A 57,671-nucleotide genomic window follows, 5' to 3' on the forward strand; every position below is an offset into this window, starting at 1 on the left:
GCATCCCTGCGTTCTTCACTGCCACCGGCTATGGCACGGTGGTGGCCGAGGGCAAGGAAACCCGCGCGTTCGATGGCAAGCACTACGTGATGGAGACCGCGTTGCGCGCCGACGTGGCACTGGTCAAGGCCTGGAAGGCCGACGAGGCTGGCAACCTGGTGTTCCGCAAGACCGCGCGCAACTTCAACCCTGCCTGCGCGATGGCCGGCAAGGTCTGCATCGTGGAGGTTGAAGAGGTCGTGCCGGTCGGCGCCATCGACCCGGACCAGGTGCACCTGCCGGGCATCTACGTGCACCGCATCGTGCACAACCCGCATCCCGAGAAGCGAATCGAACAGCGCACCATTCGCGCGGAGGGCAACTGACATGGCGTGGAGCCGCGATGAAATGGCGGCCCGTGCCGCCCAGGAACTGACCGATGGCGCCTACGTGAACCTGGGCATCGGCCTGCCGACCCTGGTCGCCAACCACATTCCCGAAGGCGTGGACGTGTGGCTGCAGTCGGAGAACGGCCTGCTCGGCATCGGCCCGTTCCCGACCGACGCCGAAGTCGACGCCGACCTGATCAATGCCGGCAAGCAGACCGTCACCGCACGTGCGGGCGCCAGCTACTTCGGCAGCCACGACAGCTTTGCGATGATCCGTGGTGGTCACGTCAACCTGGCCATCCTCGGCGCCATGCAGGTCACCGACAAGGGCGACCTGGCCAACTGGATGGTGCCCGGCAAGATGGTCAAGGGCATGGGCGGCGCGATGGACCTGGTGGCCGGCGTGCAGCGCGTGGTGGTGTTGATGGAGCACACCGCCAAGAACGGCGAGCACAAGATCCTGGCCGAATGCACGTTGCCGTTGACCGGCGTGGGCGTGGTCGACCGCATCATCACCGATCTGGCCGTGTTCGACGTGACTGATAAGGGCCTGCTGCTGGTGGAGGCCGCGCCGGGTGTCAGCGATCAAGAGCTGAAGGAAAAGACCGGCGTTGCGTTCCTGCGCGACTGATCGAAAGCACGGGGGCCGTTGGCCCCCGGCGCTCAACTGCGGCGAGCGTAGGCGTACGTCGTGTCCTGGGGCGAGGGTAGGCCTAGCAGGGCGGCTGCATCCTGCTGGCGGTAGCCCGCATGGCGCGCGACGAGTGTGAAGGTCCGCTCGATGGCGTGGGCGAGGGTGCCGTCCACCTGCCCGGCCTCGGTGTCGAACAGCGACGGCTGCAGGTGCGTGTCCAGCATGGGCCGCAGGGCTTCAAGCCGCACCCAGAACATGCTGCCAGCGATGAAACTATCGGCGTTGATGTCGCCCTGAGATACGCCGAAACGGCTCAGCAATGCCTGCACGTTACGTTCGTTCGCGCCCCAGAAATAGTCCAGGCGTTGGACGTGCCCTTCCGGCGGTACCAGGCCGAGAGAGGGGTCCTTGGCAAACGCATCGACGATACCGGACGCCCGGTCGGGCGCCATTAGGCGATCAATCAGCTCGTTACGCCAGCGGTCGCCATCGTTGCGGTGGATGGAGCGCTTGGTGTGCAGCTTCAAGACAATATCCTCGCCGTCTTCAAGCAGCGATTCGGCCGCGTGCAGGAAGGGAAGAATGTCCCGGCCATGGTTGGCAAATGCGCGGATCTCAGCATTGATGCCACTGGCTTTCAGCACCTGCCTAATCTGAGCATGCCGCTCGTGGGTGGTGGTGACAACCACGCGCCAGGGCAGACCGGTGGCCTTCAGCTTGTCCAGCAGTTCGGCGAAAACGTCCGGATACCAGGCATGAATCACCACGCATGGTCTTGCCGGCGTCTGCCGGACGGCAGACGGCAACAGCGCCTCACGGGTGGCCTGCAGCCAGGCATGGCCGAGGCGGGCATCCGGTTCCAGCACGGCACCTTCAGCCCACTCGTTCCAGGCGTTTATGAACACCAGTCGCTGCGCCTGCGGTGCTGCGGAGAGGCGTTCATGGATCGTGGTGCGCAACCAGTCACGGTAACCACGTGGTGAAGCGTGCAGGTACACGCGGCCGCGACCGGAACGTCGGGCCTCGTTGTCCCAACCGGGGTTGACCCCGGGATAGAGCGGGTAATCGGGCAGGGGACGGGCGGCGATTCCGCTGGCCAGTTCGCGCCAGTCGCGCACGTCGCCATTGAAGTCGGGATTGAGCAGCCACTGCTGCGCCGAAAGTGAGCGCGGATTACTCATGTTGGGCGGGAACTCGACCGCCGCATCAAAGCCGATATCGCGCGGATCCGGTCGCTCGAAGCCCTGGACGTAGGCCAGGTGGATCTCTCCCACGCCGTTGTCGCGGCACCAGCGGCGCCAGCGCTCGGCAGTCGCCCGGGCGTCGGGCAGCAGGTTCGGGCGATAGACCAGCAGCATCGGCCGACCCTCGACTTTCAATGCACGGCGGTCGCGCAGGTAGGGCGCGACATGTGCGATGAAGGCCAGATCGTCCTCTGCGCTGTGCTGCTGGCCGATCAGGATGTCGTCGTCGCGGCCGTCCCAGCGTCGTGCCCAGTTCTCGTTGGCCCAGCACAGGCAGAACGGCAGGTCGATGCTGTCATCGGCCAGCCATTGACGCAGCGGGTCCTCCATCAGGGTGCGGCCGCTGAACCAATAGTAGTAGAAGCAGAATGCGCCGATGCCGTACTCCGCAGCCAAGCGTGCCTGGTCACGCATCACCTGCGGGTTGCGCAGGTCATAGAAGCCGAGGTCGGCCGGCAGGCGGGGTTGGATGTGACCCTCGAACTGCGGCAGGGCGCGGGTCACGTTGCGCCACTCGGTAAAGCCCTTGCCCCACCAGGCGTCGTTCTCCGGGAAGGTGTGGAACTGCGGCAGGTAGAAAGCGACCAGCGTCGCTGGCATGGGTGACGGCAATGCTCCCTCACGCCATGGCACGTGGCCGATCGCCGGTTCATCGGCACGCCAGCGCAGCTGGGCACTGGCGCGCGCGCCCCACTCATCCTGCTGCCCCTTGGGGGGCGGCGGCACCCAGTCGCCATGCCGTGCCAACAGCCGGGTGCGCAACCGGTCGCGCTGCGCCTGCGGCAACGGCAAGGCCCGGAACACGGCGCGCAGCAACGGGAACAGCGACTGGCGCAGGCTCATCGGGTGAGGCCTCGCGACAGCGGGCGGTAGGACGGGATCAGCATCTGGGCAACGGTCATGGCGCCATTTTCGGTGTTGGCGGCCATGACGGCAAACGGCGGCGTGCTAGCGTGTGACCATGCTGTTCCCCCATGACCTGCCCGATGCCGATGTCCTGCACCTGCCGGGATGGCTGGCTGCTGCCGACGCCGACCGGCTCAGGGGGGCGCTGCAGGCCGACGTGCGGTGGGAGGTCCACCGCATCCGCATGTTCGGCAACTGGGTGGACTCGCCACGGCTGAGCTGCTGGATCGGCGACCCGCAGGCGCGCTACCGCTACTCCGGTGCCGAGTTCGTGCCGCATCCGTGGCCGCCTGTGTTGCAGGCCGTGCGCGGGCGCCTGCGGGCCGAAGGCTACGGCCGCTTCAACAGCGTGCTGCTGAACCGCTATCGCGGCGGCGGCGACTACATGGGCTGGCACAGCGATGACGAGCCGGAGCTGGGGCCGGCCCCGGTGATCGCGTCGCTGAGCCTGGGTGCGGCGCGCCGTTTCCTGCTGCGCCGACGCGACGATCCGGCGCGCAAGGCTGAATTCGTGCTTCGCCATGGTGACCTGCTGCTGATGGCCGGGCAGACCCAGCGCTTCTACCAGCACGCGTTGCCGAAGATGACGCGGGTGCAGGGCGAGCGCATCAACCTGACGTTCCGCTGGATTGCGCCGCGCTGATCGATCAGCGCGCGACGTTAGGTTGGTCGGCCTGCCCGCTCACCAGCGTCCAGCCGACGACGTCCTGTGCCAGCTGCTGCAGGCCGCGCTCGAACGCCGCGGTCACCGCCGGCACGTCGGTGCTGCCGACCGGCTGCGCCTGGCGGAAGGTGCGGTCGGCCACCACGCGCTGGTCGGCGACATGGATCAGCTTGGCGTTGACCTCGATCACCACGGTCGGCGTGGCCTGGCCCTGGTAATCCGATTCGAAGCGACGCACGTCGGTGGACAGCTTGTAGTCGGCGCGGATGCCGGCAGTGCTGCGGGCCACGCCGCGGATGCGGCCGGAATCCTCGAAGCCACGCAGCAGGGTGTCCTCGATCATGTCGGTGGCCGGCTGCGCCCAGCTGGCCCCCTTGTAGATCTCAAGCTGGGAGGGTGTCGGCCGCACATTGATGCGCGGGCTGTCGACCATGCGCGCGGCGCTGGGCTTGGCCAGCACCAGCTGCCAGCTGGCCTGCGGCCATGCCGGGTCCGCCTTGACCTGCACGGACGGCGAGTACAGCGTCACCGCGGTTTTCTCGCTGCTGCCGAGGATGGAGCAGCCGCCCAGCAGGGTGACCATCGAAGCGGCCAGCAGCAGGCGCGGAAGGGTGGTCGGGCTCATTTGGGTTCGAACTCCTTCGGTGCGTCGCGGCCCAGCAGGTAGCGCGCGGGGTTGTTCTCGAGGCGGTCGCTGACCCGGCGCAGGTCGCGGATCAGGCCGCGCAGTTCGGTCAGCGTCGGGCCCAGCTGGCCAAGGCCATCGTTGGCAAAGCTGTTGATCGCGGCGCGGTTCTCGCCAAGGATCGAATCGGCGTTGCCGGCGGCCGAATCGAGCTTGGCCAGGGTCGTGTCGAGCTTGTCGATGATGCCGGGCAGCTGCTGCACCAGGTTCCTGTCCAGGCGCTCGATGGTGCCGTTGGTGGTCTTCAGCGTGGTGTCCAGGCTGCGGGCGGCATCGCGCGCGCTGAGCAACAGCGCCTGCGTGCCCTGGTCACGGTCGGCCAGGCCACCGCTGATCGTCTCCAGGTTGGCCAGCGTCGCGTTGATCGAGGCCACGTTGCGGTCGCTGAGGATCTGGTCCATGCGCTCGACAATGCGGTTGGCCACGTCGGTGATGTTCTGCAGCGCCGAGGGCGTGGTCGGGATGATCGGTGCCGGGTCCTTGTTGACCGTGGTCAGCGCCGGCGACTGCGGCGTGCCGCCGCTGAGCTGGATGATCGACGGGCCGGTCAGGCTGGTGATCGCCAGCTTGGCGCGGGTATCGGTCTTGACCGGCGTGTTGGAGTTCAGGCGGATGCGCGCGACCACCTGGCGCGGGTCGTCCGGCACCAGGTTCAGTTCGGTGATCGAGCCCACCGCGATGCCGTTGTACTGCACCGGGCTGCCCACCGACAGGCCGGTCACCGCTTCGCGGAACACCACGCGGTACTCCTGCCAGGTGCGGTCGGAGGAGTACTTGGCCGCCCACAGGCCGAAGGCCAGCAGGGCCAGGCCGGTGATCAGGGTGAACGCGCCGATCAGCACGTAGTTGGCTTTGGTTTCCATGGCTCAGGCACTCTCGATCTGTTCGCCACGCGCGGCGCGCGCGCGGGGTCCGTGGAAGTATTCCTGGATCCACGGATGATCCAGTTTCTCGATGTCGGGCAAGGCGGCGTTGGCCACCACCTTGCGGTCGGCGATCACCGCTACCCGGTCGCAGATCGCATACAGCGTGTCCAGGTCGTGGGTGATCAGGAACACGGTCAGCCCCAGCGCTTCCTGCAGCGTCTTGATCAGGCGGTCGAACGCCGCCGCGCCGATCGGGTCGAGGCCGGCGGTGGGTTCGTCCAGGAACAGCAACGGCGGATCCAGCGCCAGCGCCCGGGCCAGGCCGGCGCGCTTGCGCATGCCGCCGGACAGCTGCGAAGGCAGCTTGTTGATCGCGTCGGCGGGCAGGCCGGCCAGTTTCACTTTCAGCAGCGCCAGTTCGTAGTGCCAGCGCTCGGGCAGTTCGCGGTGGTGTTCCTTCAATGGAACCTGGACGTTCTCACCCACGGTCAGCGACGAGAACAGGGCACCGTCCTGGAACAGCACGCCGGTATTGCGTTCGATGTGCAGGCGGCTCTCGGCGTCGTCGGCGCGCGCATCGCGGCCGAGGACTTCGATCTGCCCAGCATCCGGCACACGCAGGCCGAGGATCGAGCGCATCAGCACCGACTTGCCGGTGCCGGAGCCGCCGACCACGCCCAGGATTTCGCCGCGGCGTACGTCCAGATCCAGGTCTTCGTGCACGGTCTGGCTGCCGAACCGGTTGACCAGGCCACGCACGCGGATGGCCAGTTCGTGGCCCTGGTCGTCGCGCATGTCGATGGATTCGGGGAGGGCGGATGTGCTCATGTCACCAGTCCATGTGCATGAACCACAACGCCGCGAAGGCGTCGATGATGATCACCAGCGAGATCGTCTGCACCACGCTGGAGGTGGTGCGCTCGCCGACCGACTGCGCGGTGCCCTCGACCTTCAGGCCCTCCAGGCAGCCGATCAGGCCGATCACCAGGGCGAATACCGGCGCCTTCGACAGGCCTACCAGCAGGTGCCGCACTTCCATCGTCTCGTGCATGCGCGCGATGTACATCTGCGGCGGGATGTCGAGGTCGAACGCACCGACGGTGATGCCGCCGGCCAGGCCGGCGATCATCGCGATGAAGGTCAGCAAGGGCAGGGTGACCAGCAGCGCCAGCAAGCGTGGCAGCACCAGCAGGTCGACCGGGTCCAGGCCCAGCGTACGCATCGCATCGATCTCCTCGCGTGCCTTCATCGCACCGATCTGCGCGGTGAAGGCGCTGGCGGTACGGCCGGCCAGCACGATCGCGGTCAGCAGCACGGCGAACTCGCGCAGGAAAGCGATGTTGACCAGCTCGACCACGTAGATCTCGGCGCCGAAGTCGCGCAGGATGGTCGAGCCGAGGAACGCGATCACCGCGCCCACCAGGTAGGACAACAGCGCCACCAGCGGCACCGCATCCAGCCCGACCTGCTCCATCTGATGCACGGTGGCGGTCAGCCGGAAGCGGCGGGGTTCCTTGACCAGCCGCGCCGCCTTGACCAGGTTCTCGCCGAGGAAACTGCACAGGGCCTTGATGTTGTGGCCGGTGGCGTGGACGCTGACACCCAGCCGCTCAAGCGCGGCCAGCACGCCGAAATCGCGCTTGGCCTTGGGCCGGTCATCGGCCACTTCCTCGATGGTGCACACCAGCGCCTGGTGGTCCGGCCGGAACTGCAGCGCGTCTTCGTGGAGATCGGCGCGATGGGCCACGCGCAGCACCTGCAGCACGCCGGCCGAATCGAGCTGCTCGATGCCGGTGGCATCGATGCCGGTCAGCGCGTCGGGAACGCCGCGCAGGACTTCGGCCGCGGCCAGCGCGGTCTTCAAGGTCCAGGTGCCGGACAGGCGGATCAGGCCCGGGTCGTGGGCATCCTGTTCGAGCTGGGGGGCGAGATTCGGGGTGACGTGGGCCATTCGGGTCGCAGCATAACCGTTCTGTATCGGGCTTCGCGTCGAACTTGGATGAATTTCTCCGGTGGGCCCCAGCGTAGGTAATACTACGGCGCATGTCCGCAGATGCTCACACGATCCCCACGCCCCAGGCCACCTACGCACAGCGCGTGGCCTTCGTTTCCGAGATCGCCGGACGCCTGCACAGCTATGGCACCACGGCCCAGCGCCTGGAAACGGCGGTGGTTGCACTGGCCCGCCAGCTCGATCTGGATTGTGAACCGTGGTCGAATCCCACCGGCATCATCCTCAGCTTCAGCGATCCGGCCCAGGCGATCGGCTCCAGCGACATCACCCGCGTGATCCGCCTGGCACCGGGTGAGAACGACCTGCACAAGCTCAGCGTTGCCGACCACATCGCCGAAGAAGTGTCCAACGGGCGGATGAGCATCGCCCAGGGCCACACTGCGCTGCGCCAGCTGGACAAGGATCCGGGCCGGCGCGGCAAGCTGCGCACCATCCTGTCGTTCAGCCTCGGCGCGGCGGGCGTGGCGGGCATGTGGAAGCTGCCGTGGCTGGACATCGCCACCGCCGGTGTCATCGGCCTGATGATCGGCCTGCTCGGCATGGTCACCGATCGCCGCCCGGCCACCCGCGAAGCCGCCGAGGCGCTGGCCGCGCTGCTGGCCGGCATGGTCGCCACCCTGGTCGCGTCGTTCATTGGTGCGCTCAACCTCAATACGGTGATCATCGCCTCGCTGGTGGTGCTGCTGCCCGGCATGTCGCTGACCAATGCGGTCAATGAGCTGGCCAGCCAGCACTGGGTATCGGGTACCGCGCGCTTTGCCGGCGCGCTGACCACCATCATGAAGCTCAGCGTCGGCGCGATGATCGCGGTGACCCTGGCCGATGTGCTCGGCCTGGATCCGGTGATCCGGGCCGCGCGGCCGCAGGGGCCGTGGGTGGAATGGGGCTCGCTGCTGACCGCCGCATTTGCCTTCGCGATGCTGTTCAAGGCCAATCGCCGCGATTATCCGTGGGTGATTGCCGCCTCGGTGGCCGGTTATGCGATCTCCAAGTTCGGCGGCCACGCCTGGGGCGCACCGGCCGGTATCTTCCTGTCGGCAATGCTGCTGACCGCCGGTGGCAACCTGTTCGGACGCCTGGTCGGGCGTCCGGGCGCGATCATCCGCCTGCCGGGCATCATCATGATGGTGCCCGGCAGCACCAGCCTGCGTGGCGTGCTGACCCTGGTCCAGCAGCAGGACGTGGGCGCCGGCCAGAGCGTGTTTCTCACCGTTCTGAACGTGGTGATGGCGCTGGTGGCGGGCCTGCTGTTCGGCAACCTGCTGATGCCGGCGCGCAAGACCCTGTAGAGCCGAGCCCATGTTCGGCTTTGCATATGGATGGCCGAGCGTGGGCTCGGCTCTACAAACAGGAAACGCCGGCTTTCGCCGGCGTTTTTCATTGCTCCCCGATCCGGCCTCAGGCCTTCTTGATCAGGAAATCTTCCGGCTTCTTGTTGCCCTTGGCGGTCAGTTCAGCCATCCAGCGCGGCTGCTTGCCACGGCCGGTCCAGGTTTCCTTGGGGTTGGCCGGGTTGCGGTACTTCGGGGCAACCTTGCCCAGCTTGCGGCCGGCGGTCTTCGACGGTGCCTTGGCGACCTTGGCCACCTTGCGCGCGCGCGGGGCCGGGGCGTCGCCGAACAGTTCCTCGATGGTGTAGCCCTCGGTCTTGGCCAGCTTGGTCAGCTGGGCGCGCACCTTGGTGATCGGCCGGCGCTTGGCGACGATGGTCTGCTGCTTCTTGGCGGTACGGATCAGGGCGCCCAGCTCGCGTGCTGACAGGCCGGTCAGGTCAATGCTCATTTACGGTTACTCCGGAAACTAATGTGTGGACGGGACAAGCCAGTCCATGGCGTCGGCGGACAGAATAGAGATGAATTAATCACAGCACAAATGCAGGCAGGACATGCCGTGGCGGCATACCAGCGCCGTGGCGGCGATTTTGACCGGATTATGTCCGCTGCAATATCGGCGAAGGCCGCGGGCAGAAAAAAAAGACCGGGGCAGGCCCGGTCTTTCCACGTCAGCCCTGCAGTCGCTGCAGCAGGGTGGCCTTGTCCAGGCTCTCCGCCTCGCTGGCGCGGCGCGCGCGGTACTCGTAGGTGCCGGCGGCCAGGCCGCGTTCGCTGACCACCACGCGGTGCGGGATGCCGATCAGTTCCATGTCGGCGAACATCGCGCCCGGGCGCAGGCCGCGATCGTCGAGCGCGGCGTCCAGGCCGGCGTCGCGCAGCTCCTGCAGCAGATTGGCTGCAGCGTCGGCCACGGCGGAATCGCCCTTCGGGTTGATCACGCACACCACGACCTGCCACGGCGCCATCGCGTCCGGCCAGATGATGCCGGCATCGTCATGGTTCTGTTCGATCGCGGCAGCCACCACGCGCGAGATACCGATACCGTAGCAGCCCATCGCCATCACCGCCGCCTTGCCGTTTTCATCCAGCACGGTGGCATCCAGCGCTTCGGCGTACTTGCGGCCGAGCTGGAACACGTGGCCGACTTCGATGCCACGGGCGATCTTCAGTTCACCGCCGTCCACGGCACGATCGCCGGCACGCACGTTGCGGATGTCGGCCACTTCCGGTTCCGGCAGGTCGCGGCCCCAGTTGACGCCGGCCAGGTGGAAACCGGCCTCGTTGGCGCCGACGACGAAGTCGGCCATTGCCGCCACTTCGCGATCGGCGACCACGCGGATGGCCTTGGCCGGCGCGACCGGGCCGAGGAAGCCTGGCACGCTGCCCAGGTGCTCGGCGATTTCCGCCTCGCTGGCGAAGCGTTGCTCGTCCAGCCCGGCCACCTTGGCCAGCTTGATCTCATTGACCTCATGGTCGCCACGCACCAGCACCAGCACGAACTGCTGTGCCTCGCCTTCGCCGGCGATCAGTGCCACCGACTTCACCGTGCGCTGCAGGTCGATGCCGAGCAGGGCCGCGACGTCCTCGCAGGTCTTCTGGGTGGGGGTATCCACCTTGCGCATTGTTTCGGTGGCGGCCGCACGCGGTGCCGGATCGGCGGCGATCGCCGCCTCCATGTTCGCCGCGTAGTCCGAACCGGTGGAGAACACCAGCGCGTCTTCGCCGGAATCGGCGATCACGTGGAATTCCTGCGAGGCATCGCCGCCGATCGCGCCGGAGTCTGCCTGCACCATGCGGAAATCCAGGCCGAGGCGGGTGAAGATGCGGCTGTAGGCCGACTTCATGTTCTCGTACTCGCGCACCAGGCACTCATCGTGCAGGTGGAACGAATAGGCGTCCTTCATCAGGAATTCGCGCGCGCGCATCACGCCGAAGCGCGGGCGGATCTCGTCGCGGAACTTGGTCTGAATCTGGTAGAAGTTCACCGGCAGCTGCTTGTAGCTGGACAGCTCGCTGCGCGCGAAGTCGCAGGCGGCTTCTTCGGCGGTCGGGCTGTAGCAGAACACCTGGTCCTTGCGGTCCTTGATCTTCAGCAGCTGCGGGCCGAACTTCTGCCACCGGCCGGTCTGCTCCCACAGTTCCTTCGGCTGGATGGTCGGGATCTGGAATTCCACCGCGCCGGCCCGGTTCATTTCCTCGCGAACGATGCGCTCGACCTTGCGCAGCACGCGCAGGCCCAGCGGCGACCAGGTGTACAGGCCCGATGCCAGCTTGCGGATCATGCCCGCGCGCAGCATCAGCCGGTGGCTGGTCAGCTCGGCGTCGCTGGGGGTTTCCTTGGTGGTGTGCAGGTGGAACTGGGAGAGGCGCATCGTCGGCTTCGGATAACGGCAGAGACGTCTATTCTGCCAGCCCGGCCGGGGGGAGGGGTATCGGCAGGGCTGCGCCCTGCACCCGCCGTAGTGCCGGCCGCTGGCCGGCAACCTCAGAAGCAACAGCCGAAGCAACAGCGGGTTTCCCGTGGGATGGCGGGGTGGGGCCGGTTGCGGGGGACGCCGTAAACCCCGCTCCGCGGTCCGGCCCAGCCGCTGGCGGCTGTGCGTTCGGACGCTTGCGAAGCAGTGCTTCGCAAGCAAAGCGCCCTCACCCTTGGGGGCTTGGCCGCGGCATCCATGCCGCGGACACTCCCGCAACCGGACCCACCCCGCCTTCGACAGTTTCCTGCGAGCTGTCGGAATGGCTCCTGGGGTCAGATCCGTTTTCCGCAGGAAAACGGATCTGACCCGGATTCAACTCGAGATCCGACAGATTTCATCCACGCATGGCGTGGATCTACTGACCACCGGGGATCTGTCGGGGGTGGGGTGGTGTCGGATTGCGGGGTGTCAGCCGCATGGGCCCGAGGCATGCCTCGGGCGGGTTGGGCAGGACGCCCAACCCCGGTCTTGCCGTGTGCGCAGGACAGCGCACACGAGCAAGCGGCTGCCAAGCCTACATGGACGTACTTGCGGCGTCCCCGCAATCCGACACCGCCCCGCCATTCCACGGAATGCCCGCTTTTGACGTTGCCGTTGCTTGCAGCCTCTGCAGGTGCAGGGCGCAGCCCTGCCGATACCCTTAACCGGCCGGTGGGCAGTACGCCTTGATGGCGGCCTGCGCCAATCCCTTCTGCGCGGTGTGCTGCTCCGGGGTCAACGGGGTATCGGCCTTGCCATCACCATCGGTGTCCTGCATCACCTGGCCACCGCCGTCCAGCAGGGCCAGGTTGGCCCGGGCCGTGCTGCACTGCTCGGGAACCGGGGCGGCCGGGGTCTCTGTGCTGGCCGCGGCCTGCGGGGTTCGGGCCTGCTCGCGGGTCTCGTACTTCTTGCCCGCCGGTGGGGTCTCCGAGTACTGGGTCACGCCATGGGCGTCCTTCCATTTGTAGACGGGACCGGCCACGGCGTTGGCACTGGCCAACAGCAGCAGGCATCCAAGGCAGGACAGGGCACGCATGGCAAACTCCACGGAATGGGCGTAGAACGCCGATTGCAGCATTGGCGCCGAGCACTGGCAAGTCGATTAAACTGGATTCCATGGACCCGATCACACCGCCGCCGCGCTCGCGCACGATTTACCTGTTGCCCAACCTGTTCACCACCGCCGGCCTGTTCTCCGGTTTCTACGCGATCATCGCCGCGGCCAACGGGGATTTCGTCAACGCCAGCATCGCCGTGTTCGTGGCGGCGGTGATGGATGGCCTGGACGGGCGCGTGGCGCGCCTGACCGGTACCAGCAGCGAATTCGGCGTGCAGTACGACTCGCTGGCTGACCTGGTCAGCTTCGGCATGGCCCCGGCGCTGGTGATGTACCACTGGTCGCTGTCGTGGCTAAAGTTCGATGATCCGCTGCTCGGCCGCGTCGGCTGGGCCGTGGCCTTCCTGTATGCGGCCTGCGCGGCACTGCGCCTGGCCCGCTTCAACACGCAGGTGGCGGTGGTCGACAAGCGCTGGTTCGTTGGCCTGGCCAGCCCGGCCGCAGCGGGCCTGATGATGTCCTTCGTCTGGGCGTTCGCCGACGGCAACCTGGGCTGGGATGGCAACCAGCTGCGCTACGTGGCGCTGGCGGTGACGATCATCGCTGCGCTGCTGATGGTCAGCCGTATCCGCTTCTGGAGCTTCAAGGGCGGCGCGGCCAAGGGCACCCGTTCGGATCGCGTGCCGTTCCTGGTGCTGGCGCTGGTGCCGGTCGCCATTGCCATCGCGGTGATCGACCTGCCGCGCGTGCTGTTCGCGGTCGGCATCCTGTACGCCCTGTCCGGCCCGGTGATGTGGGCCGTGCAGCGCCTGCGCAAGAAGCCCGAGGCCGCGTGAGCCAGGACCTGCCCGTGCTGTGGTCGCCGGCCCAGCAGGCCTGGCTGCAGGCCATGGGCTATACCGTCTATCACGACGGCCAGCTGGCCGCCGAGCTGGATGCCGCATTGCAGTTGAGCGTGGCCGAAGCCGAGGCCAGTGTTGCCCCGCCGGAACCGGAGCCGGTGCGGGCCGCTGTGCCGCCGCGCGACGCCCACGCCGCGACCGCGACCGCAGTACGCGCGGAACGCCCGGCTCCGCCGCGCCGCGAAACGCCGGTCAGTGCCCCGGATACCGTGCCGGCGGCTGAGCGCCCGCTGCCCAGCGGCAACGCACGACAGCCGGTGGTACGCCTGCCCGATCGCCTGCAGATCGCGCTGCTGCGCGCGTCCGGCTGCAACCCGAACGACCCGGCGACGCAGGTGCTGATGGACAGCTGGCCGCTGGACCAGCTGCGCCGTGACCCGGCCGCCAAGCGTGCGCTGTGGCCGCAGCTGCGTGCCCTGCGCAAGCGGGGTGCGCGGTGAGCGCGGTGACCCGGCCCGGCCCGGTCAGCCTGCGTGCGCTGCGCGAGAGCGACCTCAATGCCGTGATGGCGATCGAGCTGAGGGGCTATCCTTTTCCCTGGACCCGCGGCATCTTCATCGACTGCCTGCGCGCCGGCTATCCCGGCCTGGCGATGGAGCGCGATGGCCTGCTGGTCGGCTATGGCGTGCTCAGCATCGCCGCGGATGAAGCGCACGTGCTCAACATCTGCATCGACCCGCTGGCACAGTCGCGCGGGCTGGGCCGCCAGCTGCTGCGCGCGATGGTGCAACTGGCCGCCGACCGTGGTGCCCAGCGCGTCTTCCTGGAGGTGCGTCCGTCCAACACGCCGGCGCTGGCGCTGTACCACAGCGAAGGCTTCAACGAGATCGGCCGCCGCCCGCGTTACTATCCGGCCGCACAGGGCCGCGAGGACGCGGTGGTGATGGCGATCGAGCTGGTCGACGGCGACCTGCAGGTGATGCCGCCGCTTTAACGCAGACGGGTTGCCGGCCAGCGGCCGGCACTACCGGTTGCCGCCAACCTTGGTTGGCAGCAATGCGCCGACCAAGGTCGGCTACTACCAAGGCGTGCAATGGCATATCCGGTAGGTGCCAACCTTGGTTGGCACGCTCTGCTCACGCCAGCCGCAACGCCAGCACGCCACCGACGATGAGCGACGCTGCCAGCCAGCGCGCGCGTGGTATCCGTTCGCGCAGCAGGAACACCGAGATCAGCAGCGCGAACAGGATCGAGGATTCGCGCAGCGCCGAGATCATCGCCACCGGCGCCTGGGTCATGGCCCACAACGCCATCGCATAGGAGGCGGTGGTGCCGACGCCACCGGCCAGTCCCAGCGGCCAATGCTGCCGCGCATAGTCCAGTACCGCGCCGCCGCGCGTGTACAACGCCCACAGCGGCAGCGGAATGCCCGACAGCAGGAACAACCACAGCGTGTAGCTGAGCGCGCTGCCGGACTGCCGTGCACCCTGCGCATCGACCAGCGTGTAGGTGGCGATCATCGCTGCGGTCAGCAGCGGCAGGCGCAGTTGGCCGCCACGCGCACCCACTGCCATGCACAGGATGCCGGTGCTCACCAGCACCACACCCAGCCACGCTGCAGCGGGCAATGGTTCACCGAGCAGGGTGCCCGCCAGTGCGACCAGGATCGGCGCGCTGCCACGCATCAGCGGGTAGGCCAGGCTCATGTCGACCTGCTGGTAACAGCGTGCGACCAGCCCGTAATAGGTCACCTGCAACAGCACCGATGCGCCCAGCCAGGGCCAGCTGTGCGCGGCGGGAAAAGGCAGGAAGGGCAGGGCGGCGGCCGACAGCAGCGCGGCGCTGCCGGTGACCAGCACGGTGCCGAGGAACTTGTCCGGCCCGCGCTTGACGATCGCATTCCAGCTGGCATGCAGTGCCGCAGCGGCGAGAACCAGCAGGAAGATCGAAAGAGGCATCCGGCGATGATGCCATGCGGCGGAAATGGAAACGCCGGGCATCGCCCGGCGTTTCCGATTCCGCTTGGGTGGGTGCCAACCTCTCCCGGCGTGGTAGGTGCCAACCTTGGTTGGCACGCACCAGAGCGCGGCGTTACAGCTTCGCGCGCTGTTCGCGCAGGCCGGCCAGCTGGGTGTTCCAGTCGGCCAGGCGCACGCGTTCCTGCTCGACCACGGCCGGCGGCACCTTGTCGGTGAACTTGGCCAGCTTGGTCTCGCTCTTCTCCTTTTCGGCTTCGACGCGAGCGATTTCCTTGTCCAGGCGCACGCGCTCGGCATCGAGATCGACCAGGCCTTCCAGCGGCACCAGCAGCTTCAGCTCGCCCACGATCGCGGCGGCCGCCGGCGGTGCGCTTTCGCCTTCGGCCAGCCACTGGATGCTGTCCAGCTTCAGCAGGAACGACAGCGAAGCGCTGAAGCGTTCAATACGCACGCGGTCCTGTGCCAGGCCGGCCTGCAGGCGCAGCGGCACCAGCTTGGACGGTGCGACGTTCAGCTCACTGCGCACGCGGCGCACGGCACTGATCACCGCCTTCAGCCATTCCACGTCGGCCTCGGCCTGGGCGAAATCACCGGCGAATTCGGCGGCGGTCGGGTACGGGCGCAGCGACAGCGTGGTTTCGGCCAGGCCCAGGCGCGGGGCCAGCTGCTGCCACAGCTGTTCGGTGATGAACGGCGTGAGCGGGTGCAGCAGGCGCAGCAGTGCTTCCAGCACGTACAGCAGGGTGTGGCGGGTGCTTTCGGCATCAGCCGCGTCGGCACCGTTCAAGGCCGGCTTGCTCAGCTCCAGGAACCAGTCGCAGAACGCGTTCCAGGCGAACTCGTACAGGCACTGCGCCAGGAGGTCGAAGCGATACGCGGCGAAATGGCCCTGAGCTTCGGCGGTGGTGGCGGCCAGGCGCGCGAGGATCCAGCGCTCGGCATCGGTGCGCGGCTTGGGCACGCCGGTGAACGCAGCGCCTTCGGTGTTCATCAGGGCGAAGCGGCTGGCGTTCCACAGCTTGTTGCAGAAGTTCTTGTAGCCCTCGGCGCGGTTCATGTCGAACTTGATGTCGCGGCCGTGGGTGGCCAGCGCGGCGATGGTGAAGCGCAGCGCGTCGGCACCGTGGGCGGCGATGCCGTCCGGGAATTCCTTGCGGGTGGCCTTCTCGATCTTCTCGACCATCTTCGGCTGCATCAGGCCGCCGGTGCGCTTGGCGACCAGGTCGTCGATGGTGATGCCGTCAATGATGTCCAGCGGGTCGAGCACGTTGCCCTTGCTCTTGGACATCTTCTGGCCCTGGCCGTCGCGGATCAGGCCGGTGAAGTAGACGTCCTTGAACGGGATCTTCCCGACCAGGTTGTCGGTGGCCATGATCATGCGCGCCACCCAGAAGAAGATGATGTCGAAGCCGGTGATCAGCACCGACGATGGCAGGTAGCGGTCGAAGCCGCGCTCGGCCATGGCCTGCTCATTCGGCCAGCCCAGGGTGGAGAACGGCCACAGCTGCGAGGAGAACCAGGTCTCCAGCACGTCGCTTTCCTGGTTCAGCACCACGTCGCTGCCCAGGTTGTGCTTCGCGCGCACTTCCTCTTCGCTGCGACCGACGTAGCAGTTGCCGGTGGCGGCATCGAACCACGCCGGGATACGGTGGCCCCACCACAGCTGGCGGCTGATGCACCAGTCCTGGATGTTGTTCATCCAGTGGCGGTAGGTGTTGATCCAGTTCGGCGGCACGAAGGAAATGCTTCCGTCCTCGACCAGTTCCAGGCCACGCTTGGCCAGGTCGTCCATCTTCACGAACCACTGGTCGGTCAGGTACGGCTCGATCACCTGGCCGGTACGGTCGCCGCGCGGCACCTGCAGCTTGTGCGCCTTGGTCTCGACCAGGATGCCCAGGTCTTCCAGTTCGGCCAGCACGGCCTTGCGCGCTTCATAGCGGTCCAGGCCCTGGAAGCGTTCCGGCGCGTTTTCGTTCAGCGCCGCCACCGGGGTGAACAGGTTGATCATCGGCAGGCTGTGGCGCACGCCCACTTCGTAGTCGTTGAAATCATGCGCCGGGGTGACCTTGACCACGCCGGTGCCGAACGCGCGGTCCACGTAGTCGTCGGCGATCACCGGCACGCGGCGGCCAGTCAGCGGCAGCACCACGCTCTTGCCGATCAGGTGCGCGTAACGCTCGTCTTCCGGGTGCACCATTACCGCGGTATCGCCCAGCAGCGTTTCCGGGCGGGTGGTGGCGACGACCAGATAGTCGCGGGTTTCGCGCAGCGTTTCCACGCCGTCGGCATCGCGCTCGACGTGCTCGTAGCTCAGGCCTTCGTCCAGCGTGTAGGCGATCGACCACAGGAAGCCGTCTTCCTCGGCGCTCTCCACTTCCAGGTCGGAAATGGCGGTCTTCAGCACCGGGTCCCAGTTCACCAGGCGCTGGCCGCGGTAGATCAGGCCCTGCTCGTACCAGCGCACGAAGGCTTCATTGACTGCCGCCGACGGCTGCGGGTCCATGGTGAAGGTGCTGCGCGACCAGTCGGCGGAGGTGCCAAGGCGACGCATCTGGCGTTCGATGGTGTCGCCGGACTGCTGCTTCCACTCCCAGACCTTGCCGATGAAGCCCTCGCGGCCCAGCGAATCGCGGGTCTCGCCCTTGCCTTCCAGCGCCAGGTTGCGGCTGACCACCATTTCGGTGGCGATGCCGGCGTGGTCGGTACCGACCTGCCACAGCGTGTCGTAGCCGCGCATGCGGTGGTAGCGCACCAGCGCGTCCATCAGGGTCTGCTGGAAGGCGTGGCCCATGTGCAGGGTGCCGGTCACGTTCGGCGGCGGCAGCAGGATGGTGTACGGCTCGCCCGTGCCGGACGGCTTGAAGTGGCCGGCCTTCTCCCAGGCCTCGTAGAGGTCGGTCTCGAAGGACTTCGGGTCGTAGCTGGAGGCGAGTTGGGTCATGCGGGGGAACCAGGAGGTAATCGTTGAAGGATCAGGGCGCGGCGGCGGCCCATCAAGGGGGCCGGGGCGCGCTCACATGTCGTGCTTGTTCAGGTCGTAACCGGCGGCCTTGTACTGGCGCCAGCGCTCGCGCAGCGGTTCGCGCGCTTCCGGATCGGCCGGCACCACTTCCAGCACGCGCTCGCACTGGCCCAGCCAGGGCTCGTCGCGCAGGTTGATCACCAGCGGACGCGCCGGTGCCTCGGTGCCGGGTACCGCGATCAGTACCAGGGCCTCTTCCTCGTCCATGTCTTCGCCGGCGATCTGGTGCGGGATGTAGGCGTCGTTGTCGAACGCCCACAGCAGCTCGTCCAGCTCCTCGGCCTGGGCCTGGTCACGGGCCAGCACCAGGGTGAACAACCCGGCGTCGTTGGCCTTGCGCGCCAGCTCACAGACCAGGCGCAGCGGCTCGGTCAGGAAGCGGGGCTTGGCGATCAGGTAGAAGTCGGCGCGGGGCATGGCAGGGTCCGGGTCAGGCAGGGGCCCGGCAGTGCCGGGCGAGGCCCCGGCCGGCGTCTGCCGGCCAGGGTCGGGTACGGCATCAGGCGCGGGCGGCCTGGTCCAGCAGCCACTGGCTCAGCAGGCCGACCGGGCGGCCGGTGGCCATGCCACGCTTGCCTTCATCGCTGGCCACGCCGGCGATGTCCAGATGGGCCCAGCGCTGGCCTTCGGCGAAGCGCGACAGGAAGCAGCCGGCGGTGATCGCGCCGGCCCAGCGGCCACCGATGTTGTAGACGTCGGCGAAGCTCGAATCCAGCATCGGCTGGTACTCGTCCCACAGCGGCAGGCGCCAGGCGCGGTCGAACACGTGCTCGCCGGCGGCCAGCAGCTCGTTGGCCAGGTCATCGTGCTTGCTCATCAGGCCGGCGGTCTGGTGGCCGAGGGCGACCATGCAGGCACCGGTCAGGGTGGCGACGTCGACCAGCGCGGCCGGCTCGAAGCGCTGCGCGTAGGTCAGCGCGTCGCACAGGATCAGGCGGCCTTCGGCGTCAGTGTTGCCCACTTCGATGGTCTTGCCCGACATCGAGGTGATCACGTCCGACGGACGATAGGCGTTGCCATCAATGGCGTTTTCCACCGCCGGGACCACCACGACGAGGTTCAGCGGCAGCTTGGCCTTGACCGCAGCGACGAAGGTGCCGATGACGTTGGCGCCACCGCACATGTCGTACTTCATCTCTTCGATGCCGCCCTGGGTCTTCAGGTTGACGCCACCGGTATCGAAGGTGATGCCCTTGCCGACCAGTACGTAAGGCTTGGCGTCGCCAGCGCCGGTCCACTTCAGCACGACCAGGCGCGGGCGGTTGGCCGAGCCACGGGCCACGGCCAGCAGCGAACCCATGCCCAGCGCTTCCATCTGGTGCTCGTCGAGGATCTCGGCTTCGGCACCGTCGTGCTCGCCGGCGAACTTTACGCCCACGTCGGCCAGATAGGCCGGGGTGCAGTAGTTCGGCGGCAGGTTGCCCAGCTCACGGGCGAACTCGACACCGGCGGCGATGGCCTGGCCCTGTGTCAGGGCCTGGCTGTCGTCACCGGCGATGGCCAGCTGGGTCAGACCGGCGTCGTCGGCCTTCTTCTTGCCCAGGGTGGCGGTATAGCGGTAGGCGGCGTGATCGGCGGCGATCACCGCCTGACGGATCGCCCAGGCCGCGTCGCGGTCCTTCACCGCCACTTCGGACAGGGTGAACAGTGCGCTGCGGGCAGCACCGGCCTTCAGCGCGCGCACGGCGTCGCCCACGGCCTTCAGGTACTGCGGCACGCCGAAACGGGCGGCTTCACCGAGGCCGACCACCAGCACGCGCGGGGCCGTCACGCCCGGCAGGTCGTGCAGCAGGGTGGTTGCGCCGGTCTTGCCGGACAGGTCGCCACGCTCGGCCAGGGCCGCCAGGCGGCCACCGCTGGCGGCATCCAGGGCCTGCGCGGCCGGGGTCAGGGTATGGTCGGCATACGCGCCGACCACCAGGCAATCAACGGTGGCGGCGGCCGGAGCAACGTGGTTCAGGGTGAATTCGAGGGCCATTGAGCAGATTCCATTGGCGAGTCCGTACAATCGCAGGCCGTTTACGCCCAGACAGTAGACTGGGCGGCACCGCGAACGAACCCCAGAGTTTAAACCACCGCCCCATGCTGAAGCTCGACCGATACCTGCTGGGCGATTTCGTCCAGAGTTTCCTGGCTACCCTGATCGTCCTGCTGGTGGTCAGCGTGGGCGGCGTGCTGGTGGACATCCTCGGCAACATCGCCGACGGACGCCTGCCAGCCAAGCTGCTGTTCTCCCAGCTGGGCCTGCAGTTCATCGCCTACCTGCCGCTGATCCTGCCGCTGGCACTGATGCTGGGCCTGCTGCTGGCCGTGGCGCGGCTGTACCGCGACTCGGAAATGGCGGTCATCACCGCCATTGGTGTCGGCCCCAAGCGACTGCTGCGGCCGCTGCTGATGCTGGTGGTGCCGGTGGTGCTGCTGGTTGGCGCCTGCTCGCTGTGGCTTGGCCCGTGGGCAGGCCGGGTGGCCGAGCAGATGATCATCGAGGCCAACCGCAGCGTGCTGATGGCCGGCCTGGAGCCGGGCCGTTTCACGCCGCTGCCCAACGGCGGCGTGGTCTACCTGTCCTCGATCTCGCCCGACGGCACCGAGCTGGGCAAGGTGTTCCTGCAGCGGCAGAAGGACGACCGCCTGGAAGTGGTGTCGGCCAACAGCGGCCGCATGTACTTCGAGGGCACCCGCCAGCGTTTCCTGGAGCTGGATGACGGCCACCAGGTGGAGGGGCCGGTGGCCGGCGCACTCGATTATCGGCTGGCGACCTTTGCCCGCAACGACGTGGCCCTGCCCGACGGCGCGCAGACCCGCACCGAGGACGACCCGGAACTGATGCCGACCCTGCAGCTGATCGGCGATGCGCGCCCGCAGGCGCAGGCGCAGCTGCACCGCCGCCTGGCACCGCCGCTGATCGCGCTGGCCTTCGCCCTGCTGACCGTGCCGCTGGGCCGCAGCTCGCCGCGCCAGCAGCGCTATGGACGCATGATGCTGGCCCTGATGGCCTACATGGTGGGTACCAACCTGATGTTCATCGGCAGTGGCTGGATCGCCAACGGCAAGATTCCGGCCGCGCTTGGCCTGTGGTGGTTGACGGTGCCGCTGCTGGCGCTGGCGATCTGGATGTATGTACGTGATGGCCGCCTGGGCCGCCCGAAGGGAGCCCGCGCATGAGGCTGCGCCCGATGCGTTTCGACCTGTACCTGGGTCGCTCGGTGTTCACCACGGTGCTGCTGACCTGGGCGGTGCTGGTCGGCCTGGACGTGGTGATGGCCTTCTCCGGCGAGTTCAAGGACATCGGCAAGAACGGCTATACGCTGGGCCATGCCGCCGCCTGGGTGCTGTACACGGTGCCGCGCCGCGCCTACACGATGTTCCCGACTGCCGCGGTGATCGGTGCACTGATGGGCCTGGGCCAGCTGGCGGCGACCTCGGAGCTGACCGCACTGCGTGCGCTGGGCCTGTCGCGCAAGCGCCTGAGCGTGTCGGTGGCGATCGCGCTGTCGCTGCTGACCGCGGTGATGGTGCTCAGCGCCGAGACGCTGGGCCCGTGGGGCCAGGACCGCGCCGACGCACTGAAGTCCAGCGCCAAGTGGGGCCGTGACATCTCCACTACCCGGTACTCGGGGCTGTGGGCGCGCGAAGGCGACACCTTCCTCAACGCCCAGAGCGGCGAGGAGCAGCTGGTGGGCGACAAGGGCACGCGGCTGATCCTGCGCGACGTGCGCCTGTACCGGATCGCCGAAGACGGCAACATCGCCTCGCTGACCCATGCGGCCACGGCCGAGCATGACAAGGACGGCTGGGTGCTGACCGGTGTGCGCCGCGATACCTTCGGCGAGCGCTCGGCCACCCGCCAGGAAGTGGCGCGTGAGCCGTGGAACTCGAAGCTGGATGCGGCGGCGCTGGCCACCGGCATTGCCAAGCCGCGCAATCTCAGCGTGTCCGAGCTGAGCACCAGCATTGCCTACCGCCAGCGCAACGGGCTGGATGCGCGCGACTTCGAGGATGTGTACTGGAGCCGCTGGTTCTATCCGGTGAACGTGCTGGCCCTGTGCCTGGCGGCGGTGCCGTTCGCGTTCGGGTCGCTGCGCAGCGGCGGCATGGGCAAGCGCCTGTTCCTGGGCATCCTGTTCGCATTGGGCTTCTGGCTGCTGCAGCTGTTCTTCGGCCGCATGGCCGGCGCGCTGAAGTTCGATTACCGCATTGCCTACGCGTTGCCGCCGATCGTGATGCTGGCGGTGTCTGGACTGCTGTTCCGGCGCAAGTCGGGCTGATCCTGGTTGTTGTAGAGCCGAGCCTGTGCTCGGCTGTCACGTACAGTGCGGAAAGCAGCCGAGCACGGGCTCGGCTCTACAGACAGCGCCTTACCGTTTCGGCATGCGCACCACGCGGGTGCCGCTGGCGCGGTCATGCCAGGTCAGGCGTTGGCGGTCGACCCACGCCCACCAGAATCCCAGCCCGCCCAGCAGCAGGGACAGCGTGCCCACCGCAAAGCGCAGCCACAACTGGCCGCGCCGCAACGGCGTGCCATCGATTGATTGCACTTTCAGCCGCCACGGACGCATGCCCAGGGTCTGTCCACCGCGGCGCCAACTGGCCGTCGCGTACCAGCCCGTGATCGCCCAGCACACCGCCCACAGCAGCCACTGCCAGGCACTGAACGGCGCGATGTTCTCGCGTTGCGCGTGGCCGCTGAAGGTGTAGGCGAGGGTGAACAGCGTGCCGGCCAGCATCCACAGCGCCAGCACCGGCAGTGCGTCGTAGACCATCGCCAGCACGCGCCAGGCCAACAAGGCACGTGGGCGGGGCATTTCGGTAGCGGCCGCAGGGGCCGTGTCGGTGGCAGGGCGGGACATGCGCCGAGCATACGCAAAGCTGGCCGTGCCCGCAGTGGCCCTCGTATCCTGCACGCATGGCCCTTGTCTCCACCCCCGCAGAACGCCGCCAGCTGGTCCAGCAACTGCCCGAGCTTCGCGCCGACGACGGCGTGCGCATCCAGCGCTTCCTCGATGCGATCTGGGCCGAGAACGGCCTGGCCCGTGCCACCCTCGACAGTTACCGGCGTGACCTGGAAGGGCTGGCGCGCTGGATGGATGGGCGCGACGGTGGCCTGGCCGGCATCGAGCGTCCTGGGCTGTTCGATTATCTGGCCTGGCGCACCCGGCATGGCTGGTCACCGCGCAGCAACGCGCGCCTGCTGTCGGCGTTGCGGGCGTTCTTCGCCGATGGCGTGCGCCGCGGCGAACGCAGCGAGGATCCCAGCGCGCTGCTGGACCCGCCGAAGTTGCCACGGCTGCTGCCCAAGGCGCTGGCCGAGAGCCAGATCGATGCGCTGCTGGCGGCCCCGGACGTCGACAGCCCATTGGGCCTGCGCGATCGCGCGATGCTGGAACTGATGTATGCCGCCGGCCTGCGCGTGAGTGAACTGGTGCTGCTGCCCGCGACGGCGGTCAACCTGCGCCAGGGCGTGCTGAGGGTCACCGGCAAGGGCAGCAAGGAACGGCTGGTGCCGCTGGGAGAGGAATCCCAGCACTGGCTGGAGCGTTACCTGCAGCAGTCGCGCCCGCAGCTGGTCGGCAAGGGCAAGGTGCATGCCCTGGCGGATGGGCAGGCCCCGTTGTTCATCGAACCGACGCTGCATGCGCTGACCCGGCAGGCGTTCTGGCATCTGGTCAAGCGCCACGCACAGGTGGCCGGCATCGACCCGGCGCGGATCAGCCCGCATGGGCTGCGGCACAGCTTCGCCACCCATCTGCTCAACCGAGGTGCCGACCTGCGCGCGCTGCAGATGCTGCTCGGCCACAGTTCATTGTCGACCACCCAGATCTACACCCTGGTAGCGCGCGAGCACCTGCAGAAGCTGCACGCCCGCCACCATCCGCGTGGCTGAGTGCCGGGCTGAATCGCTGCCCGGGGCGCTGCCGGGCGTCGCCGCCCGGTACCGGCGGCTGTGTCAGAATCCGGGGTCTTCTTCTGTCGCGGACCGCTCCATGCTCCGATTTGCCATCGCCGCCGTGTTCGGTGCGCTCAGCCTGACCGCCTGCGCCCAGCCGGCTCCGCCGGCCGCCAAGGCACCCGCCGCCGCTGCGGCCAAGGCCAATCCGGCCGCGAATGCGCCGGCCGACCAGGCGGTACGCGCCGCATTGACCGCGTTGAACCCCGGTTTCCAGGTGGACTACATTGGCGCCGCACCGTTCCCCGGCTTCCGCGAGGTCGTCGTTTCAGGCCAGCTTCTGTATGTGTCCGATGACGGCCGCTATCTGTTCCAGTCTCAGCCCTACGACACCCGCGCCAAGGGCCCGGCCAACAGCGAAGGCCTGCTCGGCTATCGCCGCGGCCTGCTGGCCAAGGCCAACCACGGCGATCGCATCGTGTTCGCCGCGCCGAACGCCAAGTACACCATCAGCGTGTTCACCGACATCGAGTGTGGTTACTGCCGCAAGCTGCACCAGGACATCGCCGAGCTCAACCGCAACGGCATCACCGTCGAGTACCTGGCGTTCCCGCGCATGGGCCTGGGCAGCAAGGACTACACCGACATGATTTCGGTCTGGTGTGCAGCGGATCGTCGCCAGGCGCTGACCAACGCCAAGCGCGGCGGCAACGTTCCCGCCAGGAACTGCACCAATCCGGTGGCGATGCAGTACGCGCTGGGCCAGCAGCTGGGCGTGAATGGTACGCCGGCGATCTTCGCGCCGGACGGCACCCAGCTGGGGGGCTACCTGCCGCCGGCACAGCTGCGTGCGGCGTTGGAGAAGCTGTCGGCCAAGCGCTGATCGCCGCCGACCTTGTTTCTGTAGAGCCGAGCCCATGCTCGGCTGATGTTTCCGCAGCCGAGCATGGGCTCGGCTCTACAGGTAGGAAGCAGGGGGCGCGCAGCACCCCCGGCTTTTCCCTTATTTCAGGCCATCACTGACTGCCTTGGTCAGCGTGCCCTGCGCATCGTCACCGCTGAACTCCCAGACGAACGCGCCGCCCAGGCCCTGGGTCTTCACGTAACCCATCTTGCGGGTGATGTTGGCCGGGGTGTCGAAGCTCCACAGCGTGCTGCCGTTGTAGATCCAGGTGGCACCGGCGGTGTTGTCGGTGTAGCCCGGCCACGCCAGGTTCTTCAGCACCTTCCAGTCCTCGATGCCGGCTTCATACGTGCCCGGGGCAGCACCGCTGGCGGCCTGGTACAGGCCGTTGTTGGCATTGGCCACGCCGGTCCAGCCGCGCCCGTAGTAGCCGATGCCCAGGTTGAGCTTGGCGGCGGGCACGCCACGGCTGATGAAGGCCTCGATGGCGTCGTTGCTGTTGTACAGCTTCTGGTCGCCGGTGGACGGATCATTCGGCGAATCGAACAGCGCCGACTGGTGATTGGTCTTCGCATCCCACGCGCCGTGGAAGTCGTAGGTCATCACGTTGATGTAGTCCAGGTACGGGTGGTACGCCGCCGGATCTGTGACGCGGATCTTGTCGATGCCGGCACCCACCGCCACCGTCAGCAACAGGCCCGGACGCACCGCATCGAGCTGGCGGCGGAACTCGGCCATCAGCGCGGTGAAGTTGGCGTTGTCTTCCGGCTTGCCGCATTCGATGCCGCAGGCCACCGGGTATTCCCAGTCGATGTCGATGCCGTCGAACACGCCCAGCGCCGCACCGGCGCCGCCGGCACCGTCGGTCACCGGCAGGTTGCCCTTGATGTAGGCGTCGATGCACGAGGCAACGAAGGCCTGGCGGTTTTCCGGGCGCGCCGCGCTGGAGAAGCCGCGCGACCAGGTCCAGCCACCCAGCGAGATCAGTACCTTCAGGTTCGGGTACTTGGCCTTGAGCTGCTTGAGCTGGTTCCAGTTGCCGCGCAGCGGCTGGTCCCAGGTATCGGCGCTGCCGCTGACACTCTCGGCGGCACTGAAGGCCTTGGTGTAGTCGGCGAAGGCATCGCCACCGGCACCGCTGTTCGGATCCGACGGCTGGGTGATGCCGACTTCGCAGCGATTGTTGCGCACGTTGCCGAACGCGTAGTTGATGTGGGTCAGGCGCGCCGCCGAACCGCTGCTGTCGATGTTCTTGACCCGGTAGTTGCGGCCGTAGATGCCCCACTGGGTGAAGTAACCGATGACCCGCTTGCCGGTGGTGCCGCCGTCACCGGCCAGCGTGGTGGCGCTGATCTCGGTGCCCTGCGCCGACGCGTTGCCGGCGTTGTCGCGCGCCCGCACGCGGTAACGGTAGGTGGTCGATGCGGTCAGCCCCCCATCCACATAGCTGGCACTGGACGGCGAACCGACCAGGCTTCCGTTACGGTACACGTCATAGCCGGCCAGGCCACTGCCACCGGTGTTGTCGGTGGATGGGCTCCAGCTGAGCGCGATGCTGTTGGCAGTGCGCGTTCCGGCCGCCAGCCCGCCGGGCACGCTCGGCGCGGTGGTATCGCCACCGGCAGCGTTGACGGTGATGGTGATGGTCGCGGTGCTGCTGGTGGCGTTGTTGTTGTCGGTAGCGACCGCGCGCAGGGTGTGGCTGCCGGCGCTGGCATTGGTCCAGTTGGCCGCGTACGGCGCACTGGTGGCCACGCCGAGCGTGCTGCCGTCGCGGAAGAATTCGACCTTGGCGACGCTGCCGTCCGGATCGCTGGCGGTGGCGGTCACGTTGACCGTGCTGCCGGCACTGAAGGTGGCGCCGTTGGCCGGCGAGGTCAGGCTGACCACCGGCGGCTGGTTGGTGCCGCTGCCATCGCAGGCACCGAGGTTGGTGTAGTAGGGCGCACCGGCCGGATGGTCCGGTGGCGCGTTCCAGATGTCCTGGTTCGCCCGATAGAGGACGCCTCCTTTCTGCAGGGTGTCGCCGGCCCGGTAGATCTTGGCCTGGTCCCACTGGGCCACGCCGGCACAGCTGGCAGCCTGCGCCAGGCCAGGCAGGGCGGCGCTGCCGGCGGCCAGGGCAAGCAGCCAGGCCAGATGGCGGGGACGACAGCTTCGGGTCGAACGTTCGGCACTGCGCACAATCGGGTCGTACATGGGTGAGTCTCCGATCAAAGGGCGCGCGGGCCCCGATGGCGCCGCGCGTGACGCAGGTCCGGGCATCGCCCGGGAAGGCGACGGAGGGGCCGGACGGAGGCACCTGGGAGGCCGGGGAGAGAGTCCGGCACCAGGTGGGGACAACGTTGTCATCAATTGCGTGGTCAATCCGTGAGCAAGCGCATGGTTCGGCGATTTGGGCGGAAAGCGGCGCTGCGCGCGGTCGGCGGCCATCGGCGGAGCCCCTTGTGGCTGGGGTGGGTCGCTGAAAGCGGGTTTCTGAGGGTTGGCCGGGAGGGTGGGGTCAGGCGGGGACGCCGTGAACCCGTCCCTGGGGGCTTGGCCGCGGCATCCATGCCGCGGACACCCCGCCTGACCCCATCCCCCCGGCCCCTGACAGGTTCCTGCGCGGCCAGCCACGAAAGACAGAAGAAAAAAACAAAAGCAAAAGCCGGTCGCTTCGCTCTTCAATGCCTGATTTCTGACTTCCTCTGGTTGCCGGCCAGCGGCCGGCCCTACCGGGAAGCGTCCACGCATGGCGTGGATCTACCGCAGATCGCAGAAATCTGTCGAAGGCGGGGTGGGTCCGGTGGCGGGGGTGTCCGCGGCATGGATGCCGCGGCCAAGCCCCCAAGGACGGGTTTACGGCGTCCCCCGCCACCGGACCCACCCCGCCATCCCACGGGAACCCAGCTTTTGCTTTGGCCGTTGCCGTTGCTGTTGCCGTTGCCCTGGCTTCGGCGGGTGCCGGGCGCCGCCCGGCCAAAGCCATCCCCCTGCTTCCGGTACAATGTCGGGCCCGTTTCCCAACTACGGTTCCCCGGACATGATGGTCCTCGAGGGCGCGCCCGCCCTGTCGCCGTTCCGCCGCGAACGTCTTGAATCCCGCCTGCAGTCCATCGCTCCCTCCCTGCGCATCAGCGGCGCTTGGCACGTCTACTTCGTGCAGCCCGAAGGCAGCGCCGCCCCCGACCTGACCACGCTGTGCCGCATCCTCGAAGCGGCGCCGCAGGCCGAAGCCGTGGCCGAAGGCGCAGTCAGCCGCATCGTGGTGCCGCGCCTGGGCACGCTGTCGCCCTGGTCGAGCAAGGCCACCGAACTGGTCCGCGGTGCCGGCCAGCCGGTCAGCCGGGTCGAACGTGGCCTGCGCATCGACGTGCAGGGCTGGCCGGCCGATGCCGACGCTCAGCAGGCGCTGGTCAAGGCGCTGCACGACCCGATGACGCAGTCGGTGCTGGAGACCGTGGAGCAGGGCCAGGCGCTGTTCTCGGCGCCGGCGCGTGGCGAGCTGGAACGCGTGCCGGTGGACCAGCTGGAGGCCGCCAACCAGCGCCTCGGCCTGGCCATGGCCCAGGACGAGATCGACTACCTGCGTGAACGCTTCACCGCGCTGGGCCGCTCGCCGTCGGACGTGGAACTGATGATGTTCGCGCAGGCCAATTCCGAGCACTGCCGCCACAAGATCTTCAACGCCAGCTGGACCATCGACGGCCAGGAGCAGGACCGCTCGCTGTTCCGGATGATCAAGAACACCCACCAGCAGACCCCGCAGCACACGCTCAGCGCGTACAGCGACAACGCCGCGGTGATCGAAGGCCATCCGGCGTCGCGCTATCGCCCCGATCCGGCCAGTGGCGAATACCGCCGCGAAGCGCAGGTGCCCAGTGCCTTCCAGATCAAGGTGGAAACCCACAACCACCCAACCGCGATCGCACCGTTCCCGGGCGCCTCGACCGGCGCGGGTGGCGAGATCCGCGACGAAGGCGCGACCGGCCGCGGTGGCAAGCCGAAGGCGGGCCTGACCGGCTTCTCGGTCTCGCACCTGCGCATTCCGGAATTGCCGCAGCCGTGGGAGGCGCCGCGCGCGCTGAACCCGCGCATGGCACCGGCGCTGGAAATCATGACCGACGGCCCGCTCGGCGGCGCCGCGTTCAACAACGAGTTCGGCCGCCCGAACCTGCTCGGCTACTTCCGCAGCTTCGAGCTGCCGGAAGGCACCGACCTGGTGCGCGCGTACGACAAGCCGATCATGCTGGCCGGTGGCCTCGGCGCGATCGACCGCGTCCAGGTCGACAAGATCCCGCTGCAGGCCGGTGATGCGGTGATCGTGCTGGGTGGCCCGGCGATGCTGATCGGCCTGGGCGGCGGTGCGGCCAGTTCGGTGGCCTCCGGTGAAAGCGCCGAGGACCTGGACTTCGCCAGCGTGCAGCGCGACAACCCGGAAATGGAGCGCCGCTGCCAGGAGGTCATCGACCGCTGCGTGGCGATGGGCGCCAACAACCCGATCAAGTTCTTCCACGACGTCGGCGCCGGTGGCCTGTCCAACGCCATCCCCGAACTGCTGCACGACTCGAACGTCGGTGGTGTCATCGACCTGGGCAAGGTGCCCACCGATGATCCGTCGCTGTCGCCGATGCAGCTGTGGTGCAACGAGTCGCAGGAACGCTACGTGCTGGGCGTGGCCCAGGAACGCCTGGCCGAGTTCGCCGCGCTGTGCGCCCGCGAGCGCTGCCCGTTCGCTGCGGTTGGTGTGGCCACCGCCGAGGAACATCTGGTGGTGGCCTACGGTGCCGTGCCGGGCCACACCCCGGCCGATGCACCGATCGACCTGCCGATGGACGTGCTGTTCGGCAAGCCGCCGAAGATGCACCGCGATACCGCGCACCCGCCGGCACCGCGCTGGCCGGCGCTGAAGACCGGTGGCCTGGACCTGCAGGAAGCCGGCCTGCGCGTGCTCGCGCACCCGACCGTGGCCTCGAAGAACTTCCTGGTCACCATCGGTGATCGCAGCGTCGGCGGCCTGACCGCGCGCGAGCAGATGGTCGGCCCGTGGCAGCTGCCGGTGGCCGACGTGGCAATCACCCTGGCCGACTTCGACGGCGTAGCCGGTGAGGCGATGTCGATCGGCGAGCGCACCCCGCTGGCCCTGCTCGATGCCGCTGCTTCGGCACGCATGGCGGTGGGCGAAGCGCTGACCAACCTGTGCGCGGCCCCGGTCGATGCGCTGGATGAGATCAAGCTGTCGGCGAACTGGATGGCCGCGGCCGGTCACCCGGGCGAAGACGCGCTGCTGTACGACGCGGTGAAGGCGGTGGGCATGGAACTCTGTCCGCAGCTGGACATCAGCATCCCGGTGGGCAAGGACTCGCTGTCAATGCAGGCGCAGTGGCACGACCAGGGCGAAGCGCACAAGAGTGTGTCGCCGGTGTCGCTGGTGATCTCGGCGTTCGCGCCGGTTGCCGACGTGCGCCAGCAGTTGACCCCGCTGCTCGACCGGGAGGTGGACAGCGAGCTGTGGCTGATCGGCCTCGGTGCCGGCAAGCAGCGCCTGGGGGGTTCGATCCTGGCCCAGGTGCATGCCGACCACGGCGACCTGCCGGCCTTCGCCGGTGCCGCCCCGGACCTGGACGATCCGCAGCGCCTGCGGGGTTTCTTCGAGCTGATCCGCGATGCACGCCAGTCCGGCCTGCTGCTGGCCTATCACGACCGCAGCGACGGCGGTGCTTTCGCCGCGCTGTGCGAAATGGCCTTCACCTCGCGCCTGGGCCTGGACATCGCCCTCGATGCCTGGGGTGACGATCCGTTCCGCAGCCTGTTCAACGAAGAACTGGGCGCGGTGGTGCAGATCGCGCGCGAAGACCGTGCAGCGTTTGCCGACCTGGTTGAACGCCATGCATTGACCGAATGCGCGCAGCGCATCGCCAAGCCAACCACCGCACCGGTGGTGCGCGTGTCGCTGGGCGGCGAGAACCTGGCCGAGTGGCGCTGGGAGGCCTTGTTCGATGCCTGGTGGTCGGTCACCCACGCGATGCAGAAGCGCCGCGACAACCCGGCCAATGCCGATGCCGAGCGCGAGGTCGCGCGTGCCTTCAACGCACCGGGCCTGAAGCCGAAGCTCAGCTTCGACCTCAACGAGGATGTGGCGGCACCGTTCATCAGCAGCGGTGCGCGTCCGCGCGTGGCGGTGCTGCGCGAGCAGGGCGTCAACGGCCAGATCGAAATGGCCAACGCCTTCGAGCGTGCCGGCTTCCGTGCCTTCGACGTGCACATGAGCGACCTGATTGAAGGCCGCGTGGCCCTGCAGGATTTCACCGGCCTGGTGGCCTGTGGTGGCTTCAGCTATGGCGACGTGCTCGGTGCCGGCCGTGGCTGGGCCACCTCGATCCTGGAGCGCAGCGCACTGCGTGATGCCTTCGCCGCGTTCTTCGCGCGCGAAGACAGCTTCGCGCTGGGCGTATGCAACGGCTGCCAGATGATGAGCCAGCTGAAGAACATCATTCCGGGTGCCGAGCACTGGCCGCAGTTCCGTCGCAACGCCAGCGAGCAGTTCGAAGCCCGCACCGCGCTGCTGGAAGTGGTGGAATCGCCGTCGATCCTGCTGCGTGGCATGGCCGGCTCGCGCCTGCAGGTGGCGGTGGCGCATGGTGAAGGCCAGGCCGTGTTCGACAATGCCGTCGACCAGGCTGCTGCACGTGTCTCGCTGCGCTACATCGATGGCAATGGCAAGGTGGCCAGCCAGTACCCGCTGAACCCGAACGGTTCGCCGGACGGCATCACCGGCCTGACCAGCAGCGACGGCCGCGTCACCATCATGATGCCGCACCCGGAACGTACCCCGCGCGCGCTCAACCTGAGCTGGGCACCGGCGGAATGGCAGGGTGATTCGCCGTGGATGCGCATGTTCCGCAACGCGCGGGTGTGGTGCGGCTGATCGCATCGTTCCGCGCAGGCCGCAATGCCACCGCGTATGAAAAACCCGCCGCTTCGTCGGCGGGTTTTTCTTTGCACGCGTGAAACCCTTGTCGCGCCCGCTAGTTACATCGGTTTTCATGCGCCAGCGGTCCGTCACGTGTACCTAACAAAATACTTTTATAAACACGTGAAATGGTGAACTGCTTCACGGCAATAGCATTTGTCGTGTCAAAGTCTTGACGATCTGCAAAGTTGCCGTTAACACTTGAACCCCGTTTCAGAACCATTCATTCCGCAGTAACCGCTCGGCGCACGCGCTCGGTTTTCTGTCGCTGCGCGCCGTTCGGCAATACCCCGCAGTAAATCACGCGAATAAACGCCCCCAGGGGACGTTGGGCCACAAGGCCCGGCGGTGGCGTTGCTTTGCCCAAAACCAGTCCAATCAGGAGCCGTACCGATGAATCGGATTTATCGCAAGGTCTGGAACAAAGCATTGGGTCAGTTGGTGGTGGCCTCGGAACTGGCCTCCTCCGACAGCAGCGGTGGTGTTGTCGACCAGCGCCGCGATACGACACAGGCCACGCCCGCGCTGTTGGCGGTGGCACTGGGCCTGGTATTGGGATTGGGCATGAGCGGTTCCGCCATTGCACAGTCAGTGCAGATCGGCGGCAGCGCTACCTGCGTCGCATTCAGCGGCAAGCTGCTGGAAAAGTGCCTGATCGAAGGCTCGGCCACGGCCAAGGGCAGCAACGCGGTGGCGATCGGCAGCAACAGCAATGCCAGCGCCGCCAACAGCGTGGCGCTGGGCGCTGGCTCCAAAGCAGCGCGGGCCAATACCGTGTCCGTCGGCGACGCCGGCAAGGAGCGGCAGATCACCAACGTGGCCGCTGGTACCCAGGCCACCGATGCGGTGAACAAGTCACAGCTGGATGCGCAGGCGCGCGCCACGCAGGCCGCGCTGGCGGATGTCGCCGCAGATGGAAACCGCTACTTCAAGGCCGATGGCGCAGGTGATGACAGCGACGCGGCGAAGATCGACGGGCAGGGCGCTGTTGCAGCGGGCGCCGGTGCGCAGTCGTTGGCCAATGCCACCACCGCCATCGGTACCCAGGCGATTGCCGCCGGCCTGGGCGCCAGCGCGTTCGGCCAGGGCGCATTGGCAATCGGTGACGCCAGCGTGGTGGTCGGGCAGAGTGCTGCCGCGTTCGGTCTTGGTGACACCGCCGTCGGCGCCAGTGCCTATGCTGCAAGCGAGAATGGCGCGGCCACCGCCCTGGGTGCGCTGTCCGAAGCCACCGCCGATGGCGCCACTGCCGTGGGTGGCGGTGCCGTGGCGATGGGCCCGGGCAGTACCGCACTGGGTCGCGGCGCCACTGCCGCCAATGAAGCATCAATCGCGGTGGGTGCGTTCAGCACCGCCGTCGGTGAGTACAGCACCGCGCTGGGGTCCAACTCGGCGGCGATTGCCACCGGCAGCGTGGCGCTGGGCGCCGGCTCGCTGGCCGACCGCGTCGATACCGTCTCTGTCGGCGCCGCCGAATATGGCCTGACCCGGCAGATCACCAGCGTCGCTGCGGGTACCGAAGATACCGACGCGGTCAATGTCGGCCAGTTGAAGAACGTGGCCGCCGTGGCCGATGCCACGGCCAAGCGTTTCCAGGCCACTGGCAGCAGCAACAGCGACGCCGGCGCGCTGGCCGAAGGTGACGAGGCACTGGCGGCCGGCGAGGCGGCCAACGCCATCGGCAACGGCACCACCGCCGTGGGTGCCGGCGCCACGGCCGTTGCGCAGAACGCCACCGCCGTCGGCAACAACGCGCTGGCGTCGGGCCAGAACAGCGCCGCGTTCGGCAACAACGCACAGGCGAACGGCCCGGGCAGCGTCGCCGTCGGTGGTGCTGCAGTGGATGCCGATGGCAATCCGCTGATCACCAGTGGTGGCGTGCCGGTGGAAACCGGCGCCACCAGCGCAGGCGTCGGTGGCACTGCAGTCGGCGCCAGTGCCGAAGCCAGTGGATTTGCGGCGTCGTCCTACGGCGTTGGCGCGTATGCCGCCGGTGCGCAGTCGTCCGCATTCGGTGCGGTCGCCAATGCCATCGGTGACTACTCCACCGCACTGGGTACGCAGAGCACCGCCACCGGTACCAGCAGCGTCGCCATCGGTGGCCCGGCCGACCTGATTCCGGGCCTGGGCTTCTTCGTGCAGACCCAGGCCAGCGGCGAAGCCGCCACCGCGGTCGGCGCCGGCGCTATCGCCAGCGGTGATCGTGCGGTGGCCAACGGCAGCCTGACCGAAGCATCCGGTGCGGAATCCACCGCCGTGGGCTACTTCGCCTATGCCCCGGGTGAGAATGCCAGCGCGCTCGGTGCGCAGACCTGGGCCAGCGGCGCGCAGAGTACCGCCGTCGGTAATTACGCTACCGCACGCGGTGCCAACAGCGTTGCACTGGGTGCGAATTCCGAGGCTGTCCGTGCCAACAGCGTAGCGGTCGGCAGCGCCGGCAACGAGCGGCAGATCACCAGCGTTGCCGCGGGCAGTGAAGCCACCGATGCGGTCAATCTGGCCCAGTTGAAGGGGGTCGCTGCCGTGGCTGATGCCACCGCCAAGCACTTCCAGGCCACCGGCAGCAGCAACAGCGATGCCGGTGCGCTGGCCGAAGGCGAAGATGCGCTGGCCGCTGGCGAGGCGGCCAATGCGATCGGCAATGGCACCAGTGCACTGGGTGCGGGCGCCGTCGCCATCGCGCAGAGCGCCACTGCCGTCGGCAGCAACGCGCTGGCCTCGGGGCAGGGCAGCGCGGCCTTCGGCGCGGCGGCCACCGCCAGTGGCAGCAACGCCACCGCCCTGGGAACGCAGAGCAGCGCCACCGGCGCTGGCAGCGTCGCCATCGGTGGCCCGGCCGACATCGTGCCGGGCATGGGACTGTATGTGCAGACGCGGGCCAGCGGTGTGTCCTCCACCGCGGTCGGTGGTGGCGCCGTCGCCAGTGGTGACCGCTCCTTGGCCAATGGCAGCTTCACCGAAGCGGTGGGTGCCGAGTCCACCGCGCTGGGCTACTTTGCCTATGCCGCCGGCGACAACGCCAGTGCATTGGGTGCGCAGACCTGGGCCATCGGCAAGGACAGCACGGCCATCGGTTACTACGCCACCGCTGGCGCCGAAAACAGCGTCGCGCTGGGCGCCTATTCGGGCTCCAACCGGGCCAATACGGTGGCCGTGGGTACCAATGGCAATGAACGCCAGATCGTCAGCGTGGCCGCGGGAACGCAGGCGACGGATGCAGTGAACAAGGCGCAGCTGGATGCCGTGGCCAGCACCGCCGACAGCACCGCGCGCTTCTTCCAGGCACAGCCCGAAGCGGGCAGTGATGCCGGTGCGTTCGCCGAGGGCGAAGGTGCGGTCGCGGCCGGCTCCTCGAGCAACGCGATCGGTGCTGGTGCGGTTGCACATGGCGCTGCCGCGTCAGCGATCGGTGATGACAGCGTGGCGGTGGGTCGCAACAGCAGCGCCACCGGCAACGGCGGTGTTGCCATCGGTGGCCTCGGACAGGCCTACGACGAGTACAACCAGCCGATCATCGGCGCCGACGGAAAGGCGCAGCAGGTGGGCACCACGGCGGTTGCCGATGCCACGGCGGTCGGCAGCGGTGCGCAGGCCACTGGTGCCGTGAGCAGCGCGTTCGGCAATGCCGCCAAGGCCAGTGGCGACAACAGCTTCGCGGCCGGCGGCAAGTCGCGTGCGACCGGCAGCTATGCCGTTGCGGTCGGTGACAGCGCCTTCGCCAGCAGCGATGACAGCACCGCTGTCGGTGGCTACAGCTGGGCCACGGCCAGTGGTGCGAGCGCCTTCGGTTCAGGTGCATGGGCCACCGCCACCAACGCCTCGGCGTTCGGCAACGCGGCATGGGCCAGCGGCAGTGGCGCAACCTCCATCGGCTACAACAGCTGGGCCAATGGTGCCAGCTCAACCGCAGTCGGCCGTGGTGCCTTCGGCTATGGCGACAACAGCGTGGCGCTGGGCTTCCAGGCGCTGGGTAACAGCCTCAACAGCATTGCCATCGGCACCAACACGGTGGCCGGTGGTGAAAGCGCGATCGCGCTCGGGGCCGGTAGCAACGCCAGCGCCAGCAACGCTGTCGCGCTCGGCGCCGGCTCGGTTGCCAACCGCGCCCGCAGCGTGTCGGTCGGCAGCACCGGCAACGAGCGGCAGATCACCAACGTCGCCGCTGGCACCCAGGCCACCGATGCGGTGAATAAGGCGCAGCTGGATGCGGTGGCGAGTACCGCCACCACCACCAGCCGCTTCTTCCAGGCCAGTGGCAGCGGCGGTGACGTGGCCGGTGCGCTGGTGGACGGTGACAACGCGCTGGCCGCCGGTGATGCGGCCAACGCCATCGGCAACGGTGCCACCGCACTCGGCAGTGGTGCCAATGCGCTGGCCAACAACGCGCAGGCGATCGGTTTCAACGCGCTGGCCAGCGCCGCCAACGCCAGCGCCGTCGGTGCCAACGCACAGGCGACCGGTGAGTACGCCACCGCGCAGGGTGCGGAAAGCGAAGCCAGCGGCGAGCAGAGCGCGGCGTTCGGTGCCGCCAGCATCGCCAGTGGTGCCGGCAGTACCGCCAACGGTGTGTTGTCCGAAGCCTCCGGCGAGGAAGCCGTGGCGGTGGGCTACTTCAGCAACGCCAGCGGCAGCGGCGCCACGGCGGTCGGCAGCGAGAGCGTCGCCAGCGGCACCGCGTCGGCAGCGTTCGGCATCGGCGCCGAAGCGACCGGTGGCTACAGCACCGCCATCGGTGGCTACTCCCAGGCATCGGCGTTCAACGCCACCGCCTTCGGCAACTTCGCCAGTGCCACCGGTTCCAACAGCGTGGCGTTGGGCGGCGACTCCGAGGCGTCGGGTGCCTACAGCACCGCCACCGGCCAGGGTAGCCTGGCCACCGGCACCAACAGCGTCGCCGTCGGTGGTTCGCTGTTTGGCGTGCTGGCCACCGAAGCATCGGGCAATTACTCCACCGCCGTCGGTGGTGGCGCCTGGTCCGGTGGCATCAACAGCACCGCACTGGGCAACGCCGCTGAATCGCGCGCGGCCAACAGCGTGGCGCTGGGCGCCGATTCGATCGCGGACCGCGACAACACCGTGTCGGTGGGCGGTGGTGGCAATACCCGCCAGATCACCAACGTGGCCGCTGGCACGCAGGGTACTGATGCGGTCAACAAGAACCAGCTCGACGCCGTAGCGGCTGCAGCGGACAAGACCAGCAGGCAGTTCCAGGCCAGTGGCAGCGCCGATGGTGAAACCGGCGCGCTGGTCGAGGGTGACAACGCGCTGGCGGCCGGTGATGCGGCCAACGCCATCGGCAACGGTGCCACCGCACTCGGCAGCGGCGCCAATGCACTGGCGGCCAACGCCACGGCGGTCGGCATCGATGCGCTGGCCACCGGCAACAACGCCGCAGCACTGGGCAGTACCGCACAGGCCACCGGCGAAGACAGCCTTGCGCTCGGTACCGGCGCCAGTGCCAGCGAGCTGGGTGCCAGCGCCGCGGGTGCGCGTGCACAGGCCAGTGGTGCGTACAGCACCGCGACCGGCACCGAATCCAACGCCAACGGCACGCAGGCACTGGCCAGTGGCTTCCGCAGTGCCGCCTCCGCCGATGGCACCACCGCGGTCGGTGGCTATGCTGAAGCCAGCGGTCGCCTTGGCACCGCGTTGGGCTACGGCTCGGCGGCCAGCGGTGCCAACACCACGGCAGTGGGCTTCGGCGCCGCCGCGGCCGGTAGCGGTGCCGTTGCGGTCGGCCAGTCCAGCGAAGCCAGTGGCGCTGAGAGCGTGGCCATCGGTGGCAGCACCTTCTTCGGCCTGATCCCGTCGCGCGCCAGCGGCACCGGTGCAGCGGCATTCGGTGCGGGTGCGTGGGCGACCGAAGATTACGCCACCGCGATCGGCTGGAATTCGTGGGCCGATGCGGCAGATGGCACGGCACTGGGCGCCAGTGCCACGGCCAGTGGGTTGAACAGCGTGGCGCTGGGCGCCGGCTCCAAGGCCGAGCGCGACAATACCGTGGCCGTGGGCACCGCGGGCGGTGAGCGCCAGGTGACGCATGTGGCAGCCGGCACCGAGGCCACCGACGCGGTGAACAAAGGCCAGCTGGACGCGGTTGCCAGCGTTGCCGACAGGACTGGCCGGCAGTTCCAGGCCAGCGGCAACGCCGATGGCGAAGCCGGTGCCCTGGTCGACGGTGACAACGCACTGGCCGCCGGCAACGCGGCCAACGCCGTCGGCAACGGCGCCACCGCGCTGGGCAGCGGAGCCAACGCCATGGCCGTCAACGCCACCGCCGTCGGCGTCGATGCCCTGGCCACCGGCAACAACGCGGCGGCACTGGGCAGCAACGCGCAGGCCAGTGGTGTCGACAGTATGGCCGTGGGCAGCGGCGCCAGCGCCAGCGAACTCGGTTCCAGCGCCAGTGGTGCTGGCGCCCAAGCCAAGGGCGCCTACAGCACTGCCAGCGGTGCGCAGGCCACGGCCAGTGGCACGCAGTCGCAGGCCAGTGGTTTCCGCGCCACTGCCTCGGCCGATGGCGCTTCCGCGCTGGGCAGCTATGCCGAAGCCAGTGGCCGGCTTGGTACGGCGGTCGGCTACGGCAGCAAGGCCACCGGTGCGAATGCCACCGCAGTGGGTGTCAGCGCCAATGCGTCGGCGGCCGGCAGCATCGCACTGGGTGCCGGTTCGGTGGCTGATCGTGCCAATACCGTGTCAGTGGGCAGCAGCACCAGTGATCGTCAGATCACCCGTGTCGCCGCTGGTACCGAGCGCACCGATGCAGTCAATCGTGGCCAGCTCGATGCGGTCGCGGCGACCGCCGATGGCACCGCACGCTACGTCAAGGCCACTGGTGCGGGTACCGCCAGTGCCAGCGGCAGCGATGCCGCTGCGGTCGGTTCGGCCGCCAGTGCCAGTGGTGCACGCAGCAATGCGCTGGGTGCCAACGCGATGGCCATTGGCAATGGTGCGCTTGCACTGGGCAACAGCGCCGGCGCGTCCGGTGCGAACTCGGTGGCTCTGGGTGCGGGCTCGCGTGCGCTCGATGCCAACGTGGTGTCGGTCGGCGGTGGCAATGGCACCGATGGCCCGGCCACGAGGCGGATCGTCAATGTGGCCGACGGCCGCATCGCTGCCGGCAGCACCGATGCGGTCACCGGGTCACAGCTCAACGTCACCAACCAGCGCGTGGGCGCAGTGGAAACCCGCGTGGGTGATTTCGATTCGCGCATCGCGACGGTCGAGACCACGGCGGCCAGCGCAGTCGGCTATGACGACGCCAGCCGTGATCGCCTGACCCTGTCCGGCTTCCAGGGCACCACCATCGACAACGTCGGTGCCGGCAGCATCGCCGCCGGCAGTCGCCAGGCGATCAATGGCGGGCAGTTGTTCCAGTCGCTCAGTGATGCCGCCAGCTTCCTCGGCGGTGGCGCCAGCGTCGGCATGCAAGGTGTGTTCGTGGCGCCGAACTATGTGATCCAGGGCGCGACGTACAGCAACGTCGGCGATGCGCTCGGTGCGCTGGACCGCAAGGTCAGTGAGATTGACCGTCGTACTGCCGGTGGCACGCGTGCAGGTGCTTCCAGCCTGCGCGCAATGAGTGCGTCGCTGGATGAGAGCCCGCTGGCCAGCATGGCCGACGCACCGGCCACCGCCGATGCGGCACCGGCCAGCACCGCACGCGTGCAGGGCGCGCCGACTGCCGCCGCCGCCGGTGCCGGTGCCGGGATTCCGGTTGGCACCCCGGCCACCGGCTTCAATGCCGTCGCCATGGGTGAAGGCGCAGTGGCCAGTGGCGCCTCGTCCACCGCCATCGGCCAGGGCGCCAGTGCCACTGCTGCCAACGCGGTGGCTTTGGGCCAGGGCTCGGTTGCCGATCGTGCCAATACGGTGTCGGTGGGCAGCGAAGGCAACGAACGCCAGGTCACCAACGTCGCCGCCGGCACCACCGCCACCGACGCTGTCAACAAGGGCCAGCTGGATCGTGGCATGGCCACCGCCAACAGCTACACCGACAGCCGCGTGCAGGCCGTCGCCGATAGCTTCGATGTGTTCAAGGGCGAGATCGACGGGCGCCTGCGCCACATGGATCGTCGCATCGACCGCCAGGGCGCGATGAGTGCGGCGATGCTCAACATGGCCACCAGTGCCGCCGGCATCCGCACCCAGAACCGGGTCGGCGTCGGTATCGGTTTCCAGGGCGGCGAGTCGGCGTTGTCGCTGGGCTACCAGCGTGCGATCAGCGATCGCGCCACGGTCACCTTCGGCGGCGCCTTCAGCAGTGACGACAGCTCGGTCGGCGTTGGTGCCGGCTTCGGCTGGTAAGCCAAACCACTGCGCCGGCGGCCACCCACGCCGGCGCATCACCTGCAACGAGGGCCTGGGGGGAGGTCACGGCAATCCCGGCTGGGCCGGCCGGGAGTCGTCAAGGAATGATGGCCGCAGTGTTGGTTCGATCCATGACCCAGAAGAGGAATTTCGACGTGATCAAGAAGCAGAACCTTCGCATCAATGTGCTTGCCGCCGCCGTGCTGTCGATGACCGCGGTGGGTGCCGTCCACGCCGCCGGGTTGCCGACCCGTGAACCGGTGCGCCAGGCCAGCACCGCCGAGCCGGGCGCCGAGCGCATCATCGTCAAGTATCGTGCCGGCACCGCTGCGGCGGGCGACCGTTCGGCCAAGCTGTCCAGCGTGCAGTCCGCGCTGACCCGCGCCAGCCTGTCCGGTGGCACCGCCCGCGCCAGCACGCTGGGCCCGCAGGTCGTGCGCAGGCTCGGCGTCGGTGCCGACCTGATCCGCCTGCAGGGGCGCCTGGCGCCTGCGGAACTGCAGCGCGTGCTGAAGGAACTGAAGGCCGACCCGGCCGTGCAGTACGCCGAAGCCGACGTGAAGCTGCGCCGCACCGAGCTGCGCGCCGGTGACGTGCAGCCGGCGCTGGCGCCGAACGACCCGTACTACCAGCAGTACCAGTGGCACCTGCACAACGCCACCGGTGGCATCAACGCACCGTCGGCGTGGGATGTATCGCAGGGCGAGGGCGTGGTGGTAGCCGTGCTCGACACCGGCATCCTGCCGCAGCACCCGGACCTGGTCGGCAACCTGCTGGAAGGCTACGACTTCATCAGCGATGCCGAGACGTCGCGCCGTGCCACCAACGATCGCGTGCCGGGCGCGCAGGACTATGGCGACTGGGTCGAGAACGACAACGAGTGCTACACCGGCTCCGTCGCGGAGGACAGCTCCTGGCACGGTACCCATGTGGCCGGCACCGTGGCCGAGCAGACCAACAACGGCGTCGGCATGGCCGGTGTCGCACACAAGGCCAAGGTGCTGCCGGTCCGCGTGCTCGGCAAGTGCGGTGGCTACCTCTCCGATATCGCCGACGCCATCACCTGGGCCTCCGGCGGCACGGTGGCGGGCGTGCCCGCCAATGCCAACCCGGCCGAGATCATCAACATGAGCCTGGGTGGAAGCGGCAGCTGTGACGGAACCTACCAGGATGCGATCAATGGCGCGATCTCGCGTGGCACCACCGTGGTCGTGGCGGCCGGCAACGAGACCGACAACGCTTCCAAGTACCGTCCGGCCAGTTGCGACGGCGTGGTGACCGTCGGTGCCACCCGCATCACCGGCGGCATCACCTACTACTCCAACTACGGCACCCGCGTGGACCTGTCCGGCCCCGGCGGCGGTGGCAGCGTGGACGGCAACCCGGGTGGCTACGTCTGGCAGTCCGGTTCCGATGCGGCCACCACCCCGCAGTCGGGCAGCTACAGCTACATGGGCATGGGCGGCACGTCGATGGCCTCGCCGCACGTGGCTGCCGTTGCTGCACTGGTGCAGAGCGCGCTGATCGCCAAGGGCAAGGATCCGCTGGCCCCCGCCGCGATGCGCACGCTGCTGAAGGAAACCGCGCGCCCGTTCCCGGTCAGCATTCCGGCCGCCACCCCGATCGGCACCGGCATCGTCGATGCCAAGGCGGCGCTGGCCAAGGCACTGGAAGAGCCGTGCACCGAGAACTGCGGGCCGGTGGCGACGCCGCTGACCAACAAGGCCGCGGTGGGGGGACTGAACGGTACGGCTGGCAGCAGCCGCCTGTACAGCTTCGAGGCAGCCGCTGGCAAGCAGTTCAGCGTGATCACCTACGGTGGCACCGGCAACGTGTCGGTCTACATTGCCCAGGGACGCGAGCCGAGCGCCAGCGACAACGATGGCAAGTCGACCCGTCCCGGCACGTCCGAAACGGTACGGGTGAACAAGCCGGTGGCAGGCACCTACTACATCAAGGTGGTGGGCGAAGCGGCCTACAACGGCGTCAGCATCCTCGCCACGCAGTAAACCTGTCGTGTCGTAGTTGAACGGCCGAGGCCCGTCATCCTGTGTGACGGGCTTCGTCTTTTTACGAAAGCTGGCGGCAGGGCGGCGGAAATCATGGCTTAACTGCTAAAGTCGGTCCGATTGACAGGAGAGTCACGTGAACGCGCTCGCTGCAACCGTTACCGACGATGCCGAAGGCCGCATCCTGGATGCGCTGCTGGCACGCGGCCGGCTCAAGGAAGGAGACCTGGCGCGCGCGCGGCCGCTGCACGCCGAGGCCGGCGGCAGCCTGCTGGGCCTGCTGGTGCGCCTGGGCCTGGTGTCTGAACGCGACCAGGCACAGGCCAGCGCCGAGGTGCTGGGCCTGCCGCTGCTGGAGGGCAAGCAGGTGCCGGAGGCCCCGCCGCAGGCGCTGGCCGAAGGACTACCGCTGTCGCTGCGTTTCCTGAAGCAGTTCCATGTGTGCCCGCTGGAGTTGAATGAACACGGGGTGCGTCTGTGGCTGGCCGATGCCCACGATGCCTATCCGCAGCAGGCCGTACAGTTGGCGCTGGGGGTTCCGGTGACACCGGTGCTGGGCATGCGCGCGGAGATCGATGACCTGGTCGAGCGCTGGTTCGGCCAGGGCCGCAGCGCGATGGGCGCGATCGTGGAAACCGCCGATGGCGAGGGCGGCGCGGTCGACGATATCGAGCACCTGCGCGACCTCGCTTCGGAAGCGCCGGTGATCCGTCTGGTCAACCTGGTGATCCAGCGTGCGGTGGAACTGCGCGCTTCGGATATCCATGTCGAACCGTTCGAGAGCCGGTTGAAAGTCCGCTACCGGGTCGATGGCGTGCTGGTGGAGGGCGAGAGCCCGCCGGCCAATCTCACCGCCGCGGTGATCAGCCGCATCAAGATCATGGCCCGGCTCAACATCGCCGAGCGCCGCCTGCCGCAGGACGGCCGCATCATGCTGCGCGTGCAGGGCAAGGAGCTGGACCTGCGCGTGAGTACCGTGCCTACCGCGCATGGCGAAAGCGTGGTGATGCGCCTGCTGGACCGCGAAACGGTGGTCTTCGATTTCCACCGGCTCGGCTTCACCGACGCCTTCCTGCCGCAGTTCCGCAAGGTGCTGGAACAGCCGCACGGCATCCTGCTGGTGACCGGCCCGACCGGCTCGGGCAAGACCACCACGCTGTACACCGCGCTGAGCCAGCTCAACACCGCCGACGTCAAGATCATCACGGTGGAAGATCCGGTCGAATACCAGATCGAGGGCATCAACCAGATCCAGGCCAAGCCGCAGATCGGCCTGGATTTCGCCAACGCGCTGCGCAGCATCGTCCGCCAGGATCCGGACATCATCATGATCGGTGAAATGCGCGACCTGGAAACCGCGCGCATCGCCATCCAGTCGGCACTGACCGGCCACCTGGTGCTGTCCACCCTGCACACCAACAATGCGGCCGGTGGCATCACCCGCCTGCTCGACATGGGCGTGGAGGATTACCTGCTCACCTCGACCATCAACGGCATCCTGGCCCAGCGCCTGGTGCGCCGGCTGGAGCCCACCCATGCCGAACGCTACGCAGCCTCGCCAGAGGAGATCGAACGCTTCGAGCTGCGCCGCCTGCAGCCGGAGGGACCGATCCACCTTTACCGCCCGAAGCCCTCGGCGCTGGCGCCGACCGGCTACCTCGGGCGTACCACCATCATGGAATTCCTGGTGATGAACGATGCGCTGCGGCGTGCGGTGATGCGTCGCGATGGCATGGGCGAGATCGAGCGCATCGCCCGCGAAGCCGGCATGCGCACCATGTACGAGGATGGCCTGTCCAAGGCGCTGAGCGGACAGACCACCATCGAGGAAGTGCTGCGCGTGACCGAGGAAAGCTGATGCGCGCAGGACGCCGGGGCTGACATGCCGAACTACCGCTACAAGGCGCTCAATCCGCACGGTGAGGTCTTCGACGGGCAGATGGAAGCGGCCAGCGAGGCCGAGCTGATCGCGCGCCTGCAGGACCAGGGCCACCTGCCGATGGAGACGCAGCTGGCCGACGCCGGCGCGATCGGCGGCCGCAGCTGGCGCAACCTGCTGCAGCAGCGCCCCCTGCAGGGCGCCGCCCTGTTGCAGTTCACCCAGCAGCTGGCGACCCTGCTCGGTGCCGGCCAGCCGCTGGACCGCGCGCTGTCGATCCTGCTGGGGTTGCCCGAGGACGAACGATCGCGCCGCGCGATCACCGACATCCGCGACGTGGTGCGCGGCGGTGCACCGCTGTCCACCGCGCTGGAACGCCAGCATGGGCTGTTCTCGCGCCTTTACGTGAACATGGTGCGCGCCGGCGAAGCCGGCGGCAGCCTGCATGAAACCCTGCAACGCCTGGCCGACTACCTGGAGCGCAGCCGCGCGCTGCAGGGCAAGGTCATCAACGCGCTGGTCTACCCGGCGATCCTGCTGGTGGTGGTGGGCGGTGCGCTGCTGTTCCTGCTTGGCTACGTGGTGCCGCAGTTCGCGCAGATGTACGAGAGCCTGGACGTGGCGCTGCCGTGGTTCACCAATGCGGTCCTGCAGCTGGGCCTGTTCGTGCGCGACTGGTGGGTGCTGCTGCTGGTGGTGCCGGCGCTGCTGGCGCTGTTCTTCGAGCGCAAGGCGCGGCAACCGGCGTTCCGGCTGGCGCTGGATGGCTGGTTGCTGCAACGCCGTGGCATCGGCCGTCTTGTCGGTGAACTGGAGACCGCGCGCCTGGCGCGCACGCTGGGCACCTTGCTGCGCAACGGCGTGCCCCTGCTGGGGGCACTGGGCATCGCGCGCAACGTACTGGGCAACCGCGCGCTGGCCGCCGATGTGGAAGCGGCCGCCGATGAAGTGAAAAATGGTGCCGGCCTGTCGCTGGCACTGTCGCGCGGCAAGCGCTTCCCGCGCCTGGCCCTGCAGATGATCCAGGTCGGCGAGGAATCCGGCGCCCTCGATACCATGCTGCTGAAGGCCGCCGACACCTTCGAACAGGATAGTGCCCGGCGCATCGACCGCCTGCTGGCGGCGATGGTGCCGGCGATCACCCTGGTGCTGGCCTCGGTGGTGGGCGCGGTGATCGTGGCCGTGCTGGTGCCGCTGTACGACCTGACCAATGCCATCGGTTGACGATGGCACTCCCTGCAACCCCGACACTCCGCAACTGAAAGGACCGTCCATGATTGCCCGTCGCCGACCGATCCGCCTTTCCTTCACCGCCGCGCGCAACCAGTCGGGCATGAGCCTGCTGGAAATCATCATCGTCATCGTGCTGATCGGCGCGGTGCTGACCCTGGTCGCCAGCCGCGTACTGGGCGGTGCCGACCGTGGCAAGGCCAACATCGCCAAGGCGCAGGTGCAGACCGTGGCGTCCAAGATCGACAACTACCAGATCGACACCGGCAAGCTGCCCGGCTCGCTCAATGACCTGGTGACCGCACCGGCCGGTGTTGGCGGCTGGCTCGGCCCGTACGCCAAGCCGGCCGACCTGAACGACCCGTGGGGCCACGCCCTGGAATACCGCGCACCGGGCGAAGGCCAGCCGTATGAGCTGGTCAGCCTGGGCAAGGATGGCAAGGCCGGCGGTAGCAGCGTCGACGCTGACATCCGCTACCAGCCGTAACCGCGCATGACGTATTTCCTGCCGCGCCGGTTGCCCCACCCGCGCCTGCACGGCAGGCGCGCGGCGGGACTGTCGCTGCTGGAAATGCTGCTGGTGATCGCACTGATCGCTGCGATCGGCCTGATCACCGCCGCTGGCCTGTCGCGCGGTTTCGCCGGCATGCAGCTGCGCAGCGCCGGCAAGGACATCGCCAACCAGCTGCGCATGGTGCGCGCGCAGGCAATCGCCCGCGGCGAACCGCAGCGCTTCGTCATCGAGCCGGCGCGGCGGCGCTGGGAGGGCGCCAACCAGCGCCACGGTGAGGTGCCCGCACAGCTGCAGGTGCAGTTCGAAGGCGCCGCGCAGCTGGCCACCGCGCCGGGGCAGGGCGTGATCGAATTTCATCCCGATGGTGGCTCCAGCGGCGGCCGCATCCGGTTGCAGCGCGACGGCGCCGAATGGCGCGTCGACGTCGGCTGGCTCACCGGTGAGGTCCGCTCCGGCCCCTGGCGGGCGCAATGAAGCGGCGCGCGCGTGGCTTCACCCTGCTGGAAGTGATCATCGCCTTCGCCCTGCTGGGCCTGGCGTTGACCCTTCTGCTGGGCAGCCTGTCCGGCGGCGCAAAACAGGTGCGCGATGCCGAGCTGCGCACGCGCGCGGTGCTGCATGCACAGTCGTTGCTGGCCGAGGCCGGCGTCGACGCACCGCTGCAGGTGGGCAGCCAGCAGGGTGACTGGGAACAGGGGCGCTATCACTGGGAACTGCAGGTTCAGCCGTGGGTGGAACCACGCGCTGGCAATGTCGTGCAGGCCACGTCACCGGGGACCCCATGGCTGGCAGAGCTGCAATTGCAGGTGCGTTGGGGTGACAGCGAGCGCGAGCAGCTGCGCTGGCGCAGCCTGCGCCTGTTGCCGCCCGATCTGGAGAATGCCCGGTGAGGCGCCGCGCCGCAGGTTTCACCCTGGTCGAAGTGATGCTGGCCACCGTGCTGCTGGCCGGCGGCCTGGCGTTGGCCTTTGCCAGCGTGCGCTCGGCGATGGCGGTCAGCCAGCGTGGCGAGCAGATCGCCGCCGAGAGCGAACGCATGCGCGCGGTCGAGTCCTTGCTTCGCAGGCAGCTGGCGGGCGCGTTGCGCACCCCGCTGGAGGTTCCGGACCCCACCCGCGAACCGATCTTCTTCCAAGGGGAGGAGCAACGCATGTTGTTCGCCGCCGACCTGCCCGGATACCTCGGCCGTGGCGGCCCCTACCTGCACGCGCTGCAGGTCGACGGACGCGATGGCCAACAGCGCCTGCTGCTGGACCTGGTGCTGCTGCAGGAAGGCGAGCGCATCGCCGAGAATCCACCGCGCCCGCCCGAGGTGCTGGTGGAGAACCTGAAATCGGTGCAGCTGCGCTATCGGGGTATCGATGCCAGCACTGGGCAGGTGACCGACTGGATGCCGCGCTGGGACGACACCCGCCGCCTGCCGATGCTGGTGGAGATCCAGATCGTGCCGGCCCGTGGAGCGCCGTGGCCACCGCTGGTGGTGGCGCTGCGCGCAGGTGGCAGCGGAGGCGCGCGATGAGGCGTCAGGTTGGGGCGGCATTGGTGCTGGTGCTGTGGCTGATCGCGTTGATGACCGCGCTGGTCGGCGCATTCGCGCTGAGCGCACGGGTCGAACACCTGCAGCAGCGCGTGCTGGATGACAATGCACGCGGGCAGGAACGTGCGCGTGCCGGCCTCGAATATGCCCTGCTGCGCCTGTCGGCCGATCCGCAGCGCGCGCCCTGGCGTGCCGATGGTCGGACCTATCGCTGGCAGTTCGACGACGCCAGCATCGAGATCAAGGTGCTGGACGAGAACGGCAAGATCAACCTGAACCTGGCCGATGCCGCGCTGCTGGCCGCCTTCCTCAAGGCGCTGGGTGAAGACGATGCCCAGGCCCGGCAGCTGGCCGCAGCCATCATCGACTGGCGTGACGAGGACAGCCTGCTGCAGCCGGGCGGTGGTGCTGAAGCGCAGGACTACGCCGCAGCCGGGTTGCCCTATGGCCCACGCAACAAGCGCTTCGAGACCCTGGGCGAGCTGCAGCGCGTGCTGGGCATGCGCGGCACGCTGTACCGGGCGATGTTGCCGCACCTGACCCTGTACAGCCGCCAGGCCCGGCCGGATCCGCAGTTCGCCAGTGCGCCGGTGCTGACCGCGCTGGGGCTGGATGCGGACAGGGTGATGGCGCAGCGCGCACAGCAGGAGCGTGATGCAGATTCCGCTGGTGGTACGACAACGCTTGCCAGCAGCAGCGGCACCTATAGTATCGAGTCCGCTGCCATCGACAGCAGTGGACGCAGGTCGGTGTTGCAGGCAGTGGTACGCAGTGGCTCGGGCGGGGTTCCCGGGCGGACCTACACAGTGCTTCGCTGGGAGCAGGGAATGACAGCAAGATGACGGCGTGGCAGGACAGTCTGCGGCAAGTGCAGGGCCGGATCGGCCCGGGTGCTGGCCGCTTCCTGCGCTGGTGGCGGCAGTCGCTGCTGGCCTGGGTACCGGTGCGCTGGCAATGGGCGTTGGGCTGGGGCCAGGCCCGCCTGTTGCTGCAGCCTGAGAGCGACCAGCTGCAGGTCTGGCGTGAGGCCGGTGAACGCCGCGAAGTGGTGGCGCGCCTGCCGTGGCCGCTGTCGCCGGTGGAACTGGACCGGGTACTCGAGCCGCGCCTGCGCAGCCTGCCCCGGGTGTGGCTGCTGCCCGCGGCGGATGTGCTGCGGCGCACGCTGCGCCTGCCCGCCGCGGCGGCCGACCGCCTGCGTGCCGTGGTCGGCTTCGAAATCGACCGGCAGACCCCGTTCGAAGCGTCCCAGGTCAGCTATGACGTGCGTGAACTCGGCGCGGGCGGCGAAGGGCAGTTGCAGGTCGAACTGGTGGCGTGGCCACTGCGGCAGCTGGAAGCATGGCGCGCGCGGGTGAGCCAATGGGCCGATGCGCTGGCCGGCGTCGATGCCATCGATGCGCAGGGCAACGTGTTGCAGGTGAACCTGCTGCCGCCCGCGCAGCGCCAATTGCGGCCAGACCCGATGCGGCGCTGGAACCTGCTGCTGGCAGCGGCATCCATCGTGATGCTGGTACTGGCCGCGGTGCAGTTGCTGGACAACCGCCAGGCCGCCGCCGACGAACTGCGTGCGCAGGTCGAGCGCAGCGCGCGCAGCGCGCGTGGCGTGGCCAGCGAACGCGCGCAGCTGCAGGCGCTGATCGATGGTGCTGCATTCCTTGAGAAGCAGCGCAGCCAGCGCGCCGGTACGGTGGAGATCTGGAACGAACTGACCCGGCGCCTGCCGGAAGGCACCTATCTGGAAAAGCTGGCGATCGAGAACAACAACCTGCAGCTGATCGGCCTGAGCCGCGAAGCATCGCAGCTGGTGCAGCTGCTGCAGGACGCACCGCAGTGGCGCAAGGTCAACTTGACCGGGGTGCTGCAGGCCGATGGCGCAGCCAGTGGCCGCGACCGCTTCACCATGACCGCCGAACTGCAGCCGTTGCCGGCCGCAGCACCGACCCCGGAGGCGGCCGATGCCGATGCCAAGCGCACGCCGTGATCGCTGGTTGGCGCTGGCACTGCTGCTGGCAGTGCTGGGCCTGGCTTATCTGCTGCTGGTGCACCCCTGGTTCACCCAGCCGCTGCGTGCGATCGATGCCGATGTCGCCGCCCTGCGCGAACGCGAGTCGCGCGTGCAGGCGCAGCTGCAGCAGCAGCCACAGATCGAACAGCGCCTGCGTGCAACCCGCGAGGCCCTGCAGCAGCGGCCAGGCTTCCTGCGCGAAGCCACTGCCGAAGCTGCCGCCGCTGCATTGGGCGCCCGGCTGCAGGATGCGGTGGCGATGGCCAGCCCGGGCAACCGCAGCTGCACCATCAGCAACCGCACGCCGCTGACCGACAACCGGCGCGATGCCGAGTTCGTGCGCGTCGCCATGCAGGTGCGCCTGCGCTGCGGCGTGGCTGAACTGGCCACCGTGCTGCACAGCCTCGAAACCGGCAGCCCCCGCCTGTTCGTCGACAACCTCAACCTGATCGCGCAGCGCTTCCAGCAATCGCCGAACGAATCCGGGCTGGGCCTGGATGTGTCCTTCGAGCTGGCCGGCTATCTGCTGCCAGGCGCCGCCGCCGCCGATGGCACGGTACCGGCACCCGCTGCGGCACCGGCACCGTCCACGTCGCCGGCCGAGGCCACGCCTGCGCCCCAGCCGGCGCCCCCGTCCGAAGGGCCGGAGGTGGCCGATGAAGCTTGAGCAGATCAGCCTGCGTACCGGCTTCCTGCTGGCACTGGCCGGCTGGGCGGCGGCGGTCTGGCTGTCAACCGTCTTCGGGCTGGGCAGCCAGCTGCCGGGCGCCGACGGTGATGCCGACGCCGCGCCATCGCTGCCATCGTTGCCGCCGCTGGCGGCCGAGCGCATGGCCAGCGCCGACAGCTACAGCGCGATCGGTGAGCGCCCGCTGTTCGCCGAAGACCGCAGACCGCGGCCCTATCTGCTGGGCGGCAGCGAACCGGCGGCCAGTGCCGCGTTGCGCCTGACCGGCGTGCTGCTGACCGGCGATTTCGGCATGGCCACGTTCACCACCGAACAGAACCGCTCGCTGCGCCTGCGCCTGAACGGCGAAGCCGTGGATGGCTGGCAGCTGGTGGCGCTGCAGCCGCGCCAGGCCACGGTGATCGGCCCCGGTGGCAACCAGGTCCTGGAACTGGCGGTGTTCAACGGCCAGGGCGGCGAGCCGCCGACGGTGCTGCGCGGTGCCAACGGTGTACCGCCTGCAGGCGCGATCGTTGTGCCGCCTTCGGCGGGTGCTCCGCCGGCGCCGCCCCCGGCCGCGGCAACCCCATCGACGCCGCCCGCCGGCAATGCCCCCACGCCTGCGGCGTCAGCTGCAAAAACACCACCGGCCAACAACAATGGTCCCAGCGAAGCGCAGATGCAGGCCATCCGCGAACGCATCCAGGCCCGTCGCCGCCAGCTGCAGCAACAGCAGCAACAACCGTCGCCGCCCCCGGGCGATGGCACCAACCGATAGAGTGAATGCATGAACCTGCGTTTTCTTCCCTGGTCCTTTGCCCTCGCGCTGCTGGTCGGCTGCAGTACGGTGTCCGCGCCGCACGTGCAGCGCAACGGCAACCTGTCGCCCAGCGCCGATGCCGGCCAAGCGGCCGACGTCGCCGCTGATGCCGCCCGCGAGAGCCAGGGCGCACCGCAGGCGGTGATCCGCCGCGGCACCGGCACCATGATCAACCGTGAGGCCGCGCGCGCACCGGCACCGGCGCTGCATGGCGCCAGCACCGGCGAGGCCACCTTCAACTTCGAAGGCGAATCGCTGCATGCGGTAGTCAAGGCCATCCTTGGTGACATGCTTGGCCAGAACTACGTGATCGCACCGGGCGTGCAGGGCACGGTCACCCTGGCCACGCCCAAGCCGGTCTCGCCGGCGCAGGCGCTGAACCTGCTGGAGATGGTGCTGGGCTGGAACAACGCACGCATGGTCTACAGCGGTGGGCGCTACAACATCGTCGCCGCCGACCAGGCGCTGGCCGGCACGGTCGCGCCGAGCACCGCGCCGGCGGCCAGCGCACGCGGCTTCGAGGTCCGCGTGGTCCCCCTGCAGTTCATCTCCGCCACCGAGATGAAGAAGGTGCTGGAGCCGTATGCGCGTCCCAACGCCATCGTCAATGTGGACAGCGGCCGCAACGTGATCACCCTCGGTGGTACGCGCGCAGAACTGGAAAACTACCTGCGCACCGTCGAGATCTTCGACGTCGACTGGTTGTCGGGCATGTCGGTGGGCGTGTTCCCGATCCAGTCGGGCAAGGCTGAGCAGGTCGCGGCCGACCTGGAAAAGGTGTTCGGCGAAGAGAGCAAGACGCCCAGTGCTGGCATGTTCCGTTTCCTGCCGCTGGAGAACGCCAACGCCGTGCTGGTGATCACGCCGCAGGTACGCTACCTGGACCAGATCCAGCAGTGGCTGGATCGCATCGACACCGCAGGTGGCAGCGCCCGCCTGTTCTCCTACGAGCTGCGCTACATCAAGGCACGCGACCTGGCCGAACGCCTCAGCGAGGCCTTCGCCAGCAGTGGCAACCGCGGCGGCTCCAGCCCGGCCTCGCTGGCGCCGGGCGCCATCCCGTCGCAGCTGGGCGGTGACGGCGATCGTGGCATGGACAACAACAGCAGCACCCTCGGCTCGACGCTGGGCGGGAGCAGTGGCAGTGGCAGCAGCAACGGCAGCCTGAACCTGCCGCAGCGCCAGCCCGGCAACGTCAGTGTCAGCCTGGAAGTGGAGGGCGACCGCGTCGGCGTGTCGGCGGTGGAGGAGACCAACACCCTGCTGGTTCGCTCGACGCCGCAGGCCTGGCGCTCGATCCGCGAGGTGATCGAAAAGCTGGACGTGATGCCGCTGCAGGTGCACATCGAGGCACAGGTGGCCGAAGTCGCGCTGACCGGTGACCTGAAGTATGGCGTGAACTGGTTCTTCGACAACGCCGTGGCTGGTCGCGCGCTGACCGGCGCACTGGCAGGCCTGACCCTGCCGCCGGCAGCGGGCGGTTCGTGGAATACCTTCGCCGGCGGTGTCACCGGCAACGACGGCGTGGGCTGGGCGTTCACCGGCCACAACGCGGCCGCCGTGGTCAGCGCGCTGGACAAGGTCACCGACCTGCGCCTGCTGCAGACACCGTCGGTGTTCGTGCGCAACAACGCCGAGGCCACGCTCAACGTTGGCGACAAGGTGCCGATCAACACCACCACGGTGAACACCGGCGTGGGCACCAGCACCTACAGCTCGGTGCAGTACATCGACACGGGCGTGATCCTCAAGGTACGCCCGCGCGTGACCCGCGATGGCACTGTGTTCCTGGATATCGTGCAGGAGGTCAGCAGCGCCTCCGACGTGCCGGACGCCTGCAACCCGAACGAGCGCAACTGCAACCCGCGCATCTCGACCAAGAAGCTGTCCACCGAAGCGGCGGTACAGAGCGGCGACACCATCATGCTGGCGGGCCTGATCACCGACTCGGCCACCGATGGCAGCAGCGGCATTCCGGGCCTGAGCAGGATCCCGGTGGTCGGTGCGTTGTTCGGGCAGAAGACCCGCACCAGCCGTCGTTCGGAAGTGATCGTGCTGCTGACCCCGACCATCGTCCGCAACAGCCAGGAATCGCGCAACCTGACCGATGAGTACAGCAAGCGCTTCCGCGCGATGGAGCCGCTGAACCAGCCGCGCGCGAAGAAGTAAGGGGTTTGCGGCCGGGCTGCGCCCGGCACCCGCAGAGGCCGGAGCCAGAGCCAGAGCCGGAGCAACGGCAACAGCGGGTTTACTGAGGGGTGGCGGGGCGGTGTGGGTTGGCAGGACACGCCGTAAACCCGTCCCTGGGGGCTCGATGGCGCCATCCATGGCGCCAACGGTCCTGCCAACCCACACCGCCCCACCGTCTGACAGATCCCCGCGGCTGTTGGTAGGTGTCGACCTTGGTCGACACGATCCACGCCATGCGTGGATGACTCTCCATCGAAATCGAATATTTCGAAATCTGTGAGATCTGAGCCGAGCATGGCTCGGCTCTACAGAAGAGCAGGCAGATCGCGGAAAACTGTCGAAGGCGGGGTGGGTCCGGTTGCGGGGGCGTGAGCCGCATGGATGCGGCGACCGAGCTTACATGGACGTACTTGCAGCGTCCCCCGCAACCGGACCCACCCCGCCATCCCACGGATAGCCGGCTTCTGCTGTTGCTTCGGCTCCGGCCGCTGCAGGCGCCGGGTGCAACCCGGCCGATACCCTCCCGGTGCTACGCTGTGGCCACCGACAACCACGGAGGCGGGATGGGGGCGATCGTGTTGTTGCCGCTGTGCGTGGACGATGCCGCGCTCGACCGCTGCCTGGCCGCACTGGATGCCGGCACCGCGCCGGGCACCGCGGTCTGGCTGGCCGATGACGCGCAGGCAGGGCCGCGTGCGCAGGCCGTGGTCGAGCACTGGTTGGCGCATACGCCGCTGCAGGCCGAGTACACCCGGCGCGCGCGCCCACTGGGCGAGGTTGCCCATCTGGACGAGATGCTGCGCGCCTGCGATGGCCTGGACGTGGCCGTGCTGGCGCCGGACAGCGTGCCGTCGCCCGGTTGGTTGCAGCAGTTGCAGGATGCCTTCGCCCGCGATGCCGCCATCGCCACCGCGACCCCCTGGTGCAATGCCGGCGAGACCGCGGCGTGGCCACGGCTGGGCGAGATCAATCCCGAACCCCGTGACCCGGCCTTGCTGGCGCATACCTGCGCCACGTTGCCGACGCTTCACCCGGAGCTGCCATCGGCGGTCACCCACGCGGTGCTGGTACGTGGCAACGCTCGCCGCCGTGCCGGTGGCCTGGACGTGGACAGCTATGCCGGCTGGAATGCCGCGCTGGTCGACCTGAGCCTGCGCATGGCGGGCCTGGGGTGGCGCAACGTGTTGTGCGAGACCGCGTTCGTCGGCCGGGCAGGAGAGGCGGTCAGCCGCGATGGCGATCTGGAGGCCCTGGCCGCGCGCTGGCCGGCCTGGGTGCCGCGGCTGGCCGATTTCCTGATGCACGATCCACTGCACGGTCTGCGTGCCGACCTGCAGCAGCGCATGCGGCAGGCGATAATGCCGAAGGAACAGGGCGACCTGTTTGTCCCGCCCGCGCCGGAGCCTCCCGTTTGAATGCAGCCATTGCCGCCATCGTCGTCACCTACCAGAGTGGCAGCACCATCGATGCCTGCCTGTCGCGCCTGCGCCAGGCGCAGGACATCGCCGAGATCCGGGTGATCGACAATGGTTCGCTGGATGGCACGCTGGACATCGTGCAGCGGCACGCCAGCCATGACCCGCGCGTGCGCTTCGTCGGCAATCCGGACAATCCCGGCTTTGCCGCCGCCAACAACCAGGGCGTGACCGACTCGCAAAGCCCTTGGCTGGCCTTCATCAACCCGGACCTGATGATTGAGCCGGACACCCTGACCGAACTGCGCAGCCGTGGTGAGGTGCTGGGCGATTGCCTGCTGGGCGTGGAGCAGGTGGACGAGCACGGCCACGCCGATGAAGCGGTGCGCCGTCGCGATCCGGATTTCCTGCTGATGCTGCGCTCGCCGGGCAAGGGTTCGAAGCTGGCGGTTCCGCGCGATCCGCACCAGGCCGTGCAGCCGGTGCCGGCGTTGTCCGGTGCGCTGCTGATGATGCCGCGTACCCTGTTCGAGCGCATCGGTGGCTGGGATGCGGGTTACCGCCTGCATGCCGAGGACCTGGATCTGTGCCGCCGCGCACGCGAGGCCGGCGCGGTGGTGGCGATCGCCAACGACCTGCAGGTTACCCATGTGCGCGGCGTCTCCAGCCGTTCGCGGCCATTCTTCGTGGAATGGCACAAGCACAGGGGGCTGTGGCGTTACTTCCAGAAGTTCGAGGCCAGGCAGCGCTCGCTGCCGGTACGCGTTGCGGTGTGGGCCGCGATCTGGGCGCATGCGGCGATGCTGGTGCCGCGCCTGCTGCGCAGGTCGTTGTAGAGCCGGGCCCACGCTCGGCTCAGACAACAATCCAGCCGGGCGTGGCCCGGCTCTACGGAAGGCGGGCGCGACCACGGTTCACGCCGCCGGGCGCATAATCCGCCCTATGCCTATCATCCAGTCCCTGCTCGACACCGACCTGTACAAGTTCACCATGATGCAGGCGGTGCTGCACCAGCACCCCGGCGCCCAGGTGCAGTACCGGTTCAAGTGCCGTACGCCCGGCATTGACCTGGCCCGCTACATCGACCAGATCGACGAAGAAATCGACCACCTGTGCAGCCTGCGCTTCAGCGACGCGGAGCTGGACTACATGCGTGGCCTGCGCTTCGTGAAGCCGGATTTCGCCGATTTCCTCGGCCTGTTCCACCTCGACCGCAAGTACATCCAACTGCGTGCGTCGACGGCCGTGCCCGGCGAGATCGAACTGGACATCACCGGCCCGTGGCTGCACACCATCCTGTTTGAAGTGCCGCTGCTGGCGATCATCAACGAAGTCTGGTTCCGCAACACCACCACGGCCGACTTCGCCGAAGGCGAGCGCCGCCTGCAGGCCAAGGCCGCGCTGCTGCGCGATACCCCCGGCTTCGAACAATGCCGCATCGCCGACTATGGCAGCCGTCGCCGCTACTCGCGTGACTGGCATGCCCGGCTGCTGCCGCTGCTGCGCGACGCGCTCGGCCCGCAGCTGGTCGGCACCAGCAACGTCCACTTCGCGCGCCTGTACGGCATGACCCCGCACGGCACCATGGCCCACGAGTACCTGCAGGCGTTCCAGGCGCTCGGCCCGCGCCTGCGTGATTCGCAGGTGGCGGCACTGGAATCCTGGGCGCGCGAGTACCGCGGCGACCTCGGCATCGCGTTGTCCGATGTGGTCGGCCTGGACGCGTTCCTGCGCGACTTCGACATGTATTTCTGCAAGCTGTTCGACGGTGTGCGCCATGACTCAGGCGATCCGTTCGACTGGGGTGACCGCATGCTGGCGCACTTCCAGCAGCGCCGGGTCGATCCGCGCAGCAAGGTGCTGGTGTTCAGCGATGGTCTCGACATCGCCAAGGTCATGCGCCTGTACGACTACTTCCGCGGTCGCTGCCAGGTCGCGTTCGGTGTCGGCACCCACCTGACCAATGACCTGGGCCCGACACCGCTCAACATCGTCATCAAGATGGTCCGCTGCAACGGCCAGCCGGTGGCCAAGCTCAGCGATTCGCCGGGCAAGAGCATGTGCGACGACCCGGGTTATCTGGCCTACCTGCGCCAGGTCTTCGAGCTGCCGCCGGCGTAAATACGTCGGCTTACAGGTAGTCGACCACCACCAGGTAGGCGCCCTGCAGCGGCTGCTGCTTCGAAGCCTGCACGCTGTAACGCTCGGAGAAGGCGATATCGCCGGCGCGCATCGCGCTGGCCGACACCGACAGCTTCTGGCCCTGGCGCTTGCCATCGCGCAGCGTCGCGGCCTGGCCATCGGCCAGTGCCGTCACTTCCACCGTCGAGCCCTTGGCCGACGGCGGGCAGGCCGCCAGGCTCAGCTCACCCTGGGACAGGTTCGTCGTGCAGCCCGGCTCGGCGATGCGGCCGCTGAAACGGATGCTGCCGCTGCTGGCCTGGGCCAGCGCACTGACGGACATCAGGGCCACACACAGCAGAATGGAATTCCTCATGACACGTTCTCTGGTTCGGTGTGTCCTAGTTAGCGACAGGTTCGATCCGCCTTTAATAGGACAAATCCGAATCTGCTAGGGCCATCACCAAGAAAGAGTGATGCGCATCAAATAAGGCGATTTCCGCTTGAAAAAAGCCTGTTTCCGCGCCTGCCGAACGCGCCTCTCAACGCGTCATCCACGGTCGGCCGCGATCTGGAGGCCCCGTCGTCAAATCTTTCACGCCTCCCTGGCGCAGATTCCGCCTATCACGTCACATTTAGAGCGTCAATGAATTGGCGTTCAGAAAAATAATGAGACTTTCATCACATTTGTGCATATACTTGCGTCACGGATTCAGGGGAAGGTATGTCCGAGTCCGGCCACAGGTGAGACGCAAGGATGGGTCTTGTTAGCCCGGCAGTGCTCCTTGCTTCCTCCTCTACTTCTCATCTCTTCAGTAGGGTTAGGTAAAAGCGAATGCACAAGATCAACCTCATTGCCGCTCTGATGCTGGCCGCCGCTCCGCTGGCCGCCAACGCCGCCGACGGCACCATCACCTTCAATGGCAAGGTGACCGACAAGACCTGCACCATCTCGACCCCGGGCGGCAAGGACTTCGCCGTGACCCTGCCGACCGTGTCGAAGAACACCCTGGCTACCGCCGGTGCCGTTGCGGGCCGTACCCCGTTCGCCATCAACCTGACCAAGTGCAGCGCCGGCAACGTCGCCACCTACTTCGAGCCGGGTTCGACCGTCGACTTCAACAGCGGCCGCCTGGTCAACCAGGCCTCGG

The 57,671-nt window shown here is 68.2% G+C and carries 44 protein-coding genes (2 of these 44 only partly in view); 29 read left to right on the forward strand and 15 right to left on the reverse strand.

Going from position 1 to position 57,671, the window contains the following annotated elements:
• Nucleotides 1-365 carry the final stretch of a CoA transferase subunit A gene (locus AC5P7X_RS09675; protein ID WP_329842794.1) on the forward strand. Its footprint begins 367 nt before the window's first position, so the window shows 365 of its 732 coding nt (coding positions 368-732); its start codon lies off the left edge, out of view; it ends in the stop codon at nucleotides 363-365.
• Nucleotide 366: 1 nt separating this feature from the next.
• The gene (locus AC5P7X_RS09680) at nucleotides 367-999 is read left to right on the forward strand and encodes a CoA transferase subunit B (protein WP_329842792.1); all 633 of its coding nucleotides are present in this window, start codon (nucleotides 367-369) and stop codon (nucleotides 997-999) included.
• A gap of 32 nt (nucleotides 1,000-1,031) precedes the next feature.
• On the opposite strand, the gene AC5P7X_RS09685 is transcribed toward AC5P7X_RS09680, so the two are convergent.
• Nucleotides 1,032-3,089, reverse strand: coding sequence for a glycoside hydrolase family 99-like domain-containing protein (locus tag AC5P7X_RS09685; RefSeq protein WP_329842791.1), 2,058 nt, complete (start codon nucleotides 3,087-3,089; stop codon nucleotides 1,032-1,034).
• Between the two features lie 118 nt (nucleotides 3,090-3,207).
• On the opposite strand from AC5P7X_RS09685, the gene AC5P7X_RS09690 reads away from it, so the two are divergent.
• Nucleotides 3,208-3,795: an alpha-ketoglutarate-dependent dioxygenase AlkB family protein gene (locus tag AC5P7X_RS09690; RefSeq protein ID WP_329842790.1), complete on the forward strand. Its 588-nt coding sequence runs from the start codon at nucleotides 3,208-3,210 to the stop codon at nucleotides 3,793-3,795.
• A 4-nt stretch (nucleotides 3,796-3,799) separates the two neighbouring features.
• Here the strand turns inward: AC5P7X_RS09690 and AC5P7X_RS09695 are convergent, their stop codons facing one another.
• The 4 genes from AC5P7X_RS09695 to AC5P7X_RS09710 are packed head-to-tail and all read right to left on the reverse strand — an operon-like array spanning nucleotide 3,800 to nucleotide 7,318.
• Nucleotides 3,800-4,441, reverse strand: coding sequence for an ABC-type transport auxiliary lipoprotein family protein (locus tag AC5P7X_RS09695; RefSeq protein ID WP_049440685.1), 642 nt, complete (start codon nucleotides 4,439-4,441; stop codon nucleotides 3,800-3,802).
• The gene (locus tag AC5P7X_RS09700) at nucleotides 4,438-5,364 is read right to left on the reverse strand and encodes an MlaD family protein (protein WP_005415199.1); all 927 of its coding nucleotides are present in this window, start codon (nucleotides 5,362-5,364) and stop codon (nucleotides 4,438-4,440) included. The genes AC5P7X_RS09695 and AC5P7X_RS09700 overlap by 4 nt, the downstream gene beginning before the upstream one ends.
• Nucleotides 5,365-5,367: 3 nt before the next feature.
• Nucleotides 5,368-6,195 carry an ABC transporter ATP-binding protein gene (locus AC5P7X_RS09705; protein ID WP_005415200.1) on the reverse strand — a complete coding sequence of 276 codons (828 nt, stop codon included), beginning with the start codon at nucleotides 6,193-6,195 and terminating at the stop codon, nucleotides 5,368-5,370.
• 1 nt (nucleotide 6,196) lies between these two features.
• The gene (locus tag AC5P7X_RS09710) at nucleotides 6,197-7,318 is read right to left on the reverse strand and encodes an MlaE family ABC transporter permease (RefSeq protein WP_065179137.1); all 1,122 of its coding nucleotides are present in this window, start codon (nucleotides 7,316-7,318) and stop codon (nucleotides 6,197-6,199) included.
• A gap of 92 nt (nucleotides 7,319-7,410) precedes the next feature.
• Here AC5P7X_RS09710 and AC5P7X_RS09715 point away from each other — a divergent pair, with 92 nt between their 5' ends.
• Nucleotides 7,411-8,670 carry a threonine/serine exporter family protein gene (locus AC5P7X_RS09715; RefSeq protein ID WP_005415202.1) on the forward strand — a complete coding sequence of 420 codons (1,260 nt, stop codon included), beginning with the start codon at nucleotides 7,411-7,413 and terminating at the stop codon, nucleotides 8,668-8,670.
• Nucleotides 8,671-8,779: 109 nt separating this feature from the next.
• On the opposite strand, the gene AC5P7X_RS09720 is transcribed toward AC5P7X_RS09715, so the two are convergent.
• The 3 genes from AC5P7X_RS09720 to AC5P7X_RS09730 all read right to left on the reverse strand — a co-directional run bounded on the left by AC5P7X_RS09720 (nucleotide 8,780) and on the right by AC5P7X_RS09730 (nucleotide 12,210).
• Nucleotides 8,780-9,163, reverse strand: a complete 384-nt coding sequence (locus AC5P7X_RS09720) for an H-NS histone family protein (protein ID WP_005415203.1) — start codon at nucleotides 9,161-9,163, stop codon at nucleotides 8,780-8,782.
• Nucleotides 9,164-9,383: 220 nt separating this feature from the next.
• A complete protein-coding gene (locus tag AC5P7X_RS09725) occupies nucleotides 9,384-11,087 on the reverse strand; it encodes a proline--tRNA ligase (RefSeq protein ID WP_346607681.1) in 1,704 nt (567 codons plus the stop codon).
• 745 nt (nucleotides 11,088-11,832) lie between these two features.
• Nucleotides 11,833-12,210: a DUF4124 domain-containing protein gene (locus tag AC5P7X_RS09730; protein ID WP_065196267.1), complete on the reverse strand. Its 378-nt coding sequence runs from the start codon at nucleotides 12,208-12,210 to the stop codon at nucleotides 11,833-11,835.
• An 80-nt stretch (nucleotides 12,211-12,290) separates the two neighbouring features.
• Here AC5P7X_RS09730 and pssA point away from each other — a divergent pair, with 80 nt between their 5' ends.
• From pssA to rimI, 3 genes are read left to right on the forward strand one after another with little or no spacing between them, the layout of a single operon-like run.
• Entirely contained in the window at nucleotides 12,291-13,067 is a 777-nt protein-coding gene (pssA, locus tag AC5P7X_RS09735; protein WP_049414341.1) for a CDP-diacylglycerol--serine O-phosphatidyltransferase, read from the forward strand.
• On the forward strand, nucleotides 13,064-13,573 hold the full coding sequence (locus AC5P7X_RS09740) for a hypothetical protein (protein ID WP_053500385.1): 510 nt from the start codon (nucleotides 13,064-13,066) through the stop codon (nucleotides 13,571-13,573). Before pssA ends, AC5P7X_RS09740 begins: the two co-directional genes overlap by 4 nt.
• Nucleotides 13,570-14,067: a ribosomal protein S18-alanine N-acetyltransferase gene (rimI, locus tag AC5P7X_RS09745; RefSeq protein WP_005415208.1), complete on the forward strand. Its 498-nt coding sequence runs from the start codon at nucleotides 13,570-13,572 to the stop codon at nucleotides 14,065-14,067. Before AC5P7X_RS09740 ends, rimI begins: the two co-directional genes overlap by 4 nt.
• Nucleotides 14,068-14,209: 142 nt before the next feature.
• Here the strand turns inward: rimI and AC5P7X_RS09750 are convergent, their stop codons facing one another.
• The 4 genes from AC5P7X_RS09750 to AC5P7X_RS09765 all read right to left on the reverse strand — a co-directional run bounded on the left by AC5P7X_RS09750 (nucleotide 14,210) and on the right by AC5P7X_RS09765 (nucleotide 20,052).
• Nucleotides 14,210-15,031, reverse strand: coding sequence for an EamA family transporter (locus AC5P7X_RS09750; protein ID WP_005415209.1), 822 nt, complete (start codon nucleotides 15,029-15,031; stop codon nucleotides 14,210-14,212).
• Nucleotides 15,032-15,164: 133 nt separating this feature from the next.
• Entirely contained in the window at nucleotides 15,165-17,993 is a 2,829-nt protein-coding gene (locus AC5P7X_RS09755) for a valine--tRNA ligase (RefSeq protein WP_171957962.1), read from the reverse strand.
• Between the two features lie 72 nt (nucleotides 17,994-18,065).
• Entirely contained in the window at nucleotides 18,066-18,491 is a 426-nt protein-coding gene (locus AC5P7X_RS09760) for a DNA polymerase III subunit chi (protein ID WP_005415211.1), read from the reverse strand.
• A gap of 82 nt (nucleotides 18,492-18,573) precedes the next feature.
• Nucleotides 18,574-20,052, reverse strand: coding sequence for a leucyl aminopeptidase (locus AC5P7X_RS09765; RefSeq protein ID WP_070489624.1), 1,479 nt, complete (start codon nucleotides 20,050-20,052; stop codon nucleotides 18,574-18,576).
• A gap of 104 nt (nucleotides 20,053-20,156) precedes the next feature.
• Between AC5P7X_RS09765 and lptF the strand changes: the two genes are divergently transcribed.
• Together lptF and lptG are read left to right on the forward strand one after the other, a co-directional pair.
• On the forward strand, nucleotides 20,157-21,239 hold the full coding sequence (gene lptF / locus AC5P7X_RS09770) for an LPS export ABC transporter permease LptF (protein WP_070489622.1): 1,083 nt from the start codon (nucleotides 20,157-20,159) through the stop codon (nucleotides 21,237-21,239).
• Nucleotides 21,236-22,342, forward strand: coding sequence for an LPS export ABC transporter permease LptG (gene lptG / locus AC5P7X_RS09775; protein WP_206620175.1), 1,107 nt, complete (start codon nucleotides 21,236-21,238; stop codon nucleotides 22,340-22,342). Before lptF ends, lptG begins: the two co-directional genes overlap by 4 nt.
• Nucleotides 22,343-22,432: 90 nt before the next feature.
• Here lptG and AC5P7X_RS09780 read toward each other — a convergent pair whose 3' ends face one another.
• Nucleotides 22,433-22,924 carry an RDD family protein gene (locus tag AC5P7X_RS09780; protein ID WP_171957964.1) on the reverse strand — a complete coding sequence of 164 codons (492 nt, stop codon included), beginning with the start codon at nucleotides 22,922-22,924 and terminating at the stop codon, nucleotides 22,433-22,435.
• A gap of 56 nt (nucleotides 22,925-22,980) precedes the next feature.
• Here AC5P7X_RS09780 and xerD point away from each other — a divergent pair, with 56 nt between their 5' ends.
• Nucleotides 22,981-23,958, forward strand: a complete 978-nt coding sequence (gene xerD, locus AC5P7X_RS09785) for a site-specific tyrosine recombinase XerD (protein WP_005415216.1) — start codon at nucleotides 22,981-22,983, stop codon at nucleotides 23,956-23,958.
• Between the two features lie 100 nt (nucleotides 23,959-24,058).
• Complete coding sequence (locus AC5P7X_RS09790; protein WP_053500398.1) at nucleotides 24,059-24,844, forward strand: thioredoxin fold domain-containing protein; 786 nt, start codon at nucleotides 24,059-24,061, stop codon at nucleotides 24,842-24,844.
• 120 nt (nucleotides 24,845-24,964) lie between these two features.
• Here AC5P7X_RS09790 and AC5P7X_RS09795 read toward each other — a convergent pair whose 3' ends face one another.
• A complete protein-coding gene (locus AC5P7X_RS09795; protein ID WP_253137546.1) occupies nucleotides 24,965-27,064 on the reverse strand; it encodes a glycosyl hydrolase family 18 protein in 2,100 nt (699 codons plus the stop codon).
• An 826-nt stretch (nucleotides 27,065-27,890) separates the two neighbouring features.
• On the opposite strand from AC5P7X_RS09795, the gene purL reads away from it, so the two are divergent.
• From purL to pncB, 17 genes are all read left to right on the forward strand, one after another.
• On the forward strand, nucleotides 27,891-31,775 hold the full coding sequence (gene purL / locus AC5P7X_RS09800) for a phosphoribosylformylglycinamidine synthase (protein ID WP_495214763.1): 3,885 nt from the start codon (nucleotides 27,891-27,893) through the stop codon (nucleotides 31,773-31,775).
• A gap of 438 nt (nucleotides 31,776-32,213) precedes the next feature.
• Entirely contained in the window at nucleotides 32,214-40,127 is a 7,914-nt protein-coding gene (locus tag AC5P7X_RS09805; protein WP_495214765.1) for an ESPR-type extended signal peptide-containing protein, read from the forward strand.
• Between the two features lie 158 nt (nucleotides 40,128-40,285).
• Entirely contained in the window at nucleotides 40,286-42,139 is a 1,854-nt protein-coding gene (locus AC5P7X_RS09810) for a S8 family peptidase (RefSeq protein ID WP_053499721.1), read from the forward strand.
• 136 nt (nucleotides 42,140-42,275) lie between these two features.
• The gene (gspE, locus tag AC5P7X_RS09815; RefSeq protein WP_053499707.1) at nucleotides 42,276-43,997 is read left to right on the forward strand and encodes a type II secretion system ATPase GspE; all 1,722 of its coding nucleotides are present in this window, start codon (nucleotides 42,276-42,278) and stop codon (nucleotides 43,995-43,997) included.
• A 24-nt stretch (nucleotides 43,998-44,021) separates the two neighbouring features.
• Nucleotides 44,022-45,242 (forward strand): type II secretion system protein XpsF, encoded by a 1,221-nt coding sequence (gene xpsF, locus AC5P7X_RS09820; RefSeq protein ID WP_005415224.1) that lies wholly within the window; start codon nucleotides 44,022-44,024, stop codon nucleotides 45,240-45,242.
• Nucleotides 45,243-45,291: 49 nt separating this feature from the next.
• The gene (gene gspG / locus AC5P7X_RS09825; RefSeq protein ID WP_005415225.1) at nucleotides 45,292-45,735 is read left to right on the forward strand and encodes a type II secretion system major pseudopilin GspG; all 444 of its coding nucleotides are present in this window, start codon (nucleotides 45,292-45,294) and stop codon (nucleotides 45,733-45,735) included.
• A 6-nt stretch (nucleotides 45,736-45,741) separates the two neighbouring features.
• Complete coding sequence (gene xpsH / locus AC5P7X_RS09830; RefSeq protein WP_005415226.1) at nucleotides 45,742-46,236, forward strand: type II secretion system protein XpsH; 495 nt, start codon at nucleotides 45,742-45,744, stop codon at nucleotides 46,234-46,236.
• A complete protein-coding gene (xpsI, locus tag AC5P7X_RS09835) occupies nucleotides 46,233-46,652 on the forward strand; it encodes a type II secretion system protein XpsI (protein ID WP_005415227.1) in 420 nt (139 codons plus the stop codon). The genes xpsH and xpsI overlap by 4 nt, the downstream gene beginning before the upstream one ends.
• The gene (locus AC5P7X_RS09840; protein WP_053499709.1) at nucleotides 46,649-47,281 is read left to right on the forward strand and encodes a type II secretion system protein J; all 633 of its coding nucleotides are present in this window, start codon (nucleotides 46,649-46,651) and stop codon (nucleotides 47,279-47,281) included. Before xpsI ends, AC5P7X_RS09840 begins: the two co-directional genes overlap by 4 nt.
• Nucleotides 47,278-48,141 (forward strand): type II secretion system minor pseudopilin, encoded by an 864-nt coding sequence (locus tag AC5P7X_RS09845; protein WP_495214766.1) that lies wholly within the window; start codon nucleotides 47,278-47,280, stop codon nucleotides 48,139-48,141. Before AC5P7X_RS09840 ends, AC5P7X_RS09845 begins: the two co-directional genes overlap by 4 nt.
• Complete coding sequence (locus tag AC5P7X_RS09850) at nucleotides 48,138-49,283, forward strand: PilN domain-containing protein (protein ID WP_346607331.1); 1,146 nt, start codon at nucleotides 48,138-48,140, stop codon at nucleotides 49,281-49,283. The genes AC5P7X_RS09845 and AC5P7X_RS09850 overlap by 4 nt, the downstream gene beginning before the upstream one ends.
• Nucleotides 49,258-49,974 carry a type II secretion system protein GspM gene (gene gspM / locus AC5P7X_RS09855; RefSeq protein ID WP_053499714.1) on the forward strand — a complete coding sequence of 239 codons (717 nt, stop codon included), beginning with the start codon at nucleotides 49,258-49,260 and terminating at the stop codon, nucleotides 49,972-49,974. Before AC5P7X_RS09850 ends, gspM begins: the two co-directional genes overlap by 26 nt.
• Entirely contained in the window at nucleotides 49,964-50,752 is a 789-nt protein-coding gene (locus tag AC5P7X_RS09860; protein WP_070489720.1) for a type II secretion system protein, XpsN-like, read from the forward strand. Before gspM ends, AC5P7X_RS09860 begins: the two co-directional genes overlap by 11 nt.
• A gap of 9 nt (nucleotides 50,753-50,761) precedes the next feature.
• Entirely contained in the window at nucleotides 50,762-52,963 is a 2,202-nt protein-coding gene (gene gspD, locus AC5P7X_RS09865; RefSeq protein ID WP_070489718.1) for a type II secretion system secretin GspD, read from the forward strand.
• Nucleotides 52,964-53,547: 584 nt separating this feature from the next.
• On the forward strand, nucleotides 53,548-54,399 hold the full coding sequence (locus AC5P7X_RS09870; RefSeq protein ID WP_235642925.1) for a glycosyltransferase family 2 protein: 852 nt from the start codon (nucleotides 53,548-53,550) through the stop codon (nucleotides 54,397-54,399).
• Nucleotides 54,396-55,235, forward strand: coding sequence for a glycosyltransferase family 2 protein (locus AC5P7X_RS09875; RefSeq protein ID WP_495214768.1), 840 nt, complete (start codon nucleotides 54,396-54,398; stop codon nucleotides 55,233-55,235). Before AC5P7X_RS09870 ends, AC5P7X_RS09875 begins: the two co-directional genes overlap by 4 nt.
• Before the next feature lie 106 nt (nucleotides 55,236-55,341).
• Nucleotides 55,342-56,520 carry a nicotinate phosphoribosyltransferase gene (gene pncB, locus AC5P7X_RS09880; RefSeq protein WP_005415236.1) on the forward strand — a complete coding sequence of 393 codons (1,179 nt, stop codon included), beginning with the start codon at nucleotides 55,342-55,344 and terminating at the stop codon, nucleotides 56,518-56,520.
• A 10-nt stretch (nucleotides 56,521-56,530) separates the two neighbouring features.
• Here pncB and AC5P7X_RS09885 read toward each other — a convergent pair whose 3' ends face one another.
• Nucleotides 56,531-56,896 carry a hypothetical protein gene (locus AC5P7X_RS09885; RefSeq protein ID WP_049414538.1) on the reverse strand — a complete coding sequence of 122 codons (366 nt, stop codon included), beginning with the start codon at nucleotides 56,894-56,896 and terminating at the stop codon, nucleotides 56,531-56,533.
• 459 nt (nucleotides 56,897-57,355) lie between these two features.
• On the opposite strand from AC5P7X_RS09885, the gene AC5P7X_RS09890 reads away from it, so the two are divergent.
• Nucleotides 57,356-57,671: the 5' portion of a fimbrial protein gene (locus tag AC5P7X_RS09890; RefSeq protein WP_005415238.1), read on the forward strand. Its footprint extends 224 nt past the window's final position; 316 of the gene's 540 nt are visible here — the first part of the coding sequence; the start codon lies at nucleotides 57,356-57,358; the stop codon falls past the right edge of the window.

Source organism: Stenotrophomonas sp. YJH_SMC_53, from assembly GCF_059369995.1.

Excerpts from the sequence above, each read along its gene's own strand:
- AC5P7X_RS09680 (WP_329842792.1), top strand. The coding sequence starts at position 367 with ATGGCGTGGAGCCGCGATGAAATGGCGGCCCGTGCCGCCCAGGAACTG.
- AC5P7X_RS09685 (WP_329842791.1), bottom strand. The coding sequence starts at position 3,089 with ATGAGCCTGCGCCAGTCGCTGTTCCCGTTGCTGCGCGCCGTGTTCCGG.
- AC5P7X_RS09690 (WP_329842790.1), top strand. The coding sequence starts at position 3,208 with ATGCTGTTCCCCCATGACCTGCCCGATGCCGATGTCCTGCACCTGCCG.
- AC5P7X_RS09695 (WP_049440685.1), bottom strand. The coding sequence starts at position 4,441 with ATGAGCCCGACCACCCTTCCGCGCCTGCTGCTGGCCGCTTCGATGGTC.
- AC5P7X_RS09700 (WP_005415199.1), bottom strand. The coding sequence starts at position 5,364 with ATGGAAACCAAAGCCAACTACGTGCTGATCGGCGCGTTCACCCTGATC.
- AC5P7X_RS09705 (WP_005415200.1), bottom strand. The coding sequence starts at position 6,195 with ATGAGCACATCCGCCCTCCCCGAATCCATCGACATGCGCGACGACCAG.
- AC5P7X_RS09710 (WP_065179137.1), bottom strand. The coding sequence starts at position 7,318 with ATGGCCCACGTCACCCCGAATCTCGCCCCCCAGCTCGAACAGGATGCC.
- AC5P7X_RS09715 (WP_005415202.1), top strand. The coding sequence starts at position 7,411 with ATGTCCGCAGATGCTCACACGATCCCCACGCCCCAGGCCACCTACGCA.
- AC5P7X_RS09720 (WP_005415203.1), bottom strand. The coding sequence starts at position 9,163 with ATGAGCATTGACCTGACCGGCCTGTCAGCACGCGAGCTGGGCGCCCTG.
- AC5P7X_RS09725 (WP_346607681.1), bottom strand. The coding sequence starts at position 11,087 with ATGCGCCTCTCCCAGTTCCACCTGCACACCACCAAGGAAACCCCCAGC.
- AC5P7X_RS09730 (WP_065196267.1), bottom strand. The coding sequence starts at position 12,210 with ATGCGTGCCCTGTCCTGCCTTGGATGCCTGCTGCTGTTGGCCAGTGCC.
- pssA (WP_049414341.1), top strand. The coding sequence starts at position 12,291 with ATGGACCCGATCACACCGCCGCCGCGCTCGCGCACGATTTACCTGTTG.
- AC5P7X_RS09750 (WP_005415209.1), bottom strand. The coding sequence starts at position 15,031 with ATGCCTCTTTCGATCTTCCTGCTGGTTCTCGCCGCTGCGGCACTGCAT.
- AC5P7X_RS09755 (WP_171957962.1), bottom strand. The coding sequence starts at position 17,993 with ATGACCCAACTCGCCTCCAGCTACGACCCGAAGTCCTTCGAGACCGAC.
- AC5P7X_RS09760 (WP_005415211.1), bottom strand. The coding sequence starts at position 18,491 with ATGCCCCGCGCCGACTTCTACCTGATCGCCAAGCCCCGCTTCCTGACC.
- AC5P7X_RS09765 (WP_070489624.1), bottom strand. The coding sequence starts at position 20,052 with ATGGCCCTCGAATTCACCCTGAACCACGTTGCTCCGGCCGCCGCCACC.
- lptF (WP_070489622.1), top strand. The coding sequence starts at position 20,157 with ATGCTGAAGCTCGACCGATACCTGCTGGGCGATTTCGTCCAGAGTTTC.
- lptG (WP_206620175.1), top strand. The coding sequence starts at position 21,236 with ATGAGGCTGCGCCCGATGCGTTTCGACCTGTACCTGGGTCGCTCGGTG.
- AC5P7X_RS09780 (WP_171957964.1), bottom strand. The coding sequence starts at position 22,924 with ATGTCCCGCCCTGCCACCGACACGGCCCCTGCGGCCGCTACCGAAATG.
- xerD (WP_005415216.1), top strand. The coding sequence starts at position 22,981 with ATGGCCCTTGTCTCCACCCCCGCAGAACGCCGCCAGCTGGTCCAGCAA.
- AC5P7X_RS09790 (WP_053500398.1), top strand. The coding sequence starts at position 24,059 with ATGCTCCGATTTGCCATCGCCGCCGTGTTCGGTGCGCTCAGCCTGACC.
- AC5P7X_RS09795 (WP_253137546.1), bottom strand. The coding sequence starts at position 27,064 with ATGTACGACCCGATTGTGCGCAGTGCCGAACGTTCGACCCGAAGCTGT.
- purL (WP_495214763.1), top strand. The coding sequence starts at position 27,891 with ATGATGGTCCTCGAGGGCGCGCCCGCCCTGTCGCCGTTCCGCCGCGAA.
- AC5P7X_RS09805 (WP_495214765.1), top strand. The coding sequence starts at position 32,214 with ATGAATCGGATTTATCGCAAGGTCTGGAACAAAGCATTGGGTCAGTTG.
- xpsF (WP_005415224.1), top strand. The coding sequence starts at position 44,022 with ATGCCGAACTACCGCTACAAGGCGCTCAATCCGCACGGTGAGGTCTTC.
- gspG (WP_005415225.1), top strand. The coding sequence starts at position 45,292 with ATGATTGCCCGTCGCCGACCGATCCGCCTTTCCTTCACCGCCGCGCGC.
- xpsH (WP_005415226.1), top strand. The coding sequence starts at position 45,742 with ATGACGTATTTCCTGCCGCGCCGGTTGCCCCACCCGCGCCTGCACGGC.
- xpsI (WP_005415227.1), top strand. The coding sequence starts at position 46,233 with ATGAAGCGGCGCGCGCGTGGCTTCACCCTGCTGGAAGTGATCATCGCC.
- AC5P7X_RS09845 (WP_495214766.1), top strand. The coding sequence starts at position 47,278 with ATGAGGCGTCAGGTTGGGGCGGCATTGGTGCTGGTGCTGTGGCTGATC.
- AC5P7X_RS09850 (WP_346607331.1), top strand. The coding sequence starts at position 48,138 with ATGACGGCGTGGCAGGACAGTCTGCGGCAAGTGCAGGGCCGGATCGGC.
- gspM (WP_053499714.1), top strand. The coding sequence starts at position 49,258 with ATGCCGATGCCAAGCGCACGCCGTGATCGCTGGTTGGCGCTGGCACTG.
- AC5P7X_RS09860 (WP_070489720.1), top strand. The coding sequence starts at position 49,964 with ATGAAGCTTGAGCAGATCAGCCTGCGTACCGGCTTCCTGCTGGCACTG.
- gspD (WP_070489718.1), top strand. The coding sequence starts at position 50,762 with ATGAACCTGCGTTTTCTTCCCTGGTCCTTTGCCCTCGCGCTGCTGGTC.
- AC5P7X_RS09870 (WP_235642925.1), top strand. The coding sequence starts at position 53,548 with ATGGGGGCGATCGTGTTGTTGCCGCTGTGCGTGGACGATGCCGCGCTC.
- pncB (WP_005415236.1), top strand. The coding sequence starts at position 55,342 with ATGCCTATCATCCAGTCCCTGCTCGACACCGACCTGTACAAGTTCACC.
- AC5P7X_RS09885 (WP_049414538.1), bottom strand. The coding sequence starts at position 56,896 with ATGAGGAATTCCATTCTGCTGTGTGTGGCCCTGATGTCCGTCAGTGCG.